Annotated in this window: 32 protein-coding genes; 21 read left to right on the forward strand and 11 right to left on the reverse strand. The window is 67.0% G+C overall.

Annotation, left to right across the window (positions count from 1 at the left end; translation table 11 throughout):
* The coding region (locus Q0Z44_RS09915) for a M3 family metallopeptidase (protein ID WP_298012124.1) at positions 1-1,845 on the forward strand (1,845 nt) is incomplete at its 5' end.
* A 22-nt stretch (positions 1,846-1,867) separates the two neighbouring features.
* Positions 1,868-2,530: a glutaredoxin family protein gene (locus Q0Z44_RS09920; protein ID WP_298012126.1), complete on the forward strand. Its 663-nt coding sequence runs from the start codon at positions 1,868-1,870 to the stop codon at positions 2,528-2,530.
* Positions 2,531-2,612: 82 nt separating this feature from the next.
* Here Q0Z44_RS09920 and rpiA read toward each other — a convergent pair whose 3' ends face one another.
* Together rpiA and Q0Z44_RS09930 are read right to left on the reverse strand one after the other, a co-directional pair.
* The gene (gene rpiA, locus Q0Z44_RS09925) at positions 2,613-3,284 is read right to left on the reverse strand and encodes a ribose-5-phosphate isomerase RpiA (protein ID WP_298012129.1); all 672 of its coding nucleotides are present in this window, start codon (positions 3,282-3,284) and stop codon (positions 2,613-2,615) included.
* Between the two features lie 36 nt (positions 3,285-3,320).
* Complete coding sequence (locus Q0Z44_RS09930; protein WP_298012131.1) at positions 3,321-4,121, reverse strand: heparan-alpha-glucosaminide N-acetyltransferase; 801 nt, start codon at positions 4,119-4,121, stop codon at positions 3,321-3,323.
* Positions 4,122-4,200: 79 nt separating this feature from the next.
* On the opposite strand from Q0Z44_RS09930, the gene Q0Z44_RS09935 reads away from it, so the two are divergent.
* Genes Q0Z44_RS09935 through Q0Z44_RS09945 form a run of 3 tightly spaced genes read left to right on the forward strand, consistent with a single transcriptional unit; the run spans position 4,201 to position 7,764 of the window.
* Positions 4,201-6,165, forward strand: coding sequence for a U32 family peptidase (locus Q0Z44_RS09935; RefSeq protein ID WP_298012133.1), 1,965 nt, complete (start codon positions 4,201-4,203; stop codon positions 6,163-6,165).
* Between the two features lie 16 nt (positions 6,166-6,181).
* The gene (locus Q0Z44_RS09940; RefSeq protein WP_298012135.1) at positions 6,182-7,117 is read left to right on the forward strand and encodes an ATP-binding protein; all 936 of its coding nucleotides are present in this window, start codon (positions 6,182-6,184) and stop codon (positions 7,115-7,117) included.
* Positions 7,114-7,764 carry a response regulator transcription factor gene (locus Q0Z44_RS09945; RefSeq protein ID WP_298012136.1) on the forward strand — a complete coding sequence of 217 codons (651 nt, stop codon included), beginning with the start codon at positions 7,114-7,116 and terminating at the stop codon, positions 7,762-7,764. Before Q0Z44_RS09940 ends, Q0Z44_RS09945 begins: the two co-directional genes overlap by 4 nt.
* Before the next feature lie 21 nt (positions 7,765-7,785).
* Here the strand turns inward: Q0Z44_RS09945 and Q0Z44_RS09950 are convergent, their stop codons facing one another.
* Entirely contained in the window at positions 7,786-10,209 is a 2,424-nt protein-coding gene (locus Q0Z44_RS09950) for a TonB-dependent receptor (RefSeq protein WP_298012138.1), read from the reverse strand.
* Positions 10,210-10,413: 204 nt separating this feature from the next.
* Here Q0Z44_RS09950 and Q0Z44_RS09955 point away from each other — a divergent pair, with 204 nt between their 5' ends.
* The 5 genes from Q0Z44_RS09955 (at position 10,414) to Q0Z44_RS09975 (ending at position 16,457) form a co-directional block, all read left to right on the forward strand.
* A complete protein-coding gene (locus tag Q0Z44_RS09955; protein WP_298012141.1) occupies positions 10,414-11,319 on the forward strand; it encodes a UDP-2,3-diacylglucosamine diphosphatase in 906 nt (301 codons plus the stop codon).
* Between the two features lie 72 nt (positions 11,320-11,391).
* Entirely contained in the window at positions 11,392-12,972 is a 1,581-nt protein-coding gene (locus Q0Z44_RS09960) for a thymidine phosphorylase family protein (RefSeq protein WP_298012143.1), read from the forward strand.
* A gap of 3 nt (positions 12,973-12,975) precedes the next feature.
* Positions 12,976-13,899, forward strand: a complete 924-nt coding sequence (locus tag Q0Z44_RS09965; RefSeq protein WP_298012146.1) for a ribose-phosphate diphosphokinase — start codon at positions 12,976-12,978, stop codon at positions 13,897-13,899.
* Positions 13,900-13,934: 35 nt separating this feature from the next.
* Positions 13,935-14,255, forward strand: coding sequence for a DUF2322 family protein (locus Q0Z44_RS09970; RefSeq protein WP_298012148.1), 321 nt, complete (start codon positions 13,935-13,937; stop codon positions 14,253-14,255).
* A 150-nt stretch (positions 14,256-14,405) separates the two neighbouring features.
* Entirely contained in the window at positions 14,406-16,457 is a 2,052-nt protein-coding gene (locus tag Q0Z44_RS09975) for a hypothetical protein (RefSeq protein WP_298012151.1), read from the forward strand.
* A gap of 2 nt (positions 16,458-16,459) precedes the next feature.
* On the opposite strand, the gene purL is transcribed toward Q0Z44_RS09975, so the two are convergent.
* On the reverse strand, positions 16,460-20,494 hold the full coding sequence (gene purL, locus Q0Z44_RS09980; RefSeq protein WP_298012193.1) for a phosphoribosylformylglycinamidine synthase: 4,035 nt from the start codon (positions 20,492-20,494) through the stop codon (positions 16,460-16,462).
* 152 nt (positions 20,495-20,646) lie between these two features.
* Here purL and map point away from each other — a divergent pair, with 152 nt between their 5' ends.
* Both map and Q0Z44_RS09990 read left to right on the forward strand, forming a co-directional pair.
* A complete protein-coding gene (gene map / locus Q0Z44_RS09985; RefSeq protein ID WP_298012154.1) occupies positions 20,647-21,468 on the forward strand; it encodes a type I methionyl aminopeptidase in 822 nt (273 codons plus the stop codon).
* 87 nt (positions 21,469-21,555) lie between these two features.
* Positions 21,556-24,147 (forward strand): [protein-PII] uridylyltransferase, encoded by a 2,592-nt coding sequence (locus Q0Z44_RS09990; protein WP_298012157.1) that lies wholly within the window; start codon positions 21,556-21,558, stop codon positions 24,145-24,147.
* Here Q0Z44_RS09990 and Q0Z44_RS09995 read toward each other — a convergent pair whose 3' ends face one another.
* Entirely contained in the window at positions 24,148-24,351 is a 204-nt protein-coding gene (locus Q0Z44_RS09995) for a DUF465 domain-containing protein (protein ID WP_298012196.1), read from the reverse strand.
* Between the two features lie 103 nt (positions 24,352-24,454).
* Here Q0Z44_RS09995 and Q0Z44_RS10000 point away from each other — a divergent pair, with 103 nt between their 5' ends.
* Positions 24,455-25,219, forward strand: coding sequence for a protein phosphatase 2C domain-containing protein (locus Q0Z44_RS10000; protein ID WP_298012159.1), 765 nt, complete (start codon positions 24,455-24,457; stop codon positions 25,217-25,219).
* Between the two features lies 1 nt (position 25,220).
* Here the strand turns inward: Q0Z44_RS10000 and zapE are convergent, their stop codons facing one another.
* The 6 genes from zapE to xseA all read right to left on the reverse strand — a co-directional run bounded on the left by zapE (position 25,221) and on the right by xseA (position 34,594).
* Positions 25,221-26,318 carry a cell division protein ZapE gene (gene zapE / locus Q0Z44_RS10005; RefSeq protein WP_298012199.1) on the reverse strand — a complete coding sequence of 366 codons (1,098 nt, stop codon included), beginning with the start codon at positions 26,316-26,318 and terminating at the stop codon, positions 25,221-25,223.
* A 189-nt stretch (positions 26,319-26,507) separates the two neighbouring features.
* Positions 26,508-27,935 carry a dihydrolipoyl dehydrogenase gene (gene lpdA, locus Q0Z44_RS10010; RefSeq protein ID WP_298012161.1) on the reverse strand — a complete coding sequence of 476 codons (1,428 nt, stop codon included), beginning with the start codon at positions 27,933-27,935 and terminating at the stop codon, positions 26,508-26,510.
* A 98-nt stretch (positions 27,936-28,033) separates the two neighbouring features.
* Positions 28,034-29,314 (reverse strand): 2-oxoglutarate dehydrogenase complex dihydrolipoyllysine-residue succinyltransferase, encoded by a 1,281-nt coding sequence (gene odhB / locus Q0Z44_RS10015; RefSeq protein WP_298012163.1) that lies wholly within the window; start codon positions 29,312-29,314, stop codon positions 28,034-28,036.
* Positions 29,315-29,403: 89 nt separating this feature from the next.
* Positions 29,404-32,259: a 2-oxoglutarate dehydrogenase E1 component gene (locus Q0Z44_RS10020; protein WP_298012165.1), complete on the reverse strand. Its 2,856-nt coding sequence runs from the start codon at positions 32,257-32,259 to the stop codon at positions 29,404-29,406.
* Positions 32,260-32,585: 326 nt separating this feature from the next.
* Positions 32,586-33,167, reverse strand: coding sequence for a Fe-Mn family superoxide dismutase (locus Q0Z44_RS10025; protein WP_298012169.1), 582 nt, complete (start codon positions 33,165-33,167; stop codon positions 32,586-32,588).
* Between the two features lie 74 nt (positions 33,168-33,241).
* Positions 33,242-34,594 carry an exodeoxyribonuclease VII large subunit gene (xseA, locus tag Q0Z44_RS10030; RefSeq protein ID WP_298012172.1) on the reverse strand — a complete coding sequence of 451 codons (1,353 nt, stop codon included), beginning with the start codon at positions 34,592-34,594 and terminating at the stop codon, positions 33,242-33,244.
* Positions 34,595-34,986: 392 nt separating this feature from the next.
* Between xseA and Q0Z44_RS10035 the strand changes: the two genes are divergently transcribed.
* The 8 genes from Q0Z44_RS10035 to rpoD form a co-directional block, all read left to right on the forward strand.
* Complete coding sequence (locus Q0Z44_RS10035) at positions 34,987-35,628, forward strand: MotA/TolQ/ExbB proton channel family protein (protein ID WP_298012174.1); 642 nt, start codon at positions 34,987-34,989, stop codon at positions 35,626-35,628.
* A gap of 17 nt (positions 35,629-35,645) precedes the next feature.
* On the forward strand, positions 35,646-36,080 hold the full coding sequence (locus Q0Z44_RS10040) for a biopolymer transporter ExbD (protein ID WP_298012177.1): 435 nt from the start codon (positions 35,646-35,648) through the stop codon (positions 36,078-36,080).
* A 6-nt stretch (positions 36,081-36,086) separates the two neighbouring features.
* A complete protein-coding gene (gene lpxK, locus Q0Z44_RS10045; RefSeq protein WP_298012179.1) occupies positions 36,087-37,151 on the forward strand; it encodes a tetraacyldisaccharide 4'-kinase in 1,065 nt (354 codons plus the stop codon).
* Between the two features lie 7 nt (positions 37,152-37,158).
* Positions 37,159-37,386: a Trm112 family protein gene (locus Q0Z44_RS10050; RefSeq protein WP_298012182.1), complete on the forward strand. Its 228-nt coding sequence runs from the start codon at positions 37,159-37,161 to the stop codon at positions 37,384-37,386.
* Between the two features lie 3 nt (positions 37,387-37,389).
* Positions 37,390-38,142: a 3-deoxy-manno-octulosonate cytidylyltransferase gene (gene kdsB / locus Q0Z44_RS10055; protein WP_298012185.1), complete on the forward strand. Its 753-nt coding sequence runs from the start codon at positions 37,390-37,392 to the stop codon at positions 38,140-38,142.
* Positions 38,143-38,287: 145 nt separating this feature from the next.
* Positions 38,288-38,944 carry an adenylate kinase gene (gene adk, locus Q0Z44_RS10060; RefSeq protein WP_109036535.1) on the forward strand — a complete coding sequence of 219 codons (657 nt, stop codon included), beginning with the start codon at positions 38,288-38,290 and terminating at the stop codon, positions 38,942-38,944.
* Positions 38,945-39,036: 92 nt separating this feature from the next.
* The gene (gene dnaG, locus Q0Z44_RS10065) at positions 39,037-41,157 is read left to right on the forward strand and encodes a DNA primase (RefSeq protein WP_298012187.1); all 2,121 of its coding nucleotides are present in this window, start codon (positions 39,037-39,039) and stop codon (positions 41,155-41,157) included.
* Positions 41,158-41,275: 118 nt separating this feature from the next.
* Positions 41,276-43,202 (forward strand): RNA polymerase sigma factor RpoD (gene rpoD, locus Q0Z44_RS10070; protein ID WP_298012190.1); only part of this gene is annotated, 1,927 nt, incomplete at its 3' end.

A 43,202-nucleotide genomic window follows, 5' to 3' on the forward strand; every position in this document is an offset into this window, starting at 1 on the left:
GCTGTGGGCCACCTCAACAGCGTGGCCGACACGCCCGAGTTGCGTGCGGCCTACAACGAGAACCTGCCGCGCCTGACCGAGTACTACACCCGCCTGGGCTCGGACGAACGCCTCTACGCCAAGTACAAGGCGCTTAACGAGGCGCAGCAAGGCCTGCCCGCCGAGCAGCGCCTGAGCCCTGCCCGCCAGCGCGCGCTCGACAACGCCCTGCGCGGTTTCGTGCTGGGCGGCGCCGAACTGCAGGGTGAGGCCAAGGTCCGCTATGCCGCGATCCAGGAAGAGCAGGCGGCGAAGTCGCAAGCCTTCTCCGAGCACGTGATGGACGCGACCGACGCCTACGCCTACTACGCGCAGGCCGATGAACTGGCGGGCGTGCCGGCCGATGTGGTGGCCGCCGCACGCGCTGCCGCCGAAGCAGAAGGCAAGGACGGGCACAAGCTGACGCTGCACATGCCCAGCTACCTGCCGGTGATGCAGTACGCCACGCACCGCCCGTTGCGCGAGGCGCTCTACCGCGCCTACAGCACCCGGGCCTCCGAATTCGGCCCGTCCGACAAGGACAACTCCGGCCTGATGCGTGACATCGTGGCCCTGCGCCAGGAAGAGGCCAAACTGCTGGGCTACCAGAACTTCGCTCAGGTCTCGCTGGTCCCCAAGATGGCGTCCAGCCCGGAACAGGTCATGGACTTCCTGCTGGATCTGGCCAAGCGGGCCCGCCCGTTTGCCGAGAAGGACATGGCCGAGCTGCGCGCCTTCGCCAAGGACGAATGCGGCATCGACGACCTGCAGGCCTGGGACGTGGCCTTCGTGAGCGAGAAGTTGAAGGAGGCCCGCTATGCCTTCAGCGACCAGGAGGTCAAGCAGTACTTCACCGAGCCGACGGTGCTGAAGGGTCTGTTCGGCCTGATTGAAACGCTGTTCGAGGTGCAGATCAAGCCCGATACCGCGCCCGTGTGGCACGAGTCGGTGCGCTTTTTCCGCATCGAGCGCGCCGGCCAGCTGGTCGGCCAGTTCTACCTGGACCCCTACGCCCGCCCCGGCAAGCGCCCGGGCGCCTGGATGGACGACGTGCGCGGCCGCTGGAAGCGCCCCGACAACGGCGCCACGCAGACCCCGGTGGCCCACCTGGTGTGCAACTTCGCCAAGGGCGTGGGCGACAAGCCCGCACTGCTGACGCACGACGACGTGACCACCCTCTTCCACGAGTTCGGCCATGGCCTGCACCACATGCTGACCAAGGTCGACGACATTGGCGTGGCCGGCATCAGCGGCGTCGAGTGGGATGCCGTCGAGCTGCCCAGCCAGTTCATGGAGAACTTCTGCTGGGAGTGGGACGTGGTGCAGAAGCTCACCAGCCACGTGGACACCGGCGAACACCTGCCCCGCGCGCTGTTCGACAAGATGACGGCGGCCAAGAACTTCCAGAGTGGCATGCAGACCCTGCGCCAGATCGAGTTCTCGCTGTTCGACATGCGCCTGCATGCACAACCGGGCTGCGAAGCCGACATCCAATCGGTGCTGGATGGCGTGCGCAAGGAAGTAGCGGTCAACATCCCCCCCGCTTTCAATCGCTTCCAACACAGCTTTTCACACATCTTTGCGGGTGGCTACGCGGCGGGCTATTACAGCTACAAGTGGGCTGAGGTACTCTCTGCAGACGCGTACGCCGCTTTCGAGGAGGCTGCGACCAGCTCCCAGGGCGTGCTCAACCCCGAGGTGGGCCGACGCTACCGTGAAGCGATTCTGGAGGCCGGCGGCAGCCGTGCGGCCATGGAGAACTTCAAGGCCTTCCGCGGCCGCGAGCCCCAGATCGACGCCCTGTTGCGCCATCAGGGCATGAGCTGACACCCGCGACAGATCCCACTCGATGTCCCGCAAAACTGTCCTGCCCCTTCCGTCGGCCTTGCTCGTCGGGGCCATTGCCCTGATGGGATGGCAGCCTGCCTGGGCGCTCTACAAGGTCGTCGGCCCCGATGGCAAGGTGACGTACACCGACCGGCCGCCGCCCAACCAGCCCGCACAGGCGCTGAAGGCCGATGGCAGCCCGGCGGCGACCGAGCGGCTGCCATATGCGTTGCAACAGGTGGTCGGCCGCTATCCGGTCGTGCTCTACACGGGCCGGAACTGCGCCCCTTGCGATGCCGGGCGGCAGATGCTGAAGGCACGGGGTGTCCCGTTCATCGAGAAGACGGTGACCAGCGCGGACGACGCAAAGGCGTTGCAGCGCGCCGAGAACACCGATGGGTTGCCCGTGCTGCGCGTGGGCGCCAAGCAATTGCAGGGCTACGCCCACAGCGAGTGGGTGTCGTACCTGGATGCGGCGGGCTATCCTGCCCAATCGGCCTTGCCCGCCACATACCAGTGGCCTGCACCGCAGCCCCTGGTGGCGCCAGCACCGGCGGCGGGCGAGGCCTCGGGCGTGAGCGGCGGAGGCCCCCGGTCTGCGCCGGCAACCGAGCCGGCCGCACCGGCTCCGGCCGGAACGAATGGCGGCCGGGGTGGCAGTGCGCCGCCCGGATTCCGGTTCTGAGTCTCGAATGGTGCGGGACGCGCGGTGCGCGCCCCGCGCCCCGCGCCCCGTGCCCCGTGCCCCGCGCCCCGTGCTCAGCCGATCAGAACTGCAGGGTCTTGACGCCCTGGCTGGTGCCGAGCAAGCACACACTGGCCTTGTTGCGGGCAAAAACGCCCACCGTCACCACGCCCGGAATCTGGTTGATCTCAGATTCGAAGCGGGCCGGTTCGGTGATCTGCAGACCCGTCACGTCGACGATCACGTTGCCGTTGTCGGTGGTGCAACCCTCGCGGACCTTGCCTTGGCCGCCCAGCTTGGCAAACGCCCGGATCACCTGAGCGGCCGCCATCGGGATCACTTCCACCGGCAGCGGAAACTTGCCCAGTGCGTGCACGAGCTTGGATTCGTCGGCGATGCACACGAACTGACGGGCCAGGTCGGCCACGATCTTCTCGCGCGTCAGGGCGGCGCCGCCACCCTTGATCATGTTGCCGCCGTGGTCGATCTCGTCGGCGCCATCGATGTAGACGCCCAGCTCCGTCACGGTTTCAGCAGGCAGCACCGGGATGCCGAGCGCTTCCAGGCGCTGGGTGCTGCGTACCGAGCTGGAGACCGCGCCCACCACCCGCTTCGGGTCGGTCTTGAGTGCCTCGCCCAACGCGTCGATGAACTTGTCGACGGTCGAGCCGGTGCCCACGCCGACGATGCTGCCGGCTTGCACGTAATCCAGGGCCGCGCGGCCCACGAGGGTCTTGAGTTGGTCTTGCGTCATCGAGAACGTCTTTCTGCGAGGGAAGGTGGCAGGGCTTCAGGCCGGAATCGCGCGGCCGGTCAGCGTCATCCATGCGGCCAGCGCGCCGATCAGCAGCGGCTGGTGCACCATGTAAAAAGTCAGGCTCCAGCGGCCCAGCGTGGTCAGCACGCGCGGCAACAGGGCCGCCTGGGCGGGGTGGCTATTGTCGCCTGAAGTGCCACGGTCGGCGCAAGCGCCCTGCAGCCAGCCAGGGCGGTGCGCCAGCATCCGCTGGGTGGCGGCCAGACCCCACCACATCACACCCAGCCAGGGCAGCAGCGGCACGTGGTCTTCGGTGATCGGTTTTCGGGTCATCAGCCCGGTCCAGTCCAGCCACGCGGTGTCGAACACCGGATGCTGCACAAGCTGCGGCAGCGCAAGGGCCACGGCGCCCGCCAGCCAGAGACCGCGGCCCCAGCCGGCCGTCAGGCGCGCCACGAGCAGCATCACGGCCATGCCGTGCAGCACGCCGAAGTAGATGAAGCTGCGCGGAAACATCGCCATGCTGCCCAGGGTGACGAGCAGCGCACAACCGGCCACCTGCGCCCAGCGACGCCAGAACCGCGCCCAGGTCTGTCCCTGGTGGACCGCAATGGCCTGCCCGGCCCCGGCGCACAGCAGGAAGAGCGAGAGGATGCAGGTGCGCTGCGTGGTCCACAGCGGATCGACGTAGAAATTGGCCTGTATCAAGCGCCAGTTGGCCAGGTCGAAGCAGAAGTGGAAGGCCGCCATCCACACCAGGGCCAGGCCGCGCAGGCGGTCGAGCCGGTCAAATCGGGGCAGCGCAGGGGGATGAAGGGCGGAACGGGCGACCATGGCGTTAGTATCTGCGGTTTGGCGCCCTGCCCCGCCCCTCGGGCCGCGCGCTGCTGTCCCTCTGCTCTTTGCGCCTGCCATGCCTGCTTCCCGCCACGAGATCGAACTGCTCGCCCCCGCCAAGACCGCCGACATCGGCATCGAGGCCATCAACCACGGGGCCGATGCCGTCTACATCGGCGGACCGTCGTTCGGCGCCCGCAGCAACGCCAGCAACGAGGTGAGCGACATCGCCCGCCTGGTGCAGCACGCCCACCGCTACCACGCCCGCATCTTCACCACGCTCAACACCATCCTGCGTGACGACGAATTGGAGCCCGCCCGCAAGCTGATCTGGCAGCTGTACGACGCCGGCGTCGACGCGCTGATCGTGCAGGACATGGGGCTGTTGCAGCTCGACCTGCCGCCCATCCAGCTGCACGCCAGCACGCAGACCGACATCCGCACAGTCGAAAAAGCGAAATTCCTGCAGGACGTGGGCTTCAGCCAGATCGTGCTCGCGCGCGAGCTGACGCTCCAGCAGATCCGCGAGATCGCGGCGAACACGCACGCCAACATCGAATTCTTCATCCACGGTGCGCTGTGCGTGGCCTACAGCGGCCAGTGCTTCATCAGTCACGCCCACACGGGCCGCAGCGCCAACCGGGGCGACTGCTCGCAGGCCTGCCGCCTACCCTACAACGTGCTGGACGACGGCGGCCAGGTCGTGGCCTTCGAGCAGCACGTGCTGTCGATGAAGGACAACGACCAGAGCGCCAACCTGCGCGCGCTGATCGACGCCGGCGTGAGCTCGTTCAAGATCGAGGGCCGCTACAAGGACATGGGCTATGTGAAGAACATCACCGCCCATTACCGCGTGCTGCTCGATGAGATCCTGGAAGAGCGCCCCGAACTGGCGCGGGCCTCGGCCGGCGAGTGCACCTTCTTCTTCCAGCCCGACCCTGATCGCAATTTCAACCGCGGTGCCACCGACTACTTCGTGAATGGCCGCAAGGAAGACATCGGCGCGTTCGAGAGCCCGAAGCACCTCGGCCTGCCGATCGGCGAGGTCGCCAAGGTGGGCGACCGCTGGTTCGATGTGGCGCTCAACCCGGCCGAGGCCGAGTCCATCGAGAACGGCGACGGCCTGAACTACCTGACGCTCACCAAAGACATCGTGGGCGTGCAGGTGAACACGGCCGAGCCCGTTGGCAAGGCCGGCCGTCTGTGGCGCGTGTTCCCCAATGAGGAAATCGCCGCCTTGCCCGATCTGAAGTCGGGTGTGGCCATCAACCGCAACCGCGACAGGGCCTGGGAAAACCTGCTGGGCAAGAAGTCGGCGGAGCGCCGCATCGGGCTGTGGATGAGCCTGACCGACACGGCCGATGGCCTGAAGCTGACGCTGACGGACGAGACCGGCCATGTGGGTGAGGCGAGCGTGGTGTGCGACAAGAAGCCCGCGCAGAATACGGAGCGGGCTGAAGCCACCCTGCGCGAGCACCTGGGTAAGTTGGGCACCACCATCTTCCAGGCACACGAGCTGACGCTGGGCACTGCCCAGCCCTGGTTCGTGCCGGCTTCGGTGCTCAACAGCCTGCGCCGCGATGCGGTGGCCGCGCTCGAAGCCGCGCGCGCGGCTGCCCTGCAGCGTCTGCCCCGTGCCGAACCGGTCGATCCGCCGGTGCCCTATCCGGAAGACACCCTGACCTACCTGGCGAACGTCTACAACCACGCGGCCCGCGATTTCTACGCCAAGCATGGCGTGAAGGTGATCGAGGCGGCCTACGAAAGCCACGAAGAGCTCGGCGAAGTCAGCCTGATGATCACCAAGCACTGCGTGCGCTTTTCGCTGAGCCTGTGTCCCAAGCAGGCCAAGGGCGTGACAGGCGTACAGGGCACGGTGAAGGCGGCGCCGCTGCAGCTAGTGAACGGCAAGGAGAAGCTGACGCTGCGCTTCGACTGCAAGCCCTGCGAGATGCACGTGGTGGGCAAGATGAAAAAATCGGTGCTCAACCAGGTCGCTGCGGCGCCGATCCAGTTCTACCGCAGCCGCCCAACGGCCTGATGCCGTGAGCAAGGCCGTGTCACGGTTCGCTGCCGGGTGGGCGCAGGACGCCCTGCTCGTGCTGGCCGGGGTGCTGGCCTTCTTTGTCGTGGCTGGCCGCTTTGAACTGTTCGAGCGATTGCAGGCGGCCACGCGCGGGCTGGAGCCCTGGCAGCTCGACGAACTGCCGCTGACGCTGCTGGCTTTGTCGCTGGGGCTGCTGTGGTTTGGCTGGCGCCGCGTGGTGGAAGCGCGCCAGGCGCTGACGGCCCGCACAGTGGCCGAACAACAGGCGCAAGCCCTGCTGAGCGAGAACCGTGAGCTGGCTCAGGCGCTGATCCGCGTGCAGGACACCGAGCGACGGGCCCTGGCCCGTGAACTGCACGACGAGTTCGGGCAGCATTGCACCGCGATCCGCGCCGATGCGCGCTACATCGCCCGCGCGACCGAGGTGCCGGCCGTGGCCGAGGGTGCGCGCCGCATCGACGAATCTGCCGAGCGCCTGCACGGTTTGGTGCGCGAGATGCTCGACCGTCTGCGCCCGCCCGATCTCGACAGCCTGGGGCTGGAGGCGGCGGTGCAGGCCCTTTGCGAGCGGTGGGAGATGCAGACCGGCATCGGTTGCGCCTTCGTGCCGCGGCCCGGCTCACCGGCGCTGCCAGACGACATGGCCGTGGCGGTGTACCGCCTGGTGCAGGAGGCGCTGACCAACGTGGCCCGGCATGCCGAGGCCAGCCATGTGCAGATCGTGTTCGAGCCGCTGCCGTCGTCCGAGGGACTTCGATTGCGCATCACGGACGATGGCCGGGGGCTGGCGTCCGATCGCCATCCGGCAGGCGCTGGCGGCGGGCATGGTCTGGCCGGCATGCGCGAGCGTGTAGCCGGCTATGGCGGCACGCTGAAGCTGGACAACGTGGAAGGCGGTGGCCTGCGCATCGAGGCTGATCTGCCTCTGGAGAACCTTCCCGCATGAGACAGACCCGAGTGCTGCTGGTCGATGACCATCCCGTTGTCCGTTCCGGCTACCGACGCCTGCTGGAGCAGGATGGCGACATCACCGTGGTCGGCGAAGCGGCCGATGTCGAGCAGGGGCACGCCGCCTGGGTGTCGCTCACGCCCGATGTGCTGGTGACCGACCTGTCGATGCCCGGCGCGGGCGGCGTGGAGTTGCTGCGCAAGGTGCTCGCGCGCGATTCGCAGGCCCGCGTGCTGGTGTGCAGCATGTACGACTCGGCCCAGATGGTGCGCCGCGCGTTGGACAGCGGTGCCCGAGGCTTTGTCAGCAAGAATGCCCCACCGGACAGCCTGGTGGCCGCCGTGCGTGCGGTGGACCGTGGCGGGCGCTATCTGAGCGCCGACCTCTCGCCGTCGCTGTTGAACCGGGCGGAGCAGGATGAGGCAGAGCGACTGGCGGCATTGAGCCAGCGCGAGTTCGAGATCTTCCGCCTGCTGGCCGAGGGGCACTCACCGGCCGAGTGCGCCCGCCTGCTGAACCTGAGCCCGAAAACGGTGGCCAACAACCAGACGCAGATCAAGGACAAGCTGGGCGTCGCCACCTCAGCGGCACTCGTGCACCTGGCGCTGCGTCACGGGGTCATCGACGGTCGCCAGCCGCGCTGAGCGGCCGACAACCCGTCGTCATCACATCGACCAGCGCAACGTGGCCCACACGGTGCGCGGTGCGCCCGGCGAGTAAAAGGTCGTGCCGATGCCGCCTGCGTCGGTGTAGGCGCCGTTGGCGGCAAACGCGCGTGCGCCCAGCTGCCCGGCGGTGGCGTAATGCCGGTCGAACAGGTTGCTCACGCCCAGACGGATCGAGACGTCCTTCGTGGCCTGATAGCGGCCACTGAAGTTGAACACCGCATAACCCGGATTGCGCCCAGAACCAAAGGTGGTGATGCCATTGGCCTGGTGCCGGTTGTCCTCGTTGCCTCGCACCGGGCTGCCGCTGACTGCCTGCATGTCCAGCCCGACGCGCCACTGGCTGCCGAAGTCATAAGCCACCTGCGCCTTGAGGATCTGGCTGGGGATCTGCGGTATGCGGTCGCCCGGGTTCACCACGATGCCGTTGTCAGCGTCGGCGCCGCTGTGGTATTCGCTGCCCACCACTTCCCGCGTCTGGTAGGTGGCCTTCATCCACGTCAGGTTCAAGCCCAGCGTCCACGCCCCGTCACGGCCCTGCACGCCCGCTTCCAAACCCTGCCGGCGGGTGCGTCCGAAGTTCTTGAAGTAGCCGGTCGAGGCGTTGTTGGCCACGAACAGGATGTCGTCGGTGTTGTCACCCAAGAAGGTGCCGAGGTTCCAGTTCCAGCGTCCGTCCAGCAGGCCGCGCACGCCCATCTCCCAGGTGTGCGAGACGACCTGCTTGAGCGGCGGATCGCCAGCCATCGAGTTGGGCAGACGGCAGCCGAACTCGGGGTCGGCGCAGCCCAGCTCCACCGAGGTCGGCGCGCGGCTGCTTTCCGCATATCCAGCGTAGGCACTCCAGGCCGGGCTGGGAGTGAAGCTCACACCCAGCGCCGGGTTGAACCGACGGAAGCGGTGGTTGCCGTCCAGTGTGCCGCGCAGTTCACCCTGCGTGGTTGCGTTGTTGTACGGGTAGAGCTCGTCGGTGTTCTTCAGCCGGGTGTCGTTGAAGCGGCCTGAGGCCGTCACGTGCCACTGCTCGTTGAGCGACAGCGTGTCGCTGCCGAACAGACTCCAGGTCGTGACACGGCCCTTCAGGCGTACGCGCGCGTCAAAGGCCTCGCTTGAATCCTGCGTGCCGTCGGCAAAGGCGTTCACCAGCGTCAGCGAGCGATCGTCGTTCAGGTAGCCGAACTGCGAGCCCTGCGTGAAGCTCAGGCGGCTGCTGTCGAACGCCGCACCGAGCACACCCTGATTGCGCAGCCCCATCAGGTGGCCCTGCATGCTGATCTGCCCCTGCAGGCCCATGTTGCGCTGGCTGGTGCGCGTGCGGGTGGCAATGCCAGAGCACGCTTCGTTGGGCTCGCCATTGATTGCCGCCTCGTCCACGCAGGCTTCGGGGCTGGGGCCTTCACCGATCACTTCCTCGTTGAGGTCACCGTTGAAGGTGCGGGTGCGGGTCTGACGCCAGTAGGCATTGCCACTGAGCATCACCTGGTCCGACAAGGCGTGCTTGAGTTGCAGGTTGAGCTGCGTGGCCCGGTTCTGCGTCTGGTCGGGCTTGGTGAACACGCTGCTGCGGTCGGCAGCAAGCAGTTCGCGCTGTTGCAGGCCGTTGCCGGTCAGATCGGTGTCGGCATGCGCCAGGCTGAGCTTCACATCGGTGGCGCCGTCACGCCAGCCGACCTTGCCGAAGAACTGGCCGATGCGCGAAGGCGAATCGTCACGCCAGCCGCTGTCCCGGAAGGTCGTGCCCGCCACGAACCAGTCCAGGCCCTTGTCGTTGGCACCACCGTGCTCGAGGCCCAGGCTTGCGCGGCCATGCTGGCCCGCGCTCAGTTCAAGCGCCGTGCCAGCGTGGCGGCGACCGTCCTTGGTGTCGATGCTCAGCGCGCCGCCCAGTGTGTTCAAGCCGAACAAGGGGTTGGCGCCCGGCATCAGTGTCACGCCTGCAATGGCGGCCTTCGGGATCAGGTCCCACAGCACGACGTCGCCAAACGCCTGGTTCTGGCGCACCCCATCCACGTACACCGACAGCCCTTGCGGCGTGCCCAGCAGCGGCGAGGCCGTGTAGCCGCGGTAGTTCACATCCATCATGAACGGGTTGGCCTGTACCTCGTTCACGTGGACGCTGCCAAGGCGGCGGTTCAGGAACTCCGACAGGTCGGCAGCGCCGCTGTCGGCCAGATCCCGCAGGCTGGCCGACTGCACCGGCGCGGGAAAGACGTTGCGCGGCAGGCCGATGCCCGGCAGCGGTGTGGTGCTGATGACGGAGACAGAGGGCAGTTCGGCGCGGGCCACCAGCACGGGGGCCTCGCTCTGGGCGTGCGCCTGCACGGCCAGGCACAGCAGGCTGGCAGCCACGGACACGGCGCGGGGTTGAAGAAGGGGGCGCAGAGCGGCCTGCGCGGCGATGGGGCGGTGCACGGACTGTCGCACGGGGTCTCCTCGTCGTCTGACGTGTTCTCTCTTGGACGGACGGAGTGTCGGCAAGCCGTCATGCCGCAGACAGGGAAAATTTCCCGCACGCCTGTGTCAGCCTGTGACACGGCGGGATAACCCGCTCCCCCTCTTGACCACGCCATCACGGAAGCGTCACTGCGGTGTCGCGCCGATGTCACGCCGGCCACCGACCATCGCGACATGCGGCCCTGGTTCACCACCCCCCTGATGCGTGCCTGGCAAGCCGGCTTCGGCCGGAGCGGCTTGGGCGCGCTGCCGCCCTCCAGGCCCGCTTCCGCCACGCCCCGACGCCCGGCGCTGAAGGTGCGCACAGCCTGGATCTCGGACGTGCACCTCGGCACGCCGGGCTGCCAGGCCGACGCCCTGCTCGACTTCCTCCGCCACCTCGAGTGCGACACGCTCTACCTCGTCGGCGACATCATCGACGGCTGGCAGTTGCGCCGCCACTGGTACTGGCCGCAGGCTCACAACGATGTCGTGCAGAAACTGCTGCGGCACGCCCGCAAGGGCACGCGTGTGGTGTTCGTGCCCGGCAACCACGACGAATTCGCACGGCAGTTTCTCGATCAGGCCTTTGGCGGCATCGAGGTGCGGGAAGACTGCATCCACACCCTCGCGGACGGCCGACGGTTCTGGGTGACGCACGGCGACCTCTACGACGGCGTGATCCAGTGCGCCCGCTGGCTCGCCCTGGTGGGCGATGCCCTCTACGAGTTCACGCTGAAGCTGAACCGCCATTTGAACTCGTTGCGCGCGCGCCTGGGCCTGCCGTACTGGTCGCTGTCGAAATACCTCAAGCTCAAGGTCAAGCGGGCCGTGAGCTATGTGAGCGACTTCGAGGAAGCACTCGCCCGCGAGGCACGGCGTCAGGAAGTGGACGGCGTGGTGTGCGGCCACATTCACCACGCCGAGATGCGCGACATCGGCGGCATCCTCTATTGCAACGACGGCGACTGGGTCGAGAGCCTGACGGCGCTGGTCGAGCAGGCCGACGGCACGTTGGCCATCGTGCATTGGGCAGATCACATGGCGGCCAGCCTGCCCCACCGGGCCGACACCGCTTGCGTCACATCAAGCGCCGGCTGACAAGCAGGACACGCCCGCAAACAAGGTGCAGCAATTCAGGGGAAGATGACGGCCTGAATTCCGCTGTCTGCCATGTCGCCACCCCTCTCTCAGCCGCATCCCACGCCCGATACCCTCTCGCCGTTGCGCCTCAAGCGCGTCGCCATCGACACCTACCGCGAGAACGTCGCCTATCTCCACCGAGAGTGCGCCATCTACCGCGCCGAGGGCTTCCAGGCCCTCTCCAAGGTGGAAGTGCGCGCAAACGGTCGCCGCATCCTGGCCACGCTGAATGTGGTGGACGACGCCTGCATCGTTGGACCGGATGAGCTGGGTCTGTCCGAAGATGCGTTCGCGCAGATCGGCGTGCCCTCTGAGCACCCGGCCACGGTCAGCCAGGCTGAGCCGCCCTCTTCGATCTCGGCGCTGCACCGCAAGATCGCCGGCGAGCGCCTGACGCATGCCGATTACCAGGCCATCGTGCGCGACATCGTCGACCACCGCTATTCCAAGATCGAACTGACGGCCTTCGTGGTCGCCACCAACCAGGGGGAGCTCGACCGCGAAGAGGTCTACGATCTGACCGCGGCCATGGCCGGCGTCGGCCGCCGGCTGGACTGGAAGGCGCATCCGGTGGTCGACAAGCACTGCATCGGTGGCATCCCGGGCAACCGCACGTCGATGCTGGTCGTGCCCATCGTGGCAGCGCACGGCATGCTCTGCCCCAAGACCTCGTCGCGCGCGATCACCTCGCCCGCCGGCACGGCCGACACCATGGAGGTGCTGGCCAACGTCGAACCGCCATTCGAGCGGCTGCAGGAAATCGTGCACACCCACCGCGGCTGCCTGGCCTGGGGCGGCACCAGCGAGCTCTCGCCGGCCGACGACGTGCTGATCTCGGTCGAACGCCCGCTGTCCATCGACTCGCCCGGCCAGATGGTCGCATCCATCCTGTCGAAGAAGGTGGCTGCGGGCTCCACCCACCTGCTGCTCGACATCCCGGTGGGCCCGACCGCCAAGGTGCGCACCGTACCCGAGGCCCAGCGCCTGCGCAAGCTGTTCGAGTTCGTCTCGCGCCGCATGGGGCTGACCATCGACGTGGTGATCACCGACGGCCGCCAGCCCATCGGCCACGGCATCGGCCCGGTGCTGGAGGCGCGCGACGTGATGCGCGTGCTGCGCAACGACCCGCGCGCACCCCATGACCTGCGCCAGAAGTCGCTGCGTCTGGCCGGCCGGATGCTGGAGTTCGACCCCGATGTGCGCGGCGGCGAAGGCTACGCCATCGCGCGCGACATCCTCGAATCGGGCCGGGCGCTCGAGCGCATGCAGGCCATCATCGAAGCACAGGGCGCGCACGCCTTCGACCCCGAACACCCTGAACTCGCGCCGCTGACGTTCGAGGTCACTGCGGGCCAGGACGGCATGGTGACGGGCATCGACAACCTGCACCTGGCCCGCATCGCGCGGCTTGCGGGTGCGCCCAAGGTGCAAGGCGCCGGCGTCGACCTGCTCCACAAACTGGGCGACACCGTGAAAGCAGGCGACGCGCTCTACCGCGTGCATGCGGCCTTCCCCACCGACCTGGGCTTTGCCCGGCAGGCCTGTGAGCGCACGACCGGCTTTGCGCTCGGCAGCCCGGCCGACCTGACCGATCTGCACGTGGAGTTCTGACCCATGCCCGACCTGCTGCTCCACTTTGCGGACGAGGCCGCCCCCGCACAACGCCTGGCCACGGCGCTGGGCCTGCGTGCCGCCGAAATCGAACGCCACCGCTTTCCCGACGGCGAATGGCGCCTGCGCCTGCCGGTCGACGAGAACGGTGGCCTGCCCGCTCACCTCATCGTCTACCGCAGCCTGGACCGCCCCAACGAAAAGCTGATCGAGCTGTTGTTGCTGGCGCGGCAGGCCCGCCAGCTGGGTGCTGCCCAACTGACGCTGGTAGCGCCTTACCTCGCCTACATGCGGCAGGACATCGCCTTCCATCCGGGCGAGGTGGTCAGCCAGCGGGTCATCGGGCGGTTTCTCGCCGACCTGTTCGACGCCGTCATCACCGTCGACCCGCACCTGCACCGCGTGGCCACGCTGGACGAGGCCGTGCCCGTTCCCCATGCCATCGCGCTGTCGGGCGCGCCCATGCTGGCGGATCTGGTGGCGAGGCACCACGCCTCGCCCGTCCTCATCGGCCCGGATGCCGAATCGGCGCAATGGATCGACAGCGCGGCGGCCGGTCGCGGCTGGCGCCATGGCGTCTGCACCAAGGCCCGCCACGGCGACCGGGATGTGCGCATCACGCTGCCCGAGCTCGACGTGCGCGGCCAGGCCGTTGTGCTGATCGACGACGTGGCCAGCTCGGGCCGCACCCTGGGCGAAGCCGCCCGGCTGCTGCTGGCGGCCGGCGCGCAGTCCGTGGACGCCGCCGTGACCCACGCCCTGTTTGCCGACGACGCGCTGGGCTTCATGCAACGGGCCGGCATCCGCCATGTGTGGAGCACGGACTGCATCGCGCACCCAAGCAACGCCGCGCCGATGGCACCGCTGCTGGCCGAGGCCGTGCGCACCGTCCAGCAGGCGCTGCGGCACAATACGGCCCCTCGTTGAACCCCCTGCGCTCCGCGCCCCGGAGCCCCCACACCATGGCCTTTGCCGACAACCTCAAGCAGCTGCCCCCGGTCGCCCACCTCGCGGCCCTTGAACTCATCGACGCCGCAGGCGGAGTTGCCGCCCGCATCGAGAACAAGCCTGGGCAAGCTGGCTCGCTCGCGGTGTACGCTGCCCTGGCCGCCAAGCACGGCAGCATCAACACTGCAGCCGCCGAAGAGGGCCTCGAGATCTACGCCGAGCACACGGCCGACTCGCGCGCCAACCCCGGCAAGCACCCCAACATCGACCGCCTGCTGGCGGTCATCGCATCGGGCCACGGCTACACCGTGCGCCTGGTGCCGCAGGCGGACTGAAGCCTCCACCTCCGCCTCGCAGCCCGGGGAATCGGCGGCGAAACCCTGCGCTATCGCCCGCGATGACGGCCGGTATAGTGCCCTGATACACAAGAACGACAGGGGGCACCGGTGGGGGCACGCATTCTTCGCTGGCTTGCATGGGCCGCCGTGTTGGCTTCGCTGGCGGCCATCGGCATCAGCCTGTGGGCACAACGCCAGGCCGGCGCGCTTCAAGGGCCACAGGCACTGGCGGCCTTGCCGGACGGCCAGGTCTGGCTCACCGTCAACGACACGTTCTGGCAGCTCGACGCAGACGGCGCCCTGCAGGCTCGCATTTCCATCACGGCGCTCGGCCTGCCCGATCGACCGGCCGCCATCGCACCCGCGCCCGGCCAACGGCTGCTCATCAGCCAGAACGGCAGCGCCATCCTTCACTGGCTCGACCCGCACACCCGGCGCCTGACCGGGCAGACAGCGCTGCAATGGCCCGACGACCTGCGCAAGCTGCTGGATCACCCGATGAGCGTGGTCGTCAGCCCGCAAGGCGCGATCGCCGTCGCCACCGCTGGGGGACACCGCGTGCTCGTGTTCGAAGCCGACGGGCGCTTCCGCGCGGTCACGCGCCCGGGCCTGTACCGCTTCACCAACGGGCTGTGGTGGGCGCCGGATGCCCTGTGGACCACCGACACCAACCGCTTCGCGCTGGTGGAACTCGAGCCTCAGACCCTGCAGGAGCGCCGCCGCATCCAGCTCAAGCACAACGACGCGGCCGCGCGCTACCTCAGCTGGGTCGCGCCCGTGCCCCAGGCCGACGGGCGCCTCCGGCCCTTGGCCAGCGTGGCCCGGATGCGCAACGGAATGCAGATCGGCCGCATCGTCAACGTCTGGCCGAACGGCGACGAGCAGACGCTGCCCCTGCCCGATGACGCCCAACCCCAGGACATGGCCTGGCGGCACGACACCCTGCTGGTGGTGGATGGGGCCACCTGGCGCGTGCGACGTTTCGGGCTGGACCGGGAAGCCCTGCCCGACTTCGGTAACCCTCACACCCGGGCCGAACTGGCTGCACTGTACGCACGGCGGCAGGGTTTCGATCGGCTGTACCTCTGGGGGTTGCGGGGCGGCGTGGCCGGGCTGATGCTCGCCCTGGTCGCCCTGGCCTGGCAGAGTCGGTTGACCCGGTCGAGCCGTGCGCGGGTCATGCGGCCCTTGCTGGCCACCCTCGGCACCCCAGTGCTCGATGGCGCCGCATTGCGAAAAGCGGCGCTGCACGCCGTCTGGCCCTGGCTGCTTCTGCTCGTGTGGCTCGTCGCCTGGCAGGCACTGATTCGCCACTGGCAGGGGGACGCCGCTGGCGACTCCGACACGGCACGCCTGGCCACGTGGGCCATGGTCATCGGGCTGGTGGCGGCCCTGGTTGCCCTGCTGCATGAGGTGCACCGCCAGACCAGGCGACTGGCTGAAGCCCCCTGGGCAGAGGGCCTGCTGAACCTGCTGGCCGTACGCTGGCTGCAGACCGACGAGACCCTCGCGCAGCTGCTCGAACCGGGCGAGCAGGTGCGCGAAACCTTCATCCTGCAACCCCTGGGTGGCCAGCGCTGGATCGTGCTGACTGACCGCCGGCTGCTGAGCTTCCGGATCACCCTCGGTGGCCGCGTGCTCGAGCACCGCGTGCCGAGGGCCGACATCGCCCGCGTGGCCTTGCCTGCCGTCGCCCGTTTTCCGCTCTGGCGGCGCCTGCTGCGTCAACCCGCGGACGACGGCTGGCTGCGGCTGCAACTGCGCGATGGCACCGTGCTGGAAGGCGCAGTCCGCTCGGCGGTGACCGCCCGCCGTGTGGCGGCGTTGCTCAACGTGCGGGCGGTACCGCGCTCCCGCGCGTCCACCGAGGCATCGGCCACCGCACACCGGCCGCTTGCCGCCGCGCTCGCCGCGCTGGCCTCGTTCGCCGTGCCCGGCAGCGCACAATGGCTGCAGCGGCGCGCAGCCGTGGGCCTGATGATGTTCCTGGTGGCCGCGGGGTGGGCCAGCGTCATCACCGTGCGTGCAACCTGGGTCTGGTGGCACGGCGCCGCCGACATCGCCCCGCGCGTGCTCACGCAGGCCTGGGCGACCCAGCTGGGCTGGGGCCTCTTCTGCGCCTGGGATGCCTGGTATGCCGCCCCGCGGCGCACCGCCCGGGCGGCCGCATCGGCCCACCCGGGTTCCGCTTCAGACTGAGATCACCCCACCCACTTGCGGGCGTTGCGGAACATGCGCAGCCACGGGCTCGGAGCACTCTTGTCGCCGCTGGTCCAGCTCATCTGGATGTTGCGGAACACGCGCTCCGGGTGCGGCATCATGGCCGTGAAGCGGCCATCGGCCGTCGTCACCGCGGTCAGGCCTTCGGGCGAGCCGTTCGGGTTGAACGGGTACACCTCGGTCGGCGCGCCGGTGTTGTCCACGTAGCGCAGCGCGCGGTGCACCTTGGCCTGATCGCCACGCTGGGCGAAGTTGGCAAAGCCTTCCCCGTGCGACACGGCGATCGGCATGCGGCTGCCGGCCATGCCCTGGAAGAACAGCGACGGGCTCTCCAGCACCTCGACCAGGCTCAGGCGCGCTTCGAAGCGCGTGCTCTGGTTGTGGGTGAACTTCGGCCAGTCCTGCGCACCGGGGATGATGGGGCTGAGCGCCGCCAGCATCTGGCAGCCATTGCACACGCCCAGCGCAAAGGTGTCGGTGCGACCGAAGAAGGCCGCGAACTGCTCGGCCAGCTGCGGGTTGAACATGATGGAGCGGGCCCAGCCTTCCCCGGCACCCAGCGTGTCGCCATAGCTGAAGCCGCCGCACGCCACAAAGCCCTGGAACTGGTCCAGACGGGCGCGGCCGGCCTGCAGGTCGCTCATGTGCACGTCGAAGGTGTCGAAGCCGCCCTGGTGCATGGCGTAGGCCATTTCCACGTGCGAGTTCACGCCCTGCTCGCGCAGGATGGCGACCTTCGGGCGCGCCTTGTGGATGAAGGGTGCGGCCACGTCGTCCAGCGGATCGAAGGTCAGGTGCAGACTCATGCCCGGATCGGCCGGCGCCCCCACGGCGGCGTGCTCGCTGTCGGCACAGGCCGGGTTGTCGCGCAGCTGGGCAATGCGCCAGCTCACCTCGTCCCAGGTCTTGTGCAGCTGCTCCAGCGGGGCCGTCAGCACCGCCTTGGCGTCGCGCCACACTTGCACTTCCTGCGCGGCCTGGCCCTTCAGGTTGGGCTTGCCGATCACATGGGTGTGCTTGCTCAGTCCGTGGGCACGCAGCACCTGCAGCACGGCGTCACGCTCGGCGGTGCGCACCTGCAGCACCACGCCGAGTTCTTCGTTGAACAGCGCCTTGAGCGTCAGCTCGTTGCGGCGCTCGCCCACCTGGCCGGCCCAGTTCTTCGAGTCACCGAAGTCGGCGCGGCTGTCGTCGATGCCGGCGCTTTCCGTCACCAGCATGTCGACGTTGATGCTCACGCCCGTGTGGCCGGCAAAGGCCATCTCGCACACGGTCGCCCACAGGCCGCCGTCACCCCGGTCGTGGTAGGCCAGCAGCTTGCCATCGGCGCGCAGGGCGTTCACCGCATTCACCGTGGCCTTGAGCAGCTCGGGGTTGTCGACGTCCGGCACCTCGTTGCCGAACTGGTTCAGCACCTGGGCCAGCATCGAGCCGCCCATGCGCTTCTTGCCTTCGCCCAGGTCCACGAGGATCAGGGTCGTGTCCAGCGGCTGGCCGTTTTCCTGCGTCACCAGCTGCGGCGTCAGCGTGCCACGCACGTCGCCGATCGACGCGAATGCGGTCACGATCAGCGACACAGGCGCCGTCACCTGCTTGGTGGCCCCGTTGTCGCTCCACTTGGTGCGCATCGACAGCGAGTCCTTGCCCACCGGGATGGAAATGCCCAACGCGGGACACAGCTCCAGGCCCACGGCCTTCACGGTGTCGTACAGCGCGGCGTCTTCGCCCTTTTCGCCACAGGCCGCCATCCAGTTGGCCGACAGCTTGACGCGCGGCAGCTCGATCGGCGCTGCCAGCAGGTTGGTGATCGCCTCACCCACGGCCATGCGGCCGGATGCAGGCGCGTTGACCGACGCCAGCGGCGTGCGCTCGCCCATGGCCATCGCCTCGCCGGCAAAGCCCTTGAAGTCAGCCAGGGTCACGGCCACGTCGGCCACGGGCACCTGCCACGGGCCGACCATCTGGTCGCGGTGGTTCAGGCCACCCACCGTACGGTCACCGATGGTGATCAAAAAGCGCTTGCTGGCCACGGTCGGATGGCGCAGCACGTCCATCGCCACCTGCTCCAGCTGCACGCCGGTCAGGTCCAGCTTGCCGCCGTCCCACTGCACGCGTTCGACCACACGGTGCATCTTGGGCGGCTTGCCCAGCAGCACCTCCATCGGCATGTCCACGGCCTTGTCGGCCTGCGGTTGGGTCGTGTCTTCGAGGATCAGTTCCAGCGCCTCGGTCGCGGTGCCGATCACGCCGAACGGGCAGCGCTCGCGCTCGCACATCGCCGTGAAGATGGGCAGGCTTTCCGGGGCGATGGCCAGGACGTAGCGCTCCTGGCTCTCGTTGCACCAGATTTCCTTCGGGGCCAGGCCGGTTTCTTCCAGCGGCACCTTGCTCAGGTCGAAGCGCGCGCCCTTGCCGGCGCCGTCCACCAGCTCGGGGAAGGCGTTCGAGATGCCGCCCGCGCCCACGTCGTGGATCGCCAGAATCGGGTTGTTCGCGCCCAGGCCCCAGCAGTGGTTGATGACTTCCTGCGCACGGCGTTCGATTTCCGGGTTGCCGCGCTGCACCGAATCGAAATCGAGGTCAGCCGCGTTCGTGCCGGCCGCCATCGACGAGGCCGCCGCACCGGCCATGCCGATGCGCATGCCCGGGCCGCCCAGCTGGATCAGCAACGTGCCGGCCCCGAACACGACCTTCTTGGTCTGCTCGGCGCTGATGGTGCCGATGCCGCCGGCAATCATGATGGGCTTGTGGTAGCCGCGGCGGATGGCATCGGCGCCCTCACCCACCGTCTGCTCGAACACGCGGAAGTAGCCGCCCAGGTTCGAACGGCCGAACTCGTTGTTGAACGCGGCGCCGCCCAGCGGGCCTTCGGTCATGATCTGCAGCGGGCTGGCGATGTGCTCGGGCTTGCCGACAGGGTTCTGCTCCCACGGCTCGTTCGTGCCCGGCAGGTGCAGGTTCGACACCGAGAAGCCCGTGAGGCCCGACTTCGGACGCGAGCCGCGGCCCGTGGCGCCTTCGTCGCGGATCTCACCGCCGGCGCCGGTCGAGGCTCCTGGGAAAGGCGAAATCGCCGTCGGGTGGTTGTGCGTTTCCACCTTCATCAGCACGTGGGCCAGCTCGTCGCGGGCCTTGTACTGCGGCGCGTTGGTGTAGCCCTCGGGCATCCAGCGCTCGATGGCGTGGCCTTCCATGATCGAGGCGTTGTCCGAGTAGGCCACCACGGTGTGCTGCGGGCTGACCTTCTCGGTGTGGCGGATCATGCCGAACATCGACAGGTCCTGCTCCTGGCCGTCGATGGTGAACTTCGCGTTGAAGATCTTGTGACGGCAGTGCTCCGAGTTCGCCTGGGCGAACATCATCAGCTCCACGTCCGTCGGGTTGCGCTTCAGGCCGGTGAAGGCGTTCACCAGGTAGTCGATTTCGTCATCCGACAGGGCCAGGCCGAAGCTCACGTTGGCTTCTTCCAGCGCAGCGCGGCCACGGGCCAGCACGTCGACATGGGCCATGGGCTGGCCGGGCTTCTCGTCGAACAGGTGGCGGGCCTCGTCGCGGGCCAGCAGCACGCTTTCCGTCATGCGGTCGTGCAGCAGCGCGGCGCAGGCGGCCAGTTCGTCGGCGGTCAGGCCCTTGGCGCCGCCCGTCAGCGAACCCAGCAGACCGGCCTTCAACGTCAGGCGGTACTCGGTCACGCGCTCCACGCGGCGAATCGCCAGGCCGCAGTTGTGCGCAATGTCGGTCGCCTTCGACGCCCAGGGCGACAGCGTGCCCAGGCGCGGCGCCACCACGATCAGCTCGCCGTCCAGCGCGCCCTCATAGGCGTCGCCGTAGTTCAGCAGCGCGGCCAGCTTGTCGACCTCACCGGCGGCCAGGGCCTGGTCAGCGGCCACCCAGTGCACGTGCCGCGCATGCACGGCCGTGATCTTCGGGTTGATGGCCTGCAGCTTCGGCAGCAGCGCGTGGATCTGGTGGGGAGCCAGGGCGTTGCCGCCCTCGAAGTGCATCAGGGTCGACATCGGTGCGGGGGTGCGTTCGGTCACGGCGGAGGGCGGTCGTGCGGAAAAACGAGAATTTTACCGGCCCCTGTCCGGGAAAGCCCGCCACCCCCTCTGTTTGTGTTTCCCATGACAGCGACATACCCCACGCCAATTGCGGATAATCCCTGCCCATGAGCATCACCATCAAGACCGGCGCCGAGATCGACGCCATGCGCGTTGCCGGCCGCCTCGCCTCCGAGGTGCTGGACTACCTCACGCCGTTCGTGAAGCCCGGCGTCACCACCGAAGAGCTGGATCGCCTCGCCCACGACTACATGGTCAACGTGCAGGGCACCATCCCCGCGCCGCTGAACTACGCGCCGGGCGGCCACAAGCCCTACCCCAAGTCGATCTGCACGTCGATCAACCACCAGGTCTGCCACGGCATCCCGAACGACCGCCCCCTGAAGGACGGCGACATCGTCAACATCGACATCACCGTCATCAAGGATGGCTGGCACGGCGACACCAGCCGCATGTTCATCTGCGGCAACGGCTCGATCGCGGCCAAGCGCCTGTGCGCCTTCACCTACGACGCCATGTGGAAGGGCATCGCCAAGGTCAAGCCCGGCGCACGCCTGGGCGACATCGGCCACACCATCCAGACCTTTGCCGAGAACAACGGCTTCTCGGTGGTGCGCGAGTTCTGTGGCCACGGCATCGGCCGCAAGTTCCACGAGGAGCCGCAGGTGCTGCACTACGGTCGCCCCGGCACGCTGGAAGAACTCAAGCCCGGCATGATCTTCACCATCGAGCCCATGATCAACGCGGGCAAGAAGGACATCAAGTCGCTGGGCGACGGGTGGACCATCGTCACGAAGGATCGCTCACTTTCCGCCCAGTGGGAGCACACGGTGCTGGTCACCGAAACCGGCTACGAAGTGCTGACGCTCTCGGCCGGCAGCCCCCCGATCCCGGACTTCGTCACCGCGCCCCAGACCACCAGCGCCTGACGCCACACCACCCGACCGGGCCCGAGCCGCCCGCTCGGGTTTTTTTCTGCGCCCCGCCAGGGCCAGGCCTGCTGTACCGTTCCCCTCATGACCCTGGACATCGCCGCCCTGCGGAACGACTTCCGCACCGCCAAAACCGACCTGCTGACCCGCTTCCAGGATGCGCGCGCCACGGCGGCCTCTGCCAGCACGCTGCTGCTGCAGTTGGCCCGCCTCGTCGACCGCACGCTGACCCGGCTTTGGGATGACGTTGACATGCCCAAAGGCGCGGCACTGGTGGCGGTCGGCGGCTATGGACGCGGCGAGCTCTTCCCCTACTCCGACATCGACGTGCTGGTGCTGTTGCCGGTGGTGCCCTCTGCATCCGGCGAAGACCTCTGCGCCCCGAAGGTCGAAGCCTTCATCAGCGCCTGCTGGGACATTGGGTTGGAGATCGGCTCCAGTGTGCGCACGGTCGATGAATGCGTCGAGGAAGCCCGCCGCGATGTGACGGTGCAGACCGCCTTGCTGGAATCCCGCTTCATCTGCGGCACCCGAGCCCGCTTCGACGAACTCGAAGCCAGCACCCACGAGCACATGGACGCGCCGGCCTTCCTCACGGCCAAGTTGCTCGAGATGCGCCAGCGCCACACCAAGTACGAAGACACCCCGTACGCGCTCGAGCCCAACTGCAAGGAAAGCCCCGGAGGCCTGCGCGACCTGCAGGTCGTGCTGTGGCTGGCCCGCGCCGCCCGCCTGGGGCGCACCTGGTCCGAACTGGCCCGCAACGGGCTGCTCACTGCCTTCGAAGCGCGCCAGCTGCAGCGCAACGAAGGCCTGCTCAAGCTGATCCGCACGCGGCTGCACCAGATTGCCGGCCGTCGCGAAGACCGGCTGGTGTTCGACCTGCAGACCGCTGTGGCCACCAGCTTCGGCTACGAAAGCACCAAGGCCCTGCGCGCCAGCGAAGCGCTGATGCGCCGCTACTACTGGGCCGCCAAGGCGGTCACCCAGCTCAACCAGATCCTCATCCTCAACATCGAGGAGCGCGTGCGGGGCTCGCACGATGCGCCCATGCGCCGCATCGACGAGCGCTTCTTCGACCGCGGCGGTTTCCTTGAAGTGGCCCGTGATGACCTGTACGAGCATGACCGCCATGCCATCTTCGCCACCTTCCTGGCCCTGCAGCAGGACAAGACGCTGAAGGGCCTGTCGGCCCGCACCCTCCGCGCGCTCTACAACGCCCGCAACGTCATGGACGCGTCCTTCCGGCGCGACCCCGCCAACCACGCCGCCTTCATGCAGCTGCTGAAGGCCGACCACGGCCAGACTCACCTGCTGCGCCTGCTGAACCAGACCTCGGTGCTGGGCCGCTACCTGTGGGTGTTCCGCCGCATCGTGGGCCAGATGCAGCACGACCTGTTCCACGTCTACACGGTCGACCAGCACATCCTCATGGTCGTGCGCAACATGCGCCGCTTCTTCATCCCGGAGCACGCGCACGAGTACCCGTACTGCACGCAACTGGCGTCCGAATGGGACAAGCCTTACCTGCTCTACGTGGCCGCGCTGTTCCACGACGTGGCCAAGGGCCGCGGTGGCGATCACTCCGAGCTGGGCGCTGTGGAAGTGCGCCGCTTCTGCAAGGACCACGGCATCACCGGCGAGGATGCCCGCCTCGTCGAGTTTCTCGTGGCCGAGCACCTCACCATGTCGCGCGTGGCGCAGAAGGAGGACCTGTCCGACCCGGACGTCATCCAGGCCTTCGCGCGGCGCATGGGCAGCGAACGCTTCCTCACCGGCCTCTACCTGCTGACCGTCGCCGACATCCGCGGCACCAGCCCCAAGGTCTGGAACGCCTGGAAGGGCAAGCTGCTCGAAGACCTCTACAAGCTCACCCTGCGTGCACTGGGCGGCGCACGGCCCCACCTGGATGCCGAGATCGAGGCCCGCAAGCAGCAGGCAAGGCACACCCTGGCGCTGTACTTCATGCCCGCCGGCATCGAGCAGAGGCTCTGGGCCACGCTGGACACCAGCTACTTCGCCCGCCATGACTCGGCCGACATCGCCTGGCACACCCGCATGCTGTGGCGCCACGTGGAAACGCTCAAGCCCGTCGTGGCTGCGCGGCTCTCGCCGGTGGGCGAAGGCCTGCAGGTGCTGGTGTATGCGCCCGATCGCCCTGACCTCTTCGCCCGCATCTGCGGCTACTTCGACCGAGCCGGATTCAGCATTCAGGATGCGCGCATCCACACCTCGAAGACCGGCTACGCCATCGACACCTTCCAGATCCTCACGGCCGGTTCCGCGCAATTCGAAGGCGTGCACTACCGCGACCTGATCGCCCTTGTCGAGAACCAGCTGGCTGAAGGCGTCGCATCCGACGCGCCGCTGCATGACCCCTCACGCGCTCGGCTGTCGCGCCGGGTGAAGTCCTTCCCGGTGCAACCCCGCGTAAGCCTGCGCCCCGACGAACGGGCCCAGCGCTGGCTGCTGACCGTCTCGGCCAGCGACCGCTCCGGCCTGCTCTATGTGATTGCCCGCACGCTGGCCCGCCACCAGATCAACGTGCAACTGGCCAAGGTCAGCACGCTGGGCGAGCGCGTGGAAGACACCTTCCTCGTGACAGGCGATGTGCTGCGCGGGGACAAGGCCCAGCTGCAGGTCGAAACCGAGCTGCTGACCGCCCTCGAAGCCTAATCAGGCAGGCTCTTTCGGGTCGAGCAAAGCTTCGAGCCGCTCGATCCGATCGCGCAGCAACAGGCGGCGTTTCTTCAGCCGGCGAAGCGAGAGTTCGTCTACAGGCGACTGCTCCGCTATCCGGTCGATCATGTTGTCGAGATCGGCGTGTTCGATGCGCAGTTCAATGAGCTGGCGATGAGGGGAATGCAGGTTTTCTTGCATCGGGAGATGCCGCAGGGGCATGCACGACAGGCGCATCAACAAGGGAAGATTCGGGGCACCGCCTCAGCCCGAATCAAAGCGTTTCACGATTATAGTTTTCCCCATGATTGCACCAACCAGTTTCCGCCTGGTGGCGGCCACGGGCATCCACCGCGGAGACCGGCCATACCAACAGGACCAGGTGGCCATCCTGCCGCACCCCCGCACTGCAGGCTGCCTGATGGCCGTCGTGGCCGATGGCATGGGCGGCAAGAGCGGCGGGCGCAAGGCCGCCGACCAGGTGCTCATGACGGCCCGCCAGGTGTTCGACCGCTACGTGCCCGGCACGGAAGAAGCGACCACCATCCTGGCCCAACTGCTCAATGAAGCACACCTGATGATCAAGCTGACGGCCATCGCTTTCGAGGAAGAGCCTCACAGCACACTGGCCAGCTTCATCGTCAACCCCGACCTGACCGCCGACATCCTGCACGCCGGCGACTCACGCGTCTACCACTTCCGCGGCCCCGAGATGCTCTACCGCACGCTCGATCATTCCTTCGTCCAGCGCCTGGTCAACGAAGGACAGATCACGGAAGAAGAAGCCAACGTGCACCCGCAGTCCAACCTGCTGACGGGCTGCCTCGGCACGCAGCAGGATCCGCCCCTGTCGGCTCATCGCCTGCGCGGCCTGCAGATCGGCGACAGCCTGCTGGCCTGCTCCGACGGGCTGTGGCACTACTTCACGCCCAAGGAACTGGGCGCCATCGTGCACACCCTGCCGCCGCGCGAAGCGGCCGAAATGCTGGTCAGCAAGGCGCGCCACCGCGCCCGCGGCGGCGGTGACAACCTGTCGATGGCGCTGGTCCGCGTCGAGGCCCGCGGCTGAATCAGGTGATCGAGGTGTCGACCACCCGGCGCTCTTCGCTCAGGTATTCCTTCGATTGCATCTCGTTGAGGCGAGACACCGTGCGCGGGAACTCGTGCGACATCGGGCCTTCGGTGTAGAGCTGCTCCGGCGGCACCTCGGCCGAGATCACCAGCTTGCACTTGCGGTCGTACAGCACGTCCACCAGCCACGTGAAGCGCCGCGCCTCCGACGCCATGCGCACCGGCATCTGCGGCACGTTGCTCAGCATCAGCGTGTGGAACTGTGATGCGAGCTCCAGGTAGTCGTTCTGCGAGCGCGGCCCGCCGCACAGCGTCTGGAAGTCGAACCACACCACGCCGCCGGCCCGCCGCCGCGCCTTCAGCACACGGTGCTCGATGTGCAGTTCGGGATTGTCGTCCGCGGTTTCGGCCAGCTGCGAGAAGATGGTGCTCATTTCGGCGTCCGTCTGCTCGTTCAGCGGCGTCAGGTACAAACGCGCCAGCTCCAGCGTGCGGCGGCGGTAGTCCGTCCCGCTGTCCACGTTGATCACCTCCAGCTGCTGCTTCAACAGCTCGATGGCTGGCAGGATGCGGTCGCGGTGCAGCCCGTTCGGATACAGCCCGTCCGGATGGAAGTTCGACGTGGTGACGATGCTCATGCGGTTGCGGAACATCGCGTCCAGCAGCCTGTGCAGGATCATCGCGTCCGTCACGTCGGCCACATGGAACTCGTCGAAGCAGATCAGGCGGTGCTTGCGCGACATGCGCTTGGCCAGCACGTCCAGCGGGTCCTGCACGCCTTTCAGCTCATGCAATTGCCGGTGCACCTCACGCATGAACTCGTGAAAATGCAGGCGCGTCTTGCGCTCCAGCGGGACCGCGTTGAAGAAGCAGTCCATGATGAAGCTCTTGCCCCGCCCCACCCCGCCGTACATGTAGACGCCCTTGGGCAGATCCGGGTAGCGCAGCATCTTGGTCAGCGCATTGCCGCGCTTGGCCTTGTAGTGCGACCACTCGTCCTGGCAACGCTGCAGCGCGGCAATGCCCTTGAGCTGGGCCTCGTCGGCCTTGTAGCCGCGTTCGGCCAGGCTTTGCTGATAGAGCTCGGAGACGGAAATGGCGGGTGCGGGCATGGCGCAGACGGCAGAAGGTTCTTCGACGAAAGGGCGCAGCGTAGCCGACTTCGATCAGCCCGTGGCGCGGCCACAAGAAAAAGGGGTGGCTCACGCCACCCCGATGCACTCAGGATCCGGACCACACTGTCTCACGCTCTGGGCAGGCGCTCGACAGCGTGACGCACGACTGAATCAGAAGTTCAGCGTGCGCTTGTCCACCGCCAGGGCGGCTTCCTTGGTGGCTTCGCTCAGGCTCGGGTGAGCGTGGCAGATGCGCGCGATGTCTTCGGCGCTGGCCTTGAAGTTCATGGCGACCACGGCTTCCGAGATCAACTCGGAAGCGTACGGGCCGATGATGTGCACGCCGAGGATCTCGTCGGTCGTCGCATCGGCCAGGAACTTCACGAAACCATTGGTGTCACCCAGGGCACGTGCGCGCCCGTTGGCCAGGAAGGGGAAGGAACCGGCCTTGTAGGCACGGCCCTCCGCTTTCAGTGCCTGTTCGGTCTTGCCGACCCAGGCAATCTCCGGGCTGGTGTAAATCACCCAGGGAATCGTGTCGAAGTCGACGTGACCGTGCTGACCGGCAATGCGCTCGGCCACGGCCACACCCTCTTCTTCTGCCTTGTGGGCCAGCATGGGGCCGCGGACCACATCACCCACCGCCCACACGTTGGGCAGATTGGTCTTGCAGTCGGCGTCCACCACGATGGCACCGCGTTCGTCGAGTTGCAGGCCCACCGCCTCGGTGTTCAGACCAATGGTGTTGGGCACGCGGCCGATCGAGACGATCAGCTTGTCCACAGCCAGCTCTTGCGCTTCGCCCTTGGCGTTGGTGTACGCCACGGTCACGCCCTTCTTGGCCGTCTTGATGTCGCCAATCTTGACGCCCATCTCGATCTTCAGGCCCTGCTTCGTGAACAGCTTGTGCGCTTCCTTGGCGACGGCCTCGTCGGCGGCGCCCAGGAAAGTCGGCAGGCCTTCCAGGATGGTGACCTCGGCACCCAGACGACGCCAGACCGAGCCCATTTCCAGGCCGATCACGCCAGCGCCGATCACGCCGAGCTTCTTCGGCACGTCGTTGATCTGCAGCGCGCCGTCGTTCGACAGGATCAGCTTCTCGTCGAAGGCAGCACCCGGCAGCGCACGGGCGTTCGAGCCGGTGGCCACGATGATGTGCTTGCCTTGCAGCGTTTCGGGCTTGTCACCCGCCACGGCGATCTCGTACTGGCCATCGACGGCCTTCACGAACGAGCCACGGCCGTGGAAGAACGTGATCTTGTTCTTCTTGAACAGGTACAGGATGCCGTCGTTGTTCTGTTTGACGACGGCGTCCTTGCGGGCAATCATCTTCGCGACATCCATCTCGAGTCCCTTGACCGAGATGCCGTGGTCGGCAAAGTGCAGCGAAGCGTGTTCAAAGTGCTCCGAAGATTGAAGCAGCGCCTTCGACGGGATGCAGCCGACGTTGGTGCAGGTGCCGCCCGGTGCGGGGCCGCCCTTGCTGTTCTTCCACTCGTCGATCGCGGCGACCTTGAAGCCAAGCTGCGCAGCACGGATGGCGGCGATGTAGCCACCGGGACCGCCACCGATCACGATGACGTCGAATTGTTGGGACATGAAGTGTCTCCTGGGGTCCGGTCGTTGTCGGATTTGCAGTCGCCAGGCAGGCCCTCGTGAGGCCCGCCCGGCCGCAAAAAAACGGTTGTCAGTTCAGATCAGATGTCGAACAGCAGGCGGGCCGGATCTTCCAGCGCTTCCTTCATGGCCACCAGACCCAGCACGGCTTCGCGGCCGTCGATGATGCGGTGGTCGTACGACATGGCCAGGTAGTTGATCGGACGGATCACGATCTGGCCGTTCTCCACCACGGCGCGGTCCTTGGTGGCGTGCACGCCCAGGATGGCCGACTGCGGCGGGTTGATGATCGGGGTCGACAGCATCGAGCCGAAGACGCCGCCGTTCGAGATCGAGAAGGTGCCGCCGGTCATCTCTTCGATGCCCAGCTTGCCGTCACGGGCCTTCACGCCGAACTCGGCGATCTTCTTCTCGATTTCGGCAAAGGTCATCTGGTCGGCGTTGCGCACCACCGGCACCACCAGACCACGCGGCGAGCCGACGGCCACACCGATGTCGAAGTAGCCGTGGTAGACGATGTCGTTGCCGTCGACCGAAGCGTTCAGCACGGGGTACTTCTTCAGCGCATGCACGGCCGCCTTGACGAAGAAGCTCATGAAGCCCAGCTTGACGCCGTGTTCCTTCTCGAACTTCTCCTGGAACTTCTTGCGCATTTCCATCACCGGGGCCATGTTCACTTCGTTGAACGTGGTCAGGATGGCGTTGGTGGCTTGCGACTGCAGCAGACGCTCGGCCACACGGGCACGCAGACGGCTCATCGGCACGCGCTGCTCGGGGCGGTCGGCCAGGTTGGCCCCGCCAGACGGTGCCTGCACGGCGGGCAGCGACTTGGTCGGCACGCCCGTCGGGATGGCGGCGGCAGGGGCCGGCGCCGCGGCCGGCTTGCTGGCACCTGCGGCGACGGCACCCAGCACGTCACCCTTGGTCACGCGACCGTCCTTGCCGGTGCCGGCCACCTGTGCGGTGGTCAGGCCGTTGTCGGCCAGCAGCTTGGCGGCGGCGGGCATGGCCACGTCGGCCTTGCTGCCACCTGCTGCGGCAGCAGCAGCCGGCGCGGCGGCGGCCGGAGCCGGCGTGGTTTCCACGGCCTTGACGGGCAGCGGGCTCACGGCCGTGCTGCCTTCGGTGTCGATGCGGGCGATGACCTCGTCCGAACCCACGGTCTCGCCATCGTTCTTGACGATCTGGGCCATCACGCCAGCAGCCGGGGCCGGCACTTCGAGCACGACCTTGTCGGTCTCGATCTCGATCAGGATTTCATCGGCCGCGACGGCTTCGCCGGGCTTCTTCTTCCATTGCAGCAGCGTGGCCTCGGCCACGGACTCGGACAGTTGGGGAACCTTGACTTCAACGATTGCCATGATGTGTATCTCCTACAGCGACCGCGTGCGGAAACCCGGCCCGGCGACAGGCACCGGGCGGGCGGCATCGCACCGCGGTCGAACAAACCTTACTTGGTGAGAACGAAGCCCTTGAGCTTGGCGAACGCCTGGTCCAGCAGCGCTTTCTGCTGGTCCTGGTGCAGGTGGGCGTAGCCCACTGCCGGCGAAGCCGATGCCGGTCGGCCGGCATAACCCAGCTTCTGGCCTTCGGTCATGTTCTCGTGGATGTAGTGCTGAACGAAGAACCACGCACCTTGGTTTTGCGGCTCATCCTGGCACCACACCAGTTCGGTGGCGTTGGAATACTTCTTGATCTCGGCGGCGAAAGCCTTGTGCGGGAAGGGATAGAGCTGCTCGACGCGGATGATCGCGACGTCGCTGGCCTTCTTCTCTTCGCGCTTCTTGACCAGGTCGTAATAGACCTTGCCCGAGCAGGCGATCACGCGCTTGACCTTGCTGGCTTCGATGTCGGTGCTCAGTTCACCGATCACCGTGCGGAACTCACCCTTGGTGAACTCGGTCAGAGGCGACGTGGCGTCCTTGTTACGCAGCAGCGATTTCGGCGTGAAGATCACCATCGGCTTGCGGAACATCCGCACGATCTGGCGACGCAGCACATGGAAGATCTGGCTGGCCGTGGTCGGCTGCACGATCTGCATGTTGTTTTCGGCAGCCAGCTGCATGAAGCGCTCCAGGCGAGCCGAGCTGTGCTCGGGGCCCTGGCCTTCGTAGCCGTGCGGCAGCATCATCACCAGGCCGTTGGCGCGGCCCCACTTCACTTCGCCCGAGGCGATGAACTGGTCGATCACCACCTGAGCGCCGTTGGCGAAGTCACCGAACTGCGCTTCCCAAACGACCAGGCTGTTGGGGTCCGAACCGGCGTAGCCGTATTCGAACGCCAGCACGGCTTCTTCCGACAGGATCGAGTCGATGACGACGAACGGAGCCTGGTTCTCGGCCACGTTCTGCAGCGGCACATAGGTGCCTTCGTCCCAGCGCTCACGGCTCTGGTCGTGGATCACGGCGTGGCGGTGGGTGAAGGTACCGCGGCCGCAGTCCTCACCGGACAGGCGCACCGGGTAGCCCGAAGCCACCAGCGAGGCAAACGCCATGTGCTCGCCCATGCCCCAGTCGACGTTGATCTCGCCACGACCCATGGCCGCCCGGTCTGCGTAGACCTTCTTGACCAACTGGTGCGGCGTGATCGATTCGGGCAGCGTCGTGATGCGCTCGGCCAGACGCTTCCACTCGGCAAGCGGGATGGCGGTGTCGCCACCGTCGGTCCACTTCTTGCCCAGGAACGGCGTCCAGTCCACCGCGTACTTGCGCTGGAAGTTGGTCAGCACCGGGTCCACGGTGTGACGGCCTTCGTCCATGGCGGCGCGGTAGGCCTTGGCCAGGTCGTCGCCCAGCGTCTCGCCCATGCCCTGTGCGGCCAGCTTGTCGGCGTACAGCTTGCGCGTGCCGGGGTGGGCAGCGATCTTCTTGTACATCAGCGGCTGGGTCAGGCTCGGCGTGTCCTGCTCGTTGTGGCCCAGCTTGCGGAAGCAAACGATGTCGACCACGACGTCCTTGCGGAACGCCAGGCGGTATTCGAGCGCCAGCTGCGTGGCAAAGACCACGGCTTCCGGATCATCGCCATTGACGTGCAGCACCGGCGACTCGACGCCCTTCACGATGTCCGTGCAGTACAGCGTGGAACGCAGGTCGCGCGGATCGGAGGTGGTGAAGCCGATCTGGTTGTTGATGATGATGTGGACCGTGCCGCCGGTCGTGTAGCCGCGGGTCTGGGCCAGCGCCAGGGTTTCCTGGTTGACGCCCTGGCCGGCAAAGGCCGCGTCGCCGTGCACCAGCACCGGCAGCACGGTGTCGCCCCGGGTGTCGCCACGACGGTCCATGCGCGCACGCACCGAGCCTTCAACCACCGGGTTCACGATTTCCAGGTGCGACGGGTTGAACGCCAGCGACAGGTGAACGGGGCCGCCCGGGGTGGACACGTCGGAGCTGAAGCCCTGGTGGTACTTCACGTCGCCGGCGGGCAGTGCCTCGGGGGCGGTGTGCTCGAACTCGGCGAACAGGTCACGCGGCATCTTGCCCAGCGTGTTGACCAGCACGTTCAGACGACCGCGGTGGGCCATGCCGATCACGATTTCCTGCACGCCCTTCTCGCCAGCACGCTGGATCACTTCGTCCATCGCGGCAATGAAGCTCTCGCCGCCTTCCAGCGAGAAGCGCTTCTGACCCACGTACTTGGTGTGCAGGAAGCGCTCGAGACCTTCGGCTGCGGTCAGGCGGTCGAGGATGTGCTTCTTCTTTTCGGCCGTGAACACCGGCTTCGAGCGGGTGCTTTCCAGCCGCTCCTGCCACCAGCGCTTTTCGGTGGGATCGGTGATGTGCATGTACTCGGCGCCGATGCTGCCGCAGTACGTTTCACGGAGAGCCTGCACGATCTCGCGCAGGGTCATGTGCTCGGCCTTGGTGAAGTACGTGTTCGTGGCCGAGAACGTGATGTCCATGTCCGACTCGGTGAAGTCGTAGAACGACGGCTCGAGTTCGGGGATCTTGGGGCGTTCCTGACGCTTGAGGGGATCGAGATCCGCCCAGCGGGAACCGAGGAAGCGATAGGCAGCAATCAGCGACTGAACGTGCACCTGCTTGCGCGACACGGCGAGATCAGCCGAGCTGGTCTTGACCATGAAGGCGTTGGCCTTGGCGCGCTGGGCAAACGATTCGATGACCGGGGCATGCGCCACGTCGCGGCCATCGGAGCCATCGGTTGCGGGGACGTTCTGGAGCGCGTCGAAGTACGACCGCCAGTTGTCCGGCACGGAGCCGGGGTTGTCGAGGTACGCCTCGTACAACTCTTCTACGTACGGGGCATTGCCCCCGAACAGGTACGAGTTCGACCTGAACTGCTGCATCATTTTCGCTCACCTCACTCCCAGGTTTCCTGGGACATTGGCTGGTTGAAAAACCTTCCGCGACACGGCTTGACCGGTTGGCGGATTGCGACCCGCCTTGCTGAATGCCGACACCCTGCGGGTATCAGGCCTCGCCAGCAAGGGCGACGGGAAGGGCCGTAAATAAACCAACGCGACTGTACCACCGTGCCCGGGGCTTCGCACGCCCACCTGCGGAAAACACGGACGGACATCGCATTGGAGCCAAGCGCTTCACGGGCCGCACAAGAAAAAAGCCGGGCAATGCCCGGCTTTCACTGCGCGCGATGCGCACGATTCGCAAAAATCGCTCAGCCGAAATTCTTCTCGGCAAATTCCCAGTTCACGAGGTTGTTGAGGAAGACCTCGACAAACTTCGGACGGGCATTGCGGTAGTCGATGTAGTAGGCGTGTTCCCACACGTCGACGGTCAGCAACGGGGTGTCGCCCGTGGTCAGCGGCGTGCCGGCAGCACCCATGTTCACGATGTCAACAGAGCCGTCGGCCTTCTTGACCAGCCAGGTCCAGCCCGAACCGAAGTTGCCCACGGCCGACTTGGTGAAGGCCTCCTTGAAGGCGTCCAGGCTGCCGAACTTGGCGTTGATGGCTTCGGCCAGTTTGCCGCTCGGGGCGCCGCCGCCGTTCGGCTTCATGCAGTTCCAGAAGAAGGTGTGGTTCCAGATCTGGGCGGCGTTGTTGTAGACGCCGCCGCTGGACTTCTTGACGATCTCTTCCAGCGACATCGATTCGAACTCGGTGCCGGGGATGAGGTTGTTCAAGTTGGTGACGTAGGCCTGATGGTGCTTGCCGTAGTGGTATTCGAACGTCTCCTTCGACAGGTGCGGCGCGAGGGCATCAGGAGCGAACGGCAGAGGGGGAAGCGTGTGGGCCATGGTGTTGTTCCAGTTGGGGGTTGGACAGATGTCGACGATTGTAGGCACGCGACAAGGGGTTCTGCCACGTGAGGTCATTCGCCGAGTACGGGGCGGGACTTGTGCGTGCCGGGCTCGGAGGGGGCCGCCTCAACCCCATTGACGTGCAACTGCAACACCCCGTCGGCCAGCACACCGCGGACTTCGGCGCCGACCGCCACTTCGGCCACGCTCGCGAGCGGGTGACCAGCATCGTCACTGAGCCAGGCAAAGCCGCGTTCGAGCACCCGCCGGGGGTTGAGCGCCTCCAGTCGCCCTTCAGCGGCGGACAGCGTGTGTTCGGCGCGCTCGGTGCCTCGGGCCATGGCCCGCGCAAGCCGATGCGCCAAGACGGGCAGCGTCTGGCGGGCTTGCTGCGTGCGGCGCTCACCGACGGCGCCCAGCCTGTGCGAGAGCAGGGCCAGCCGGCGATGCGCCTCGTGCAAGGTCACACCCGGCCGCGCAAGTCGGGCCGCGGCCCGATCCAGACGCTGGGCCTGGCCGTCCAGGCGGCGGCGAACCCGGTGATGCAGCAGGGCGGCCAGCCCATCGAGTGCGGCCAGGGCAGCAGCACGGTCGCGGGCCACCAGTTCCGCCGCGGCAGTCGGTGTCGGCGCGCGCAGGTCGGCAGCAAAGTCGCACAAGGTCACGTCGGTCTCGTGCCCCACCCCGCAGACCACCGGCACCGGGCAAGCGGCAACGGCGCGCACGACGCGCTCGTCGTTGAAGGCCCAGAGGTCTTCCAGCGAGCCCCCGCCGCGACACAGCACCACGGCGTCCAGCTGTGTGCCTTTGCGGTGAAGCGCCATCAGCGAGGCCAGGGCGTCGACGAGCTGTGGCGGCGCCTCCGGCCCCTGCACGCTGGCGGGGGCGAGCACCACCTCCACATGTGGGGCGCGCCGTTGCAGCGCCGTCAGCACGTCTTGCAGGGCGGCGGCAGCCAACGACGTCACCACGCCGATGCGTGCCGGAAAGGCGGGCAAGGGCCGCTTGCGCGTCGGTTCGAACAGCCCCTCGGCCTCGAGCCGCGCCTTCAGGCGCAGGAACTGCTCGTACAGCGCGCCCTCGCCCGCTGGGCGCAGGGCCTCGACGATGAGCTGCAGCTCACCGCGGGCTTCATAGACGGCCAGCGTCCCGCGCGCCTCGACCAGCATACCCTCCCCCGGCCCGAACTCCACCTGGGAGAGCGCGCGCCGGAACATCGCGCAACGCAGACTCGCGCCGCCATGCTCGTCCTTCAACGTGAAATAGCCATGCCCGCTGGCAGCCCGGGTGAACCCACTGATTTCACCGCGCACGACGCAGGGAGAGAACCGCGCAGCCAGGGCGTCGCCAATGGCCTGCACCAGCGCCCCGACTCCCCACACGCGGACCCAGGGCCGCTCGCTGCGCTCCGAACCGCTCTGCATCAGCTCACCCCTTCCGAAAGGCCGAAACGCCCGCTCCCTTGGCGCGCAGGGTCAACAAGTCCACAGGCGCGCAGGATCAAGGCACTGGCATACAAAGCGGCGGGCAGATCATTGCAAAGCGTCATAACTTGTTGATTTGAAAGGGTTTCGTACCGCTCAAAAAACAGGCAATCTAAGAAAAGTGCCGTATTTTCGGGGGCTGTCGCTCGGAATCACATGGTTGCCCACAAAGTTATCCACAGAAACGGTGGATGACTGTGCAGTCGCCTCGTGGCAAACCCCAGCCTGGATGCCGCCCGCCGTCGGCGAGGCACGCCCAAATCGACGCCATAATCCGAAGCTGTCCTGAGCGGGCCCGAGGAACGGCCCGCCCGACTTCCAGGGAGAACCTGTTGCTGTCCATCTTACAAGCCGCTGGCTGGCCCATCATCCCGCTGGTGCTGTGCTCCATCGTGGCCCTCGCGCTGATCATCGAGCGCTTCCTGAGCCTGCGCGCCGACCGGGTCGCACCGGGCAAGTTGCTCGATGAAGTGATGACCGTCACGCGGGGCAGTCTGCCTCCCGTCGACACCATCAACAAGCTGGCCGAGAACTCGGTGATGGGGCAGTTGCTTGCGCAAGGCCTGCGTGCCGTGGCCGCCGAGCCCCGCATTGCCGAGCCGGCGCTGCGCCGCGCATTCGAGACCGCCGGACGCGACGCTGTCCATCAGCTTGAACGCAACCTCAATGCGCTGGGCACGATTGCATCGGCCGCGCCGCTGCTGGGCCTGCTTGGCACGGTGATCGGCATGATCGAGATCTTCGGTGCCTCGGGCGCCACGGCCGGCACGCCCGGCGGCAACCCGGCCGAACTGGCGCACGGCATCTCGGTGGCGCTCTACAACACGGCGTTCGGGCTCATCGTGGCCATCCCGGCCCTCATGTTCTACCGGCATTTCCGCGCCCGGGTGGACGCCTACACGCTGTCGCTCGAGCAGGCAGCCGAAGCCATGGTGCCGCACCTGCTGCGCCTGGGCGCCGGTGGCCGCCGCTGAGACAGGACGCCCTCGCCATGCAGTTTCGCAAGCACCGCCCGCAGGATGAGCCGGAGATCAACTTGATCCCCTTCATCGACGTGCTGCTTGTCGTCCTCATCTTCCTGATGCTGACGACCACCTATTCCCGCATCACCGAGCTGAAGATCAACCTTCCGGTGGCGAACGCGCAGTCCACCCAGGCTCGCCCGAAGGAGTTGGTGGTGATGGTGACCGCCGACGGCCGCTACGTGGTGAACCAGCGCATGGTGGAAGGCCGCGGCACGGACGTGCTGGCGGCGGCCCTTTCCGGCGCGGCCGGCACGGCAAAGGACACGATCATCGTCGTCAACGCCGATGCCTCGGCCAGCCACCAGAGCGTCATCAACGTCATGGATGCGGCCCGCCGCGTCGGGCTCTCGCAACTGACCTTTGCCACGCAGTCCACCTCGGACAGCCGCGGCGCGCCCTGACTTCGTTTGTCGGCCGACTTCCTTCATCGCACCTGGGCCCGCCGCGGCCTGGCCGCCCGGCTGCTGTGGCCCGTGTCGGCGCTGCTGCTCGCGCTCGTGACGGCGCGGCGACTGGCCTATCGTTGCGGCTGGCTGCAGGCGCGGCGTCTGCCGGTGCCGGTGCTGGTGATCGGCAACCGCATTGTCGGCGGTGCGGGCAAGACCCCCACCACCATCGCCGTGCTGCAACACCTGCGGCAAGCGGGCTGGCATCCCGGCGTCCTGACCCGCGGCTACAAGGCAAAGCGAGCCGAAGGCGGGTTGGTCTGCCTGGATGCGGCCTCCGCGCCCACACTCGACGCCTCGCTCACCGGCGACGAGCCCCTGCTCATCTGGCGACGTACCGGCGTACCGCTGATGATCGGCCCCGACCGTGCGGCCGCTGGCGAGGCCCTGCTGAAAGCACACCCGGAGATCGACATCCTGGTGTGCGACGACGGCCTGCAGCATCTGAAGTTGCACCGCGATATCGAGGTGGTGGTGTTCGACGAGCGCGGCGCCGGCAACGGCTGGCTGATGCCGGCCGGCCCGTTGCGCGAGCCTTGGGATGCCCAACCCGCCTCGGCGCTGGTCGCGCCCGCCGTGGTGCTCTACAACGCGGCCCGACCCAGCACACCGCTTCCCGGGCACGTGGCACGCCGCACGCTCGGCGCGCCACGTGCCCTCGCCAACTGGTGGGCAGGCGTCGAGGGCGAGCGCCTCCTTCCGCAACAGAAAGGACCCGTCGCTGCACTGGCGGGCATTGCCCAGCCCGACCGGTTCTTCGATGCGCTGCGCAAGCTCGGCTTTGCCGTCACGCCCATTCCGTTGCCCGACCACGCTTCATTCGACACGCTCCCCTGGCCCGCCGACACAGGCCGCCTGATCGTGACCGAGAAAGACGCCGTCAAACTCGACCCGGCACGCGTTGCGCGCGAGCGCCCCCATACGCAGGTGTGGGTGGCGGGTCTAGACTTCGAACCCGAACCCGGTTTCTGGCAGGCACTCGATGCCGCGCTGGCCCGCGTGCCTGCCACCCCGCATCCACATTGAAACAGCCATGGACACCCGACTCATCGATCTGCTGGTCTGCCCGGTCTGCAAAGGCCCCCTGCAACGCCCGGCGCCCGGCATCCACCTGGTCTGCGCCGCAGACCGCCTGGGCTTCCCCATTCGCGATGGCATCCCCGTGATGCTCGAGAACGAGGCCGTGACGGTGGACGACCAGTTGCGGCCCCTGCCCCCCACCCAGCCGGCGGCGCCCCCCTCCCCGTCCGAAGGGGCCTGAGCCATGGGGTTCACCGTGCTGATTCCGGCTCGGCTGGCTTCCACGCGCCTGCCTGACAAACCGCTGGCCGACATTGCCGGCCTGCCCATGGTGGTGCGCGTGGCGAGGCAGGCTGCGCTCAGCCAGGCTGCCCGCGTGGTGGTGGCCGCGGATCACGCTCGCATCGTGTCCGCGTGCGAGGCTCATGGCGTGGCCGCGATCCTGACGCGCGCCGGCCATCCCACCGGCAGCGACCGACTGGCTGAAGCCTGCGAGCAACTCGGGCTGGATGGCAACGACATGGTGGTCAACGTACAGGGCGACGAGCCATTGATCGCGCCCACCCTGATCGATGCGTGCGCCGCCGAACTCACCGCGCGCAGCGAGTGCGTCATGAGCACAGCCGCCCACCCCATCTCGGACGCCGCGCAGTTCGGCAACCCCAACGTCGTGAAGGTGGTGCTCGATGCCGCAGGGCGCGCGCTGTACTTCTCCCGCGCGCCGATTCCATGGTGGCGCGATGGCCCTGCACCGGCCAGCCCGGCAGCCGGGGCCGGCACGCCGCTGCGCCACATCGGCATCTACGGTTACCGCGCGGGCTTCCTGCGGCGCTATCCCGGCCTGCCGGTCAGCCCGCTGGAGCAGGTCGAGTCACTCGAGCAGCTGCGCGTGTTGTGGCATGGCGAGCGCATCGCCGTGCACATCACGCCGGATGCCCCCGGCCCGGGGGTCGACACGCCAGAAGATCTGGCCCGCGTGCGCGCCCTGCTGAGCTGACCGGATGGGCCTTTGCCCGCTGGGGCACTGTGTCGTTTTGGCGCAGGGCAAACCGCCTTTTGTGCGAGGTTGCACATGGTATCCTCGCTGACTTGTCAGCTGTTCGGGATACGACCAACAGCTCCAACGGATACCGAGGAGATACATGAGACTGATTCTGTTGGGCGCGCCCGGCGCCGGTAAGGGAACCCAGGCCGCGTTTTTGTGCCAGAAGTACAGCATTCCCCAGATTTCGACGGGTGACATGCTGCGCGCGGCCGTCAAGGCCGGCACGGAACTCGGTCTCGCCGCCAAGAAGGTGATGGACGCCGGCGGCCTGGTCAGCGATGACATCATCATCGGTCTCGTGAAGGAGCGCATTGCCCAGCCGGACTGCGCCAACGGTTTCCTGTTCGACGGCTTCCCCCGCACGATCCCGCAGGCCGAAGCCATGAAGGCGGCCGGCGTGAAGATCGACTTCGTGCTCGAAATCGACGTTCCCGACTCGTCCATCATCGAGCGCATGAGTGGCCGCCGCGTGCACGTGGCTTCCGGCCGCACCTACCACGTCACCTTCAACCCGCCCAAGGTGGCCGGCAAGGATGACGTGACCGGTGAAGACCTGATCCAGCGCGACGACGACCAGGAAGAAACCGTGCGCAAGCGCCTGGACGTGTACCACCAGCAGACCCGTCCGCTGGTCGACTACTACGGCCAGTGGGCTGCCACCGGCGACACCGTCGCTCCGCAATACCGCAAGATCAGCGGTGTGGGCTCGGTAGATGACATCACCACCCGCGCGGTCGAGGCCCTGAGCCGCTAAACTGGGCGGCAGCCGCCCAGGCTGCGCCCCTTGTTCGGCCCCGTCGCTAGGTGCGTCGGGGCCTTTGCTTTTCTGCCGCGCCGCTGCTGCCCGTGATCCCACCGTCATTCATCCAGGACCTGCTGGCCCGCACCGACGTCGCCGACGTCGTGGGTCGCTACGTCACGCTGAAGAAGGCCGGCATCAACTTCAAGGGCCTGTGCCCCTTCCACGGCGAGAAGACGCCCAGCTTCATCGTCAGCCCCACCCGCCAGACCTACCACTGCTTCGGCTGTGGGGTGCACGGCAACGCGCTGGGTTTCCTGATGGAGTACGGCGGCCTCGGCTTTGTCGACGCCGTCAAGGACCTGGCCCAGATGCAGGGCATGCCGGTTCCAGAAGAGAACGTGCGCCCCGAGGAGCGGGAACGGCAGCGCCAGGCCCGCGAAAAACAGGCCACCCTGACCGACGTGCTGGCCCGCGCAGCCCAGCACTGGAAACAGGAACTCAAAAAATCTCCCCGCGCGGTGCAGTACCTCAAGGGCCGCGGCCTGACCGGTGAGATTGCCGCGCGCTTTGCGTTGGGGTATGCACCTGAGCGCTGGCAGGGTCTGGCGAGCGCCTTCCCGAAGTACGACGACCCGCTGCTGGTGGAGTCCGGCCTGGTCATCACGCCCGAGCCACAACCGGGCGAAACCGAAGGCAAGCGCTACGACCGCTTCCGCGACCGGATCATGTTCCCGATCCGCAACCCGCAGGGGCAGGTGATCGGCTTTGGCGGTCGGGTGCTCGACAAGGGCGAGCCAAAGTACCTCAACTCGCCGGAAACCCCGGTCTTCGTGAAGGGGCGCGAGCTCTACGGCCTGTTCGAGGCGCGCGCTGCGCTGCGCAACAAGGGCTACGCCATCGTCACGGAAGGCTACATGGACGTGGTCGCACTGGCGCAATGGGGCTTTGGCAACGCGGTGGCCACGCTGGGCACGGCCTGCACCGCCGAGCACGCGCAGAAGCTCTTCCGCTTCACCGACCACGTGGTGTTCAGCTTCGACGGGGACGCCGCAGGCCGCCGTGCTGCCGGCCGTGCGCTCGAAGCCGCGTTGCCCTACGCCACCGACACCCGCCGCATCAGCTTCCTCTTCCTGCCGGCCGAGCACGATCCCGACAGCTACATCCGCGAGCACGGCCCGGAGGCCTTTGAAGCCTGCGTGAAGCAGGCCGTGCCCTTGTCACGGCAGGTGCTCGAGCATGCCGCCATCGACTGTGATCTGGACAGCGCCGAGGGCCGTGCCCGTCTGCTGGTTCAGGCCATCCCGTTGATTGCGCAGTTCCCGGAAGGCGCGCTGCAGGGGCTGGTGGCCGACGACCTGGCCCAGATGGCCCGCACTGCACCCGAAGAGGTGCGCCGCCGGCTCGCCGAGCACCAGTCGCGCGCCGCCGACAAAGCGCAACGTCAGCGCGGCGACGCTTCGCGCGCGCCCCGCACCGCGGGTGGAGACACGTCCGAAGGCGCCTGGGACGCCAACGTGCCGGCCTTCGACCCGGACACTGGAGGGGGTTGGTCGGGCGACATGGGCGAGCCCGACTGGGGTGAGCCCTCGCACACCGGCGGCGGTGACACCGCACACGGAAGCTGGGCATCGGGTGGCGCCCGACAAGGTGGTGGGCGCCCCTGGAAAAAACCCTGGCGAGACGGGGGAGGCAGTCGCTGGCAGCGACAGGGCAGCCCCGTCGAGCGCCGCCCGCTGCCCCAGGCCGCCACGCCACTGGACCGCATCGTCTGGGCGCTGGTGTCCCACAGCGAGTTCTGGGAGCAACTGCCTGGCGCCACGCACGACCTGCTGTGCGACCAGCCCGCCCCTTACGGCGCCTTCTTCCGATGGCTGGACCGCCTGCTGATCGACCAGGGTTTGCAGCCCGCCGACGCCCTGCTGGCCCTGATGCGCGGCGGCGAGGATGGCGCGCCAGACTCAGGAGCCGACACGTCGCCACCCGACCTCGCCGTGCTGGCCAGGCGCGTCACGCAATTCGTGGACGTACCGGACAACAAGGACACCGTGGACAACCTGCTGAACCTGATCAAGCCATTGGAGCTGGTAGCGCTCAGGGAGGAACTTGATTTGCTGACCCAGTCTGGCGAACTGTCGGACGCCGCTGAGGCCCGCAAGCTCGAACTGGTGCGCCGCACCCTGGCGATGAAACTTGAAATCAGCCAGCACCGCCCCATTTCTGCCTGATGGGGCACCCGCGAAATCCGGCGCGTACGCCGCACCGCAACAATTTTGACGACCCTCTTCGCTTGCGCGATAATGGAGGGTTCGACGATCCCCAAGATTCTCTATTCCGAGGAAGCGCATGACCGCGAAAAAAGCCGCGAAACCAGCCGCCAACCCTGCCGACACCGCCGAAGACACCCAGGTCGAACCGAAGGTCAAGAAGGCGAAAGCAGTGAAGGCCGCCGACGCCGACACGGTCGAGACCGCTGAACCGAAAAAGCGTGGCCGCAAGCCGAAGGCGGCTGCCACCACCACGGCCCCTGCCAAGAAGGACGCCAAGAAGTCCTTCGATGAGGACGACGTGGGTGACCTCGAAGCCGAGATCGAGGGCGAACTCGATGCGGTGGAAGCCGAAGCCTCGGAAAGCGCTGCAGAGGAAGTGGGCGAAGACAAGCCCAAGGCCAAGCCGCTGCGCATGAAGGTGTCGCGTGCCAAGGAACGCGCGCTGATGCGCGAATTCGGCATCGACGAGACCGCCCTGTCCGAAGAGGAAGTCGCCAAGCGCCGCCAGGAGCTCAAGACCCTCATCAAGATGGGCAAGACCCGTGGTTTCCTGACGCACCAGGAGATCAACGACCACCTGCCTGAAAAACTGGTCGAGGCCGAAATCCTTGAGGCCATCATTTCCATGTTGAACGACATGGGCGTGGCGGTCTACGAGCAGGCGCCCGACGCCGCCACGCTGCTGATTTCCGGCAGTGCGCAGACGCAGGCCACCGAAGAAGAAGCCGAGGAAGCCGCCGAAGCCGCCCTGTCCACGGTGGACTCCGAATTCGGCCGCACGACCGACCCAGTCCGCATGTACATGCGTGAAATGGGCACCGTCGAGCTGCTGACCCGCGAAGGCGAAATCGAAATCGCCAAGCGCATCGAAGGTGGCCTGCAGGCCATGATGCTGGCCATCTCGGCCTCGCCCACCACCATCGCCGAGATCCTCGGGCTGGCCGACAAGATCCGCGCCGGAGAAATGACCATTTCTGAAGTGGTCGATGGCTTCGTGGCTGCTGACGAGGCCGATGACTACGTGGCCGAAGAAGACTTCGACGAATTCGACGAAGAGGACGACGACGACGGCAACGGCGGCTCGAAGGCCCTGAGCAAGAAGCTCGAGGAGATGAAGAACCAGGCCCTGGCCAAGTTCGACTCCCTGCGCGCCAACTTCGAGAAGATGGCCAAGTCCTTCGAGAAGGACGGCTACAAGTCGGCCCCGTACAACAAGGCTCAGGAAGCCATCAGCCAGGAGCTGATGACCATCCGCTTCACGGTCAAGATCATCGAACGCCTGTGCGACGTGCTGCGCGCCCAGGTGGACGACATCCGCCGCTACGAGCGTGAACTGCGCAAGATCGTGGTCGACAAGTGCGGCATGCCGCAGGAGCACTTCATCAAGGTGTTCCCACCCAACGTGCTGAACCTTGACTGGGCGGTGAAGGAATCGCAGGCCGGCAAGAACTACAGCGCCGTGATGAGCCGCCAGCTGCCCGCCATCCAGGAACTGCAGCAGAAGCTGATCGACCTGCAGGCCAAGGCCGTCGTGCCGATCGACGACCTGAAGTCGATCAACAAGCGCATGAACGAGGGCGAAAAGGCTTCGCGCGACGCCAAGAAGGAAATGATCGAGGCCAACCTGCGTCTGGTGATCTCGATTGCGAAGAAGTACACCAACCGCGGCCTGCAGTTCCTGGACCTGATCCAAGAAGGCAACATCGGCCTGATGAAGGCGGTGGACAAGTTCGAATACCGTCGCGGCTACAAGTTCTCGACCTACGCCACGTGGTGGATCCGCCAGGCCATCACGCGCTCGATCGCGGACCAGGCCCGCACCATCCGCATCCCGGTTCACATGATCGAGACGATCAACAAGATGAACCGCATCTCGCGCCAGCACCTGCAGGAATTCGGCTTCGAGCCCGATGCCCCCACGCTGGCCGCCAAGATGGAGATGCCGGAAGACAAGATCCGCAAGATCATGAAGATCGCCAAGGAGCCGATCTCCATGGAAACGC

It is taken from the genome of uncultured Aquabacterium sp., assembly GCF_947366995.1.
Lineage (GTDB): Bacteria > Pseudomonadota > Gammaproteobacteria > Burkholderiales > Burkholderiaceae_C > Aquabacterium.

What these genes read in the sequence shown, in the direction of transcription:
- Q0Z44_RS09920 (WP_298012126.1), top strand. Translation starts at nt 1,868, where the DNA reads ATGTCCCGCAAAACTGTCCTGCCCCTTCCGTCGGCCTTGCTCGTCGGG.
- rpiA (WP_298012129.1), bottom strand. Translation starts at nt 3,284, where the DNA reads ATGACGCAAGACCAACTCAAGACCCTCGTGGGCCGCGCGGCCCTGGAT.
- Q0Z44_RS09930 (WP_298012131.1), bottom strand. Translation starts at nt 4,121, where the DNA reads ATGGTCGCCCGTTCCGCCCTTCATCCCCCTGCGCTGCCCCGATTTGAC.
- Q0Z44_RS09935 (WP_298012133.1), top strand. Translation starts at nt 4,201, where the DNA reads ATGCCTGCTTCCCGCCACGAGATCGAACTGCTCGCCCCCGCCAAGACC.
- Q0Z44_RS09945 (WP_298012136.1), top strand. Translation starts at nt 7,114, where the DNA reads ATGAGACAGACCCGAGTGCTGCTGGTCGATGACCATCCCGTTGTCCGT.
- Q0Z44_RS09955 (WP_298012141.1), top strand. Translation starts at nt 10,414, where the DNA reads ATGCGGCCCTGGTTCACCACCCCCCTGATGCGTGCCTGGCAAGCCGGC.
- Q0Z44_RS09960 (WP_298012143.1), top strand. Translation starts at nt 11,392, where the DNA reads ATGTCGCCACCCCTCTCTCAGCCGCATCCCACGCCCGATACCCTCTCG.
- Q0Z44_RS09965 (WP_298012146.1), top strand. Translation starts at nt 12,976, where the DNA reads ATGCCCGACCTGCTGCTCCACTTTGCGGACGAGGCCGCCCCCGCACAA.
- Q0Z44_RS09970 (WP_298012148.1), top strand. Translation starts at nt 13,935, where the DNA reads ATGGCCTTTGCCGACAACCTCAAGCAGCTGCCCCCGGTCGCCCACCTC.
- purL (WP_298012193.1), bottom strand. Translation starts at nt 20,494, where the DNA reads ATGTCGACCCTGATGCACTTCGAGGGCGGCAACGCCCTGGCTCCCCAC.
- map (WP_298012154.1), top strand. Translation starts at nt 20,647, where the DNA reads ATGAGCATCACCATCAAGACCGGCGCCGAGATCGACGCCATGCGCGTT.
- Q0Z44_RS09990 (WP_298012157.1), top strand. Translation starts at nt 21,556, where the DNA reads ATGACCCTGGACATCGCCGCCCTGCGGAACGACTTCCGCACCGCCAAA.
- Q0Z44_RS09995 (WP_298012196.1), bottom strand. Translation starts at nt 24,351, where the DNA reads ATGCAAGAAAACCTGCATTCCCCTCATCGCCAGCTCATTGAACTGCGC.
- Q0Z44_RS10000 (WP_298012159.1), top strand. Translation starts at nt 24,455, where the DNA reads ATGATTGCACCAACCAGTTTCCGCCTGGTGGCGGCCACGGGCATCCAC.
- lpdA (WP_298012161.1), bottom strand. Translation starts at nt 27,935, where the DNA reads ATGTCCCAACAATTCGACGTCATCGTGATCGGTGGCGGTCCCGGTGGC.
- odhB (WP_298012163.1), bottom strand. Translation starts at nt 29,314, where the DNA reads ATGGCAATCGTTGAAGTCAAGGTTCCCCAACTGTCCGAGTCCGTGGCC.
- Q0Z44_RS10020 (WP_298012165.1), bottom strand. Translation starts at nt 32,259, where the DNA reads ATGATGCAGCAGTTCAGGTCGAACTCGTACCTGTTCGGGGGCAATGCC.
- Q0Z44_RS10025 (WP_298012169.1), bottom strand. Translation starts at nt 33,167, where the DNA reads ATGGCCCACACGCTTCCCCCTCTGCCGTTCGCTCCTGATGCCCTCGCG.
- xseA (WP_298012172.1), bottom strand. Translation starts at nt 34,594, where the DNA reads ATGCAGAGCGGTTCGGAGCGCAGCGAGCGGCCCTGGGTCCGCGTGTGG.
- Q0Z44_RS10040 (WP_298012177.1), top strand. Translation starts at nt 35,646, where the DNA reads ATGCAGTTTCGCAAGCACCGCCCGCAGGATGAGCCGGAGATCAACTTG.
- Q0Z44_RS10050 (WP_298012182.1), top strand. Translation starts at nt 37,159, where the DNA reads ATGGACACCCGACTCATCGATCTGCTGGTCTGCCCGGTCTGCAAAGGC.
- kdsB (WP_298012185.1), top strand. Translation starts at nt 37,390, where the DNA reads ATGGGGTTCACCGTGCTGATTCCGGCTCGGCTGGCTTCCACGCGCCTG.
- adk (WP_109036535.1), top strand. Translation starts at nt 38,288, where the DNA reads ATGAGACTGATTCTGTTGGGCGCGCCCGGCGCCGGTAAGGGAACCCAG.